Raw genomic sequence first — 50,255 nt, 5'->3', positions numbered from 1 at the left:
ACGCAGATGTTCATTGGGGTCTATGCGCCTTCAGGCATGCCATTGCATGAAGAGGCCTTTGATTCTCGCCCTGGCGAATCGATGACCAGGGCAATGGCGTGGGGCGTTGGCCTTGCTCGCCGGATTGCTACTGAGGGTGCCCGGAATACGCCTCGAGCTGCGACCTGCTCGAAATAGCGGGGAGAGGGGTTATAGCGTAAGGAGTACAGAGGTACTCCTGTGATCAAACTGAAGGGTTTTCTTTGCAGCGACGGCATTTGCCGCACGCGGTGCCGAGCTGCCAAGCGCCTTTGCACACTGGATCGTCTACCTCAGCCGGCGCGATCGGCGCTGCGTTGGCCGATAGGTAAGCCAGGATCTTGCCGCGAACGTCATGGACCCAAGGCGTCTTCACGGCCTCACGTAGCAGCGCATCCCGCTCGGCCAGCTGGGCACGAAGCTCAGCGACAACTGCGGCCTTCGTGTCGCGGTCAGCCTCTGCGTAACGCCTCAACCGCCACTGCTCGGCGCGCTCGTTTTCGATTCGCTCAACCTCGCCAGGACTGCCGCGAGTGTAGAGCGAAACACTGTAGGCGCTAGTGTCCAGGCCCTGCTGGTCGCTCATGGCCTTAGCCTTTGCGTGCATGGCGCTCACACCGCCCTCGGTCATAAACCAGGCTGGTTCGCCCTGATGCGCGGTCATTGGGCCCAGGCCCACCACAGGCTGGCAAACCTCTGCCGCATCCCGCTCGGCCTCTTCTTTGGTCCACCAGAAGGCAGTACCAACCATCCAGGCTATTGGCTCGGGGTTGTTCTGTGCGGCGGCGCGCTTGTTCCACTCTTTCACTGCCTGGTCACGGCCCGGCTGATCCTCGCATTCGTGCTGCTGGACCCCGACAGGCCCACGGGCAAGGCAGGCCGAATACTTATCGACTCGCCCTTGGCAGATGACGACAGAGGCATCGCTGTCGAGTTGTTCAACGAAGGCGTCTTGCTGGCCGCAGAACGGGCACGCGCACAGCTCCGCGGATTTATCGGTGTTGCTGGATCGGTTTTCTGTGGGCATGGGGATACCTCGCCGGGGTGGCGTGAATAAATGGCTCAGCTGCCAAACAGGCTGAATTGGCTGCTCGATCGTTGGCAGGCAGGATTTAGCCAGAGGCATTCGGTGCGGCAGGCTGTGCCGCGGCCTGCTGATATTCGCGCTGATGTGGCGTGCCTGGTCCAGCCGGTCAAAGTGTCGTCATAGAGCTCGCTCGGGTAGCCGGACAGGGCAACCATTCCTTCTAGATCGAGCAATGACTTGAGCAGATCGGCGTGCTGAGCGTCGTCCATCTCGTGCCGGTAGTACCGGCCACTCTGTGCGTTTTTGTACCGGGTCTCATGCACATACGGTGGGTCGACGTAGTGCAGGGTCGTCCTGGCGTCGTGTGCCTTCATGACCTCGATCGCCGGTCGGTTTTCGATGAGGACGCCGATCAGTCGCTGTCCGATCGTGGCGATCGACTCTGGATACTCGAGCCAGAGTGATTGGGCGGTGCCGTACTCGCGCTTGGTATCGATACGAAAGCCCGTGATGCCCTTCGTGGCACCGGCTGAGCCGAAGCCCATCTGCGCACGGATGATGGTCCGCCGCGCCCGTTCGACTGGCTCTTCAGCCGGCTGCCAAGCTCGTTCGAATTCCTGCCTGGCATATGGTGTCAGGACCACCACTTCAAACAATGCTGCACGTGTCCGTGGGTCCTGCAGCACTCGAAACAGGTTCACGATGTCGCCATCCAGGTCGTTGTACACCTCGGCATAGGAGCGGGGCTTCTGCATCAGGACGCCTGCCGCACCGCCGAATGGCTCGACGTAGCAGGTGTGCCGCGGGAAATACTGGGTTACCCACGACGCCAGCCGGAACTTGGAGCCGTGGTACCGGATCACCGGCGCTGAGATGGTCATGGAACACTCCATTGCAGGCGCCGCCCTCGCCGGGGAGGCGTTATCGTTGAATAGGGGAAGGCGCTGGCGGTCAGCGCCGGGGTGGCGTGTTTTTGCGAAGTGGTTGATAGTGAAAGGCCATATCCAGCTTGGAGAAAGCCGTGACCTACCATCGAAACCTTCCAGATGCAGATCGGTTCATTCAGCCCTTGGCCAGCGAGGACAATTGCTTCGAATGCGGGAAACACATTTCGGGAGCTGGGGTCGAGTACCACGGCCTCAACGCAGAGGGATCAATTTCAGCGCTGTACTTCCATCCATCCTGCGCTGCGGTGATGGGGCAGCGGCTAATCTGTGATGGGTATCCCCGACGCCGCGAAGGTTGATCGGTAGCAATTGAGGCTGTCGTTTAGCGCCGGGTGATCAGGCCCGGCGAACCTTGAAGCCGAACATGCACTCGATGTCGTGGTACTCGCATCGCTCATAGGCCTTGTACTTGGCCTGCGACGGCGTGCTGGCGAAAACATCGACAATGGTTCGATTGGTGATGTCCCACCAATCCCAACCAGCGACCAGCACCTGGTAGCGCTTCAGCGGGAGCTTCTCGGCCATTTCGCCGTACTGCATCTCCCAGGTGGGGTGGTAGTTGCGGATGCGCTTCTTCGGGTCGCTGTCCAGGATGACGCCGATGTAGTGGCCACGGTCGGCCATGATGACGCCTGGCTCACCGTTGGCGATCACTCGGCGCCCGATTTCGGCCGGCACGTCGTAGTGGCGGCGAACGTAGTCGCAGTTGTAGTTGCTCATGGCTTTCTCCATGCATGCGCCGCCCTCCGTGGCCGGATGCGGCATGGCGGTTACTTGAGGATTGCGCGGGCGCAGGCCTGTATCTCTATCCAGAGAGCAGAGGAAGGCCGTGATTCGTACTTGACGAGTGCCTTAGCGATTCGCACGGCCAGCTCTTCCTTGCTACCTGAAGGCGCTGCCGGCGGCTGGTGGGCAAGCTGGATCGGCAGATCGAACTGGCCCGGAAGGTCGATTCTCATTCGGCTCGTCTCCCCGATCTTCTGATATCCCGCTGGGCGGCAGGCATATGTGCTGCTGGCGCCGGCCGTGCCGGACGCGGGCGGTGATGCGTTTCACTTCTTGCTCCCGTAGGCCGGAAAATCAAGCGCGTGCTCTTCGGTCAGGGTTCGAACGGTGTGTGGACTGATGCCCAGGCGCTTGGCGGCGGCGTACGGGCTCAAGCCGGTGCCGCTGATCTCGCGCAGTAGGACGACCAGCTTTGCGCGTTCAGCTTCGCGCGCCTGGCGTGCAATCTCTCGCTGCAGGCGTTCTTTGTTGTTGCTCATGAAGAAGAAACCGTGCTCCTTCGACATGCGGTGCAGCTCGGTGCGGCCCATGCCCAGTTCCTGAACAGCCTGGGCTAGGGTCATGGATTTGGCTGCTTGCTTCACGCGCTGTACCGTTTCGTTCTGCGCCTGGATCGCAGCGAGGGTCGCCGGGTCGCTAGAGGTCGATCCGGGGCCGTGGTGCGGCCTGCGCGGTACCGGCTGGAAACCTTGCAGCTCGTGCACGATGCCGCCTTCGAGGAAGAAGCTGTCGATGCTGGCATTGAGCTGGGCCAGCACCGCGGCGCGCTGGTCTTGGAGTGGGCCGCCGATCATTGCAGTCCGCCTCCCTTGCTCGCCGCACCTGCCTCCATCGCATCCACGAACCGCATTGCGGTCCGGTAGCTGTAGGCGAAGCCTTGAACTGCGCCGGTGGCGATCTCTACCACATCCCAGGTCTTCCCCTTTCCAGATGCTTGGTAGCGCGGGGCTCCCTGTCCGATTCGGGCGAACGCTTCGTTGCGCGCTTCCTGGCTGCGTTCAAGCAACGCAGCGAGCACCATTCGCTTGTCCTCGAAAGCTTTATGCACGGCTGTCTGCATGGGGTGATCCTCGGGTGGGTCAGGCGTGGAGTTCGAAGGCCTCGGCCCTGCGAACTATTCGAACTTGTGCGGTGCGCCGCTCGGGCGCCCGGCGATCGCGGCGCATCGGGTCGCTGTCGTTGATTGCCGAATGCATGGCGATCAGGGCGGCGAGGGCGATGCAGAGCGGGCTGATGATCTGTTGCCGCATAGCCTTGGTGACGGCCTCGATCCGGCGCCCGGCTTCGAGTTTGAATAGCGCGGCCTCGATGCGGTTGGCGACGGTGCCGGGGCTGACTGCCATCTGGCGGGCGATTTCTTTGGTGGTGAGGCCTTGGGCCACCCACAGCAGTGCTTCAAGCTCGCGGGGAGCCAGCGCCTTACCGAGCTGGCCAATCCATGAGCCGCAGGTGATCGTTTCCATGAAGTGTCCTCGGTGAGCTGCATTGGTGTGTGGTCTGGGGGATCTTCCAGGCGAGGCCTGCGAGGCCCTGTAATCGTTCCCCATTTACTCAGGGCGGCCTGCCATTCAGTTTCAGATCACACACCGATGCAGCCTGGTGATGGGGAACTAGGTGGATCGGGCAGTTTTCGTCAGGCTGACGTGGCGCTGGTTGTTTGGTGGCCAGCGGCCAGCTCACCACTGCCCAGGTGACGGGCTTTGCGCTAGGCTGAGCGCTCTCACACAACACAGCCAGCAAAGGAGGGCGAGCCGCATATGCGCAAGCTCAAGTTGGAATACCTGCATGACGCCGACGATATGAATCCCACGCACCTTGAAACCGATCAACCGATCGAGGTGGGAGATGCTGTAGAGCTTGAGGATGGATTTTGGTACGGGGTCGTGGCGATCAAACTCTTGGAGCGAGATATTCAGCTAACTCTGTCGAAATCGTCTGAAGACGCTCAGGAGGCAAAGCTTGTAATGAAGCAGCTATTGTCCGACTGAGGACGATGGTGGCGTACTTCAGGCAGCTGTATTTATCAATGTCCCGGCTGGGATGCATGAGCGAAAGCTTCGTTCTCAGCCCTGGGTCACCTTGGCAGGCCAGGGTCATCAGCGCAGCTTCAACTCTCCCCTCCAGCGTCGGCGCGTTGACCGACGCGCCTCCTGTTTTATTCTGAATCTTCATCGGACTTCTCCCGTTGATTTCCCGTCTGGCCCTGTCGCCAAGGCCAGCCAGTGAAATCGATGTTGCTCAGCAAACCTGCGGGCCGACATGTCGAGCGAGGAAGCTTGCTGCTTTGCGTAACGTCCACCAGAACTCAATTGCCGGATTGACTCGGCGCCTGGTGGCTCATCTGCTGGTTTTTAAAGAGCGGTGGCTGCCTGAGCTGCCGTGCTCGTTTGCAAATGCAAGCGAACTTGCATTTATAAAAGCATGCTTGTTTTTCAAATGCAAGCACGCTTGTGTAATTTTCTCTTACTGTATGGATGTACAGTACGTAGGAGGTGGCGGATGTCAGCGCAGGAAAATGCAGTTCGGATGGATGAGCTCACTAGCCTTGAGCGGCTAGGGCTGAGGGTTTCGGCAATGATTAACTCGCCACTGGCCCAGCTGGACAGGAGGGTGTTAGTTCATCGCATGGACACCGATGCCGACCAGGATTGGGAGTCAATCATGGAGTTGCTGGCGGAGACCGATGGTCTGGATATGACGTTCTGCGACGATGGGTCGGTGTTCCTGAAATGGGATGTGCCGACGGACGACGATCGGGTGATAGACAGGGGAGAGGAGGTGGCCCTGGTTGAGCCGGAAGAGGAGGAGGCGCCTTTCTGACGGGCATGAAAAAGCCCGCTGGGGCGGGCTTAATTTACTTCGCGATACTCGCGACTAGTGGGGCCAAGTACTGCTGCACAACCCACCAGCCGGCTCCGAAAACAGCGATGCCGGCAACCAGCGCATATGCAGCTGTTTGCCCCTTGGTGAGCATCGTTTTTTCAATATGCTCCAGCCGCGTCTCAACCTTGGCCAAGGCGATCTTGGCATCAGTCATATCGCGCTCGAGGTTAATGATTCTGGTGTCCACGCCATCTCCTCCTGGAGGTTCGTGACCGCCGTTTCGCTTCCTCTCATGTTCGAGGTCTCTGGTCACGCGATCATATTGCGCTTGCAGCAGGCGAACATCAACGGTCTCATTGGCCATCGGCGTCACCTGGACCATTGAGCCCGCTTAGGTCATTGAGCTCGCTCAGAACGTCAATGTGTTCCTGAAGGCCGTGGAAGACCTCCAAGACTTCATTCCGAGCTTTGGAGTCTATGCCGTCCATGCCCAAAATAGCTGCACTCAGCTTCATGAGGGCCGAGCTTTGTAGAATGGCCAGCTTGTTCAGGCGCGAAACCGCGATCTTCAGCTTAAACGATTCGCTTTCAGTCATGTTGGCATCCCATCTTCAGACCTTCCTGGCATTCCAGACCAGCAAAACCTTTGCGTGGATCATCACGTCATCGATTCTTGCTGACTGCTTTTCATAGTTTCTGTTGTCGGAAATCAGCCAGACATGGTCCTCATCCTGGCGCTGTAGGCGCTTGATCAGCAGATCCCCATGCCAGGTAAGTACATACACCCCTTCGCCCTGGTAATCGTTCACGCCTCGATCCACGATCACTGGGTCTTTGTCGTTGATCGTCCCCTCCATGCTCTGCCCCCACCCGGTGATCATCGCCAAGGCCTGGGCGGCGGAGTAGGTCACGCCTTTCTCCCGCAGCACTTCCTCGCGGATCACCACATTGCGAATGACCTCGCTGTACTCGGCAGGAACCTGGCCGTGGCCCATTGCGGCGCGGATGTCGTATTGCGGGATTGAGATATCCCCATCTGGGGTGTCGGCGGCCGTGATGATGAACCCGCTTCCATTTTCGCCCTGTGGATCCTCCTCAACAGCGCGCACGATGCTCTGCCGAGCCTCCGCTGTTAGGCCTTTCCCGTGTTTTTCAAGCATTTTTCGAACCGCTTCAGCTGCGGATACGGGAGCGCTCGGCTCATTGGTCGGCTGGGGCTTCGGGTCCGCTTTACGCGGCGGCTCGCCCTTGCCTCCAAGAAGCCAATCCACTGTCGTGTCATAGCCATCAGCTAGGGCAACAAGGTTCTCGTTCTTGATGTTCTCGGTGTCACCGGCAAACCACTGGCGGACAGCCTCATAGCTGATCCCACAGGTATTGGCGATGTCCCGCTTGACGTTGCGCACGCCAAGCTCAGGCCGGCGGGCTAGTACGAGTTTGGTGATTCGATCAGTGGTCTTCATGTGCGCAATCTACAAGGTTGCTTGTCAAGCATGCTTGTTTTGAATATGCAAGCATGCTTGAATATCGAGACGAGCAAAGGAGGTCGCCATGACCAAAAGCCAGGCAATTAAACATTTCGGTTCCATCTCGGCGCTCGCGAAAGCCCTTGGCGTTACCTATGAAGCAGTCCGCCAGTGGGAGGACGTGCCCGAGCTGCGGCAGTACCAGATCGAAAGGCTTACACGTGGCGATCTGAAGGCTGACCAGAAGGGTGCAGCAGCGTGACTGGTGAGCTGATTCTCTTCTACTTGGCCTATTGCCAGTAGATGACTGAAACACCTGCGAATCCATCCAGTAGTGGAATTGCAGACGAAAAAAAACCGCCTGGCGGGGCGGCTTTCTCTACAGCATTTCAACGGGTTTAAGCATGACAAACATCGTCCCACTTGACAAGTCCAGGGGGTTCACCCGGATGGACAACCAGCTCATGGATGGCCTGCTGGCTATCGATCTCCCGGCCAGGGAGATGAAGATTGTGCTGTACGTGGCCAAGGTCACCATCAACTTCGGTGCGGGCGCTCAGCGCATCCCGGCTACCGACATCGCGAAGGCTATCAACGCTCACCCTGACACCGTATCCAAGGCAATCTCCAGCCTGCTGCGTCGTCGGGTGCTGTTTCGCGAGGGCGGTGCACGGGGTGACATCGGTGTGAATGATCCGAAAGACTGGGTATACGTCACTGATCCGAATCAGACCAAAACAGCCGACTCGGCTCAAGTGGTCCGAATCGGCGAAGAGTCGAAACAGACCAAAACCGCCGAGTCCCTTCTTTATTCTAAGAATCTAACCCCCTATGTATCTCTTCCTTCGGAAGAGAATACATGCCCCCCCAGTGATGATCCGCCGACTCCGGCCAAGGTTGACCGCAAGGCGCCGTTCGGGAAGGTCGCCATGCTGGCCGACAACCCCCATGGTCTCGATGAGTCGCTGATCGCCGACTACCTCGCAGTTCGCAAAGCCGCCAAGGCCCCGGTCACCGCGCGGATTTGGTCCGGCCTGAACACCAAGCTGGACCAGTGCAAGGCTTTCGGTATTCAGCCTGCTCAGGCCCTGGAGATCGCGGTCGAGAACGGATGGCGGGGCTTCGAGGTTGAGTGGATCACCAAGCGCATCGGCACCCATCTGCCTGCCAAGGCCAACCCCAACAGCCGCCACCACGGTTTCAGTGACCGCGATTACACCGGCGGACTGACCGAGCGCGAGGACGGTACCTATGCGATCTGAATCGGTAATCACCATGTCCGACGTGAGAAACGCCGCAGGCTTCCGTGTCCAGCCGGCCGAGTGCGAGCACCACGGCGCCTTTGAGCAGCGAGTGACCCTGTTGATGGGGCGCGAGATCGTGGGGCGCTGCCCTGAGTGCGAGAAGAGCGCCATTGCCGAGCGCGAGGCCAAGCAGCTAGCGGAAGAAACGCGCCTGAAGCGTGAGGCCGTGACGCGCAAGCTAGGCTCGGCGCTTATCCCGAAGCGCTTCGCCGGCCGCACCTTGGCCAACTACCGCGTTGAGCACGAAGGGCAGCGCAAGGCATTGGCCTACTGCACCCGCTACGTGGCTGCGTTCGAGGAGATCGAGCGCACCGGGCGGTGCCTGATGCTGCTGGGCAAGGTCGGTACTGGCAAGACCCACCTGGGCGCCGGCATGGCCAACGAGCTGATGCGCAATACCTCGGCTACTGCGGTTTACCGAACCGTGGGTGCGATCCTTCAGTCCATCCGCGCCACCTACGACCGCCATAGCGAACAGTCCGAAGCCGACATCCTGGCCAGCCTGATCGAGCCGTCGCTGCTCGTGCTGGACGAGGTCGGCGTGAGCAAGGAGCAGCCGAGCGAGTTCGAGCTGACCACTCTGTTTTCCATCATCAACGGGCGCTACGAGCAGATGCGTCCCACGGTGGTGATTTCCAACCTGGAGGCCGGCCAGCTGCGCCACGCCATGGGCGAGCGGTGCTACGACCGCCTGCGCGAAGGCGGCGGCGTGGTGGTGCCCTTCGAGTGGGAATCTCACCGCGGCAAGGAGGAGTGCTGATGCGGCAAACCAAGTTAACCAAGGCCGCGCGCGGCCGGGAGTGCCAGGTGCGAATCCCTGGTGTGTGCAACGGCAATCCGGAAACCACCGTTCTGGCGCACTACCGCATGGCCGGCACTTGCGGCGTTGGTTACAAGCCGCATGACCTGCAGGGCGCATGGGCTTGCAGTGCCTGCCATGACGCCATCGATTCTCGCAGCAAGACAGCATTCAGCTACGACGAACTGCGGTTCATGCACCTTGAAGGCGTGGTGCGGACACAGGCTCAGCTGATCACCGAGGGGGTTCTGGTCGCATGAATGCTCCCGCCCTTCGCCCGTTCAAGGCAAAACCGGCCCGCGCCAAGCCCGTTGACAGGGAAGGGCAGGAGCAGGCCGCGCTGATGAAAGAGCTGCAGCTGCGCTACCCGCAGGCCTACAAGCTGATCTACCACGTCCCGAATGGCGGCCACCGGGTCAAGGCAGTGGCCGGAAAGCTCAAGGCGCAGGGCGTCAAGGCCGGCGTGCCCGACCTGGTGCTACCGATGGCCCGCGGCGGCTACTTCGGCCTGTACATCGAGTTCAAGGCCAAGCCGCCGTTCGATGCGCCAGTGTCGGCGAGCCAGGATGCTTTCCTGCAGATGCTGACGAATGAGAACTACCTGGCCATTGTGTGCCGGGGCAACATCGACGCGGTCGAGGCCATCCGTGCCTACCTGCTGCAGCCTGCCACGGTGGCAGCATGAGCGCGACCCGCGAAGTGAAATTCAGCGAGGCAGAGATTCGCCGACAGGGTGCTGACAAGTCGGTGCGCGACCTGCGCGACCCGCGTCACCCCGGGCTGTATCTGCGTTTCTGGAGCAACCGCGAGCGCGGCACATGGCATCTGGTGCGCGGCAAGAAGTGGGTGCCGGTAGCTCGCTGGCCTGAGCTGAGTGCGGCTGCGGTGATCGCCGAACTGCCCGCGCTTCGTCAGCGCTTGCTGCGCGCCCCGGCCACTGCGCTGGTCGTCTCGGGAATGGCCACGGTAGGGCAACTGCTCGACTGGTACGTTGAACGTATGGCTCGCGACCGCTCCCTATCGGCGAAGCGCAAGGCTGCCACCCGCGCCGCCGTGGGCCAGCACCTGCGGCCATGCCTGGGCGATCTGCCAATCAAGTACGTCAGCGCCGAACTGATCGATAAGCATCTGATCTGGCCAGGCCAGGCCAAGCTGTCGCTGTCCTATCTCCGGCAAATGTTCGGGATGCTGCTGACCGCCTTTCGTCAGGCCCTGAAGCTGGAGATGATCGACGGCAACCCCATGGCCGGGGTGCGCTTCAGTGACTTCACCAAGGCGCGAATCACCGCAAAGGCTGCTCGCCTGCGTGGCGTGCACTTACCTGAGCTGATGCAGCAGTTGGCTCAGGCCTTCGAGACGAGCCCGAGCGACGCCATGTTGGCTTTGATGATGCTGGCCCATGGCACTCGAATCGGAGAGACCCGCATGGCGCGCTGGAGCGATGTCACCTTGGCTGCTGCCGAGTGGTTCATTCCGGCCGCCCACACCAAGACCCGCACCGAGCACCGCCTGCCACTGACCGCCCAGTTTCAGGCGCTGCTGATCCGCTACCGCGCCATTCAGCAGTCCAAGGGCTACGAAGGCGCCTACCTGTTCCCGAATCGTCGCGGGCAGCCATTGAGCGAGACCCAGGCCAGCATGGTGTTCACCCGACTGGGGCAAGGCGAGTGGACCAGTCACGACCTGCGCAAGGTGTCCCGCACTACCTGGACCGACCTCGGTATCGACGGCCATATCGGCGAGATGCTGCTCAACCACTCGCTGGGCAAAATCGCCAGCACCTACATCCACACGCAGGCCATGGAGCAGCGCAAGTTGGCTCTAGAGAAGTGGCATGCGTGGCTTGATCGGATCGGCTTCAGCGCCGTCCATGGCCTTAAAGAGGCCTTATTTGAAATCCCGCAGAATTCGGCACAGACCAATGGTGGCGAGGCTTCGGGAGGCCTTAGCAAATTAGTTATTAGCGAGGATTCGAAATGAGAAATCTGGGCAAGTCCCGCGCCCCTCTGCTGTTCCTCGATGGCGGCATTCGTGGTGTCGGCATCCCTGGGATGGTGATCATCGACGAGTTCTTTGACATCACTTCGGAGATCGCTGGCTCGAAACGGCAGCCTCCACGGCCTTGGTTGAAGGCCAAGAAGGGGCGTCGAGCAGAATGAGGAAAAGCCACGGCCCGGCTTTCAAGAAGGCCGTAATTGAATTGGATGTATGCCCTTTGTGCCGTGGGAGAGCGGTAACCAAGGGTTTGTTTCACGAACTGCCATGCGACCACTGCAACGCCTCTGGCTGGGTAGTGGCTGCAACTGGCGAGGCCCTGGCCCTGGATGAACTGGTGACCCAGCTCAGCATGAGGCTGCAGGCAGCGACACGGCAGATTGAGCAGTTGAAGAACCCTCAGGCATCTGGGCCTGAGGCGACATATCAGGGAAGCAACCGGCTCGGCGCCGGCGGCACCAACTACACCGGGGATTGAGGGGGAAGGACATGAGCCATTTGGAGCGAACTGCTGAGGATTTGCTGGAGCATTGGGGCCGCTGGGCGGTTCTGGGTTCGGGAGTGTCGTGCTGCGCGTCACGCGAGAACACCATCCTTGATCCGATGATCACTGACGATGCGGCCCTGCTGATTGATGGTTTGGTAGGCCGCTTGCTCAAGCGCTACCCAGAATGTGGAAAGGTAATCTTCAAGTACTACACGTCTCGTGATACATCGCTGAAGGAAGTGGGAAAGAAGCTTGAGTTTGGAGAAGAGAAGACTCGTCAGCTATGGAAGGCAGGTGTGGCCTGGATTGATGGCGCACTCGATGTTCGACGTGAAGCCGCTTGACAGCCCCGGTCCTCACCAGTATCTTTCGTGTTACTTTGCGGTAGGTGCGCGAGAGCAAACTCGCCATTACCAGCAGCCTCCTTAGAGCCTCGGCATTCGCCGGGGCTTTTTCGTTTTCGGCTCCACCACACCCATCGCCCCGAGCTGGGAGTGCTGTTGGGGCCGAATCTATTCCGCTCCCCAAAAGGGAGGAACCGAGATGCCGAACATGCCCGAAAAGGATCCTGGCCTGTGGGCCGCTGTGCTCGCCTGGGTGCTGGCTCACCAGCCTCAGCTGTACGCCGCTGGCCTGTCGGTCGCGATCGCTGCCCTCCGGGTCGTGTACGGCGGTGGGACTCGGCGGCAGATGTTCCTTGAAGGTGCTCTCTGCGGCCTCATTACCCTGGCTCTAGTGCCGCTGCTCGAGTGGATGGGCTTGCCGCAGGGCATGGCGACCTTCGCAGGCGGTGCGGTCGGCTTCATGGGAGTAGAGAAGCTGCGCGGCTACTCCGACCTGTTCCTGTCCCGCAAGGCGCAAGGCTGATGGCCAGGCTCAAGACGCTCGGCTCTCGCATCAAGGAGAGCGCAGGGTCGCGGGTGAAGGTAGTCACGCCAGGCAGTTGGCGGAGCGGCATGACCAGCTCCCAGCGTGGCTACGACTACCGATGGCAGAAGGCGCGAGAGCAGTACCTCCGTGACAACCCGCTGTGCGCCTACTGCGCCCGGCAAGGAAGAACGGCTGCAGCCAGCGTCGTCGACCACATCGTTGCGCACCGAGGTGACAAGGATCTCTTCTGGGATCAGTCCAACTGGCAGCCCCTCTGCAAGCCTTGCCACGATTCGGTCAAGCAGGCCGAGGAGGCTGCAGGACTGGTCGGGTGACCTCCAGCGACTCGAAACGGGCGGAATGAGGCTTCGAGGCACGCCATTGACGTGCCACGGGGTGGGGGGAGGGCAAAATATAGCGATTCTCACGTAGCTAGACCGCCACCGACCCCACGTACAGATTTTTTTCCCCCACAGGATTTTTGTTAAATGGCTTTAACATCCCGCAAGCGCGCATTCATCGCAGCGCTGAGGGAAGGTGCGTCCAATCGGGACGCAGCTGTGGCGGCTGGTTATTCGGAGAAGACAGCGTCTGCGGCGGGCTCTAGGCTGGTGAAGGACAAGGACGTGGCGGCCGAGTTGGCCAAGCTGCGCGCCCTGGGTCTGATGCCGCCAGATGTTAAAGCAGATGTTAAAGCGCATGTTAAAGCCAAGCCTGCGCCGGAGCCATCGACGCAGGCTGAATCGGCGCCCGAGCCGGCTGCCACGAAGGACGATCACGCCGACCCTGAGCCTCCCGGCTTCGACCTGATGCAGGCGCTACTGCACCGCGACCCGAAAGACTTCCTATTGTCGGTGATGAACGACCTGGAGTCGGAGCCGAAGCTGCGCGTCGATGCCGCCAAGGCCCTCATGCCCTTCGTGCATCCCCGCAAAGGGGAGAGCGGTAAGAAGGACCAGGCCCAGGCCAAGGCCGAGCAGGCCTCCACTGGCAAGTTCGGCGCCCGGCGCGGCCCGCTGAGAGCGGTTAAATGATGGAATGGACCACTGCATGCCCTGACTGGGAGCAGCGCATCGTTGCGCGCAAGAGTCTGATTCCCTTCAAGCCGCTGTTTCCGAGCGAGGCCGAGGAAGCGCTCGATGTATTTGGTGCCCTCCGGATGGTGGATGCCACCGGTAGTCCACTGATGTCCGAGACTGTGCGCGACTGGGTGAACCAGTTCGTGGCCGCCATTTTCGGAGCCTACGATCCGGATGAAGGCCGACGCCTGGTCAGCGAGTTCATGCTGCTGATCAGCAAGAAGAACGGCAAGTCCACGATCGCTGCGGGCATCATGCTTACGGCCTTGATCCTTAACTGGCGGCCCTCTGGTGAGTTCATCATCCTGGCGCCTACCAAGGAAATCGCGGACAACTCCTACATTCCGATTCGCGACATGGTGCGGGCGGATGAAGAACTCGACGCCTTGCTCAAGGTGCAGGACCACCTGCGCACTGTTACCCATCGGCAGACCAGCGCCACGCTCAAGGTGGTAGCTGCTGACAGCGAGACCGTTTCAGGCAAAAAGGCCATCGGCGTGTTCGTCGATGAGTTGTGGGTATTCGGCAAGCGTGCAAATGCCGAGGCCATGCTGCGCGAGGCCACAGGTGGCCTGGCGTCTCGGCCCGAGGGTTTCATCATCTGGGCCACCACCCAGTCTGATGCGCCGCCAGCCGGCGTGTTCCGGCAGAAGCTGCTGTATGCCCGAAAGGTGCGCGACGGCGAGATCGTCGACAAGTCGTTCTTGCCAGTGCTGTACGAGTTCCCGAAAGCGATGCTCGATGCTGGGGCTCATCGGGATTTCTCTAACGCCTATATCACCAACCCCAATCTGGGGCTTTCGGTCGATGAGCCGTTCATCGAGCGGGGATATGCCCAAGCGCAGATGGATGGGGAAGAGTCATTCCGCGGCTTCCTGGCCAAACACCTCAACGTCGAGATCGGCCTGGCCCTGTTGTCCGATCGCTGGGCCGGCACTGACTACTGGGAGCAACAAGCTTCCGAGCTGTGCAACACCTTGGATGATCTGATCGAGCGCTGCGAGGTAATCGACATCGGCATCGACGGCGGGGGGCTGGACGACCTGCTGGGGCTGGCTGCCATCGGGCGTGAAATAGGCACGCGGCGCTGGCTGACCTGGACTCACGCCTGGGCGCACCCATCCGTGCTGGAGCGCCGAAAGTCAGAAGCCCCGCGCATTCGGGACTTCGCCAAAGATGGGCACCTGACACTAGTCAACCGGATCGGTGATGACATCGATGACGTGGCGCAGTTGGTCGCGAAGGTCGAGCAGGCCGGGCTGTTGGACAAGGTCGGGCTCGACCCAGCTGGTGTCGGTGCGATTCTCGATGCCTTGGAGGCGGCCGGGATACCCCGCGACAAGATCGACGGCATTTCGCAGGGCTGGCGCTTGGGCGGATCAATCAAAACTGCGGAGCGCAAGCTGGCAGAGGGCGCCCTGCTACACGGCGGTCAGCCGATGATGGCGTGGTGCTGCGGCAATGCTCGCGTTGAGCCCCGAGGCAACTCGATCCTGATCACGAAGCAGGCTAGCGGTTCGGCGAAGATCGACCCGCTCATGGCGCTGTTCAATGCCGTGACGCTGATGGCTCTCAATCCAGAAGCGAAAAGCGGCATGGACAACTACCTCAACCACGGGTTCTTCGACCTCATAGGCTGACCATGGCATTCAAATGGTACAACCCCGCGACCTGGGGCTTTTTCGGTTATACCGACCCGACCACCGGGAACTATGTGGAGGCCGATCTAGAGGTTGGCGGAAGGCGGACGAAGGCTGGTGTGCGGATCACCACCAGGACCGCGCTGTCGATCAGCATGGTCTGGTCATGCGTCAAGGTCCTTTCGGAATCGCTGAGCGGCTTACCTCTGAAGCTCTACGAGGACAAGCAGGGCGGTCGGCAGATGATCAGCGGCAACGACCGAATGCTCAAGCTGCTGCGCAAGCCCAACCCGTACATGACGATGCTGAACTTTCTAAAGTTCGTGGTCGTGAATATGGCGCTGCGTGGCAACGCCTTCGCGCTGATCGAGCGCAACGGGCAGGGTGATGTGATCGGCATGGTCCCGCTGGACGGCCGAACGGTCAAGGTCGATACCGAAGATGATCTGCTTTACACGGTGACGCCCGCCGAAGGCGACCCGTTTCCGGTGTCGCCCGAGAACATGCTGCATTTCAAGCTGTTCAGCCTGGACGGGGTTGTTGGCCTTTCTCCATTGGAGTACCAGGCCGAGACTATGGGGCTGGCTAAGGCTGGCCAGCAGTGGTCGGCGCGGTTCATGCGCAAAGGCGGATTCACAGGTGGCTACGTCATCTACGACGGCTTCCTGACCGAGCAGCAGCAAGAACAGATCCTCAAGCGATTCCCGGATGTCCGTAAGGCCGACACCGACGACATCGGCAAGATGGCGATCCTGCAGGGCGGGCCGAAGATTCACCCCGCCGGGATTTCGCAGAAGGACGCGCAGTTCATCGAATCTCAGCAGTTCCAAGAGGAAGCGCTGGCAGGCATCTACGGCGTGCCACTCTGGCTGGCAAACCGAGCCGGCAAGACCTCGATCATGGGCTCCAACCTGGAGCAGCAACTGATCGGCTTCATCACCTTCGGCCTCAAGCCCTACATCGACACCATCGAGGACGAGCTCAACATCAAGCTGTTCGGTACATCCGGGCGATTCCTTGAGTTCGTTGTCGAGGGGCTGATGCGTGCGGATAGCGCTGGTCGATCCACCTACTACGGTGGCGCCCTGGGCGGGTCAGGCGGCTCAGGTTGGATGAGCATCAATGAGGTCCGCGCGAAAGAAAACCTGCCTCCCTTGGAAGGCGAAGAATACAACCGGGTCACCCGGTGGGAGATGCAAACCAATGGCGAGCCTTGAATGCCCATTCGAACTCAAGTCCGTTGACGAAGCCGGCAATTTCGAGGGCTACGCCGCGGTATTCAATAACGTGGACCTGGGTGATGACGTGATCGTGCCGGGGGCTTTCACCCGAGTGAAGGCGACCCGCGGCGGCAAGCTCAAGCTTGCCCTGTACCACGACCTGACCCGCCTGGTCGGAGCCGCCGACTTCACCTCGGACGATCACGGCCTGCTCCTGAAGGGCCAGGTCAACCTCAGAGTCAGCTATGCGCGTGACGCTTACGAGCTGATGAAAGACGAAGTGCTCGACAGCATGTCGATCGGCTTCAACACCATCAAGGCAGATTTCGAGGAGCGCGCCGGTCGGCGTGTGCGTGTCATCAAAGAGGCCGAACTCTGGGAGGCCTCTTTCGTCCCGTTCGGCATGAACCCCGAGGCTCAAGTCCTCAGCGTCAAGTCGGACATCAGGCTTTTCGAGAAGGCCCTGCGCGAGCGTATGGGCCTCTCGCAGAAGGAAGCGGCGGCAGTCGCTTCGCTCGGCTACACCGCGCTGCGCCGTGACGGCGGGAGCGAGGCCACGGCGATCGTGGATGAGCTGAAAGAAATTCCCAACTTGTTCACCCAATATTTCGGAGTATCGCCATGAGCGAAGTGAAAGAACTGAAGGACTCACTGGAACTGCAACTGAAAAACGGTTTTACCGGCCTCCAGGAAAAATATGACGCGGCCATGGTAGAGGTCGAGAAAGGCAACAAGGTCAGCACTGACCTGAAGAAGCTGATCGATGACCAGAAGGGCGAGCTGCAAAAGGTCATCGACCAGGTGCAGGACCTGGAGCAAAAGGGCGTCAAGCTGCGCGGCCAGCCGGGTGAAGGCAAGAGCTTCATCGACCTGGTGAAGGGCGACGATAGCTACAAGAGCCTGCAGCAGAAAGGCTCCAGCCAGGCCAAGATCGAAGTCACCAAGTCCGACCTGGCCAGCATGAAGGAAATGAAGGTCACCAGCGCTGGCATCGTCGCGCCGAACTATGACCCGGTTATCCAGCCGGGCCTACGGCAGGAGCTGCGAATCCGCGACCTGCTGACTGCCATCCCGGTCAGCGGCCAGAGCTACACCTACTTCCGCGAGAACCTGCACACCCGCGGCGCCAAGCCGGTGGCTGAGGGCGGGCTGAAACCGACCAGCAACGTAACCTTCACCACCGAAACCGATCGGGTGAAGAAGATCGCGGTGTGGATGCCGGCCACCGACGAGGTGTTGTCTGACGTACCGCAAATGTTCGCCTACCTGCAGCAGTTGTTGCGCTACGACCTCAAGCTCGAGGAGGAGGCACAGATCCTCAAAGGTGACGGGACCGGCGAGAACCTGAACGGCCTGATGACCCAGGCCACCAGCTACAACACTGCACTGAGCAAGGCGAGCGATACAGCAATCGATCTGGTCCGCCGCGCGATCTATCAGGTGCGCAAGCAGTCGCTGATGTCGGCCGACGGTGTGGTGATGACCGAGCTCGACTGGATGAACATCGAGCTGCAGAAGGATGGCGAGAACCGCTACCTGTTCGCCAACCTGCAGGGGCTGGTCACTCCGATCCTGTGGGGTCGTCCTGTCATCACTTCGGACAGCATGGACGAAGGTGATGGCGACGCCGGCGGCGAGTTCCTGGTTGCGAACTTTGCTCGCTCCACCACGCTGTTCGACCGCATGGCCTACGAGTTCAAGATGGGCCTGATCAACGACCAGTTCATCCGCAACGAAGTCGCGCTGCTGGTCGAGGAGCGCTTGGGCCTGGGCGTGCGCCGCAAGGAAGCTTTGGTCAAAGGCAACTTCCCGGTGGCCGCTTAACCCATCCCTCAAGGCCGGCACATCGCCGGCCTCTTTGTTTCAGGAGGCAGTATGCACATCAAAGCTCTGTGGGGATTCGTCGGTAACGCGGATCTGCTTGGTGCTGAATCGCCCAAGGTAAAACGCGGCCAGGTGTTCGAGAAGGCCGACGACGAGTATGCCCACACGCTGCTGGGCAAGGGCCTGGCCGTAGAGGTTGACGCCAATGGCAAGCCGCGCGTGGTGAAGCCGAAAGAAACCAAGCCTGCCGCGCCCAAGGAAGACAAGGCTGCTGCCGAGAAAGCAGCGGCCGAGAAGGCTGCAGCGGAAAAAGCGGCAGCTGAAAAGGAAGCCGCCGACAAGGCTGCCGCAGACAAAGCAGCTGCTGACAAGGTTGCTGCCGAGAAAGCAGCGGCCGAGGCTAAGTAAATGATCGACCTGGCCAACGTGAAGATGCACCTGCGGGTCGACGGCGATGAAGAGGACGCCCTGATCGGCGGCTACGTCGAAGCGGCCAAGGCTCACGTCGAACAGCACTGCGACCGCAAGCTGGTCGAGGCTGACCCGGTAGAGCCCGAAGAGATGGGCCTCACACGTGATGTCGAGCAGGCAATCTTGCTGCTGGTCGGGCACTGGTACGCCAACCGCGAGGCCGTGGCCGTCGGAACCATCGCCACGGCCATGCCGCTCGCAGTCGAAAGGCTGCTCTGGTACAGGAAGCGCTTCTGATGAGAGCTGGACCTATGCGGCACCGCGGCCGGCTGAGCAAACCTCAGCGAGTGCAGAACGACACCGGCGGCTTCGATGAGACTTGGGTGGATGTCGGTAAGGTTTGGGCCGAGATCACCATGCCCACGGGCCGTGTCTCTCCGGTAGCTGAACAGCTGCAAGCTGTGGTTAGTGCCGAGATCCGCATCAGGCCCCGCACCGACGTTGTAGCGGGCTGGCGATTCACTGAGATCTGCACCGGCGTGACGTACAAGGTCGAGGCGCCACTACTCAACAATGAACGGGACATGCTGCGGCTGCTTTGCTCCAGCGTCCCCAACCCATGAGGTCAAGTATGAAGATTCGAGCATTGGGCCCGCTGACGGGTGCTTCTGGCGAGCGGGAGAAGGGTGAAGTATTTGAGGTGGCCAAGGAGTATGGCGAGGGCTTGATTGCCCGCGGCTATGCCGAAGCTGTCGACGACAAGGCTGAAAAGCCATCCAGGGCCGCTCAGGCCAAGGAGTAGGTCATGGCACGTCGCTCCAGCCTCCGGGGCGATATCCGGCTGCGCCGGACGCTCCGCAACATCAATAAGACCATGGACAACGAGCTGAAGCCAGCCATGGAGAAGGCAGCGGGCCGAATCCTGGCAACCCAGCAGCAACTGATCCCAAAGGACACAGGCGCAGCTGCATCAGCCCTGAAGGTCTATGTCTCGCCCAGCGGCCTGGACGCCCAAGTCGGAATCCGGGGAAAGCGCGATAACCGCCGATTCTTCTATTTGCGCTTCCTCGAGTACGGCACCAAGGGCTACACCGGCACTATCTACCAGCGGGCCGACCGCAATGCCGTAGGCGGGGTGCACACCACCAACCGCGATAAATCACAGCTGGGTGGGCGCCGAAATGCGCTTCGCCAGCGCGATACCAAGAACAAGTCCGATGGGCAGAACTTCTTCGGCAAGTATCCGGACATTCCGGCAAGGCCTGCTCATCCGTGGCTGAGGCCTTCAATAGACGTGAACAGGGAGTACGTGATGGCCGACATTGAAACGGCGATCCGCCAGACCCTGCGCAAGGCAAGCCAGGGGGTAGGCAATGGCTGATCCCTCCGTTGCGCTGCAAACGGCGTTGTTCGCCAGGCTCCGGGCTGAGGTCAGCTGTCCGATCTACGACGGTGCTGACATCAACACCCAGAAGCCCTATGTGTCAATCGACCGCGAGATCAGCACCAACATCAGGCCAATCGCTGGCCGGAAGCGCGAACAGCGCCTGCTGTACCTGTCCGTCTGGTCGGAAGCTGTCGGCCAGGCCGAGGTCAAGCGTATCACTGGTGAAGTAATCGCAGCCCTGGATGAACGCAGGCTGCCGCTGGCGGTGGGCCGCGCTGTTTCGGTCCGGGTTGAACAGGCCGATGCCCAGCGCGATGCCGACGGCATCACGTACCAGGGTTCGATCACGGTCCGCGTTATCACCACTCACTGATCCACCTACTGGCCGCACCGCGGCTTTATCCAATGTGCCTTTGGAGGACCCCCCATGGCCGAAGACAACCTCAATACAGCCGCTGGCTGCCGCCTGGCGATTGGCGGGAAAACTGGCGCGGACACCCTTACCGAGTACGAGGCCGACACCTATGCGGATGTCGGTGAGATCGAAGACCTGGGCGAGTTCGGCGACACCTTCAACCCGGTGAACTTCACTTCCCTGGCCGATGGCCGTGTGCGCAAGTACAAGGGCACCGCCGACGCTGGCAACATGACCGTGACTGTAGGCCTGGATAACGGCGACCTCGGCCAGAAGGCCGTCGCAGTGGCACACAAGGACCGTACCAAGGGCAACTACAACATCAAGGTCACGCTCAACGACGGTGACCCCGGCGCCACGCCGGCCATTCTGCCGACCACCTTCTACTACGGCGTGAAGGTCATGAACAACACCGTCGCAGCGGGCTCGGCCGACAACGTCGTGCGCCGCAACGTTACGCTGGCCATCAACACCGACATCCTCGAAATCGTGGCCGGCCCGGCTACCCCGTGATCGATGGGGCTTAGGCCCCGTCTCCCCCTGAGTGAACTTTTATGAGCGAAGCCTTGTATGGCACCGTCACCTTGGTGGTCGGTGCGCGAACCTACACACTGCGCCCAACCCTTGAGGCGGCGCTGCTGATCGAAAGCCGCTTCGGCGGCCTGCGCGGCGCGCTCGAATCGATGCGGCTGATGGGCATCGCAGCCAGCGCAGACATCATCGTTGCCGGTGCTGGCCTGGATGCCGACAAGCACGCCCAAGTCGCCGCCGAGGTGTTCCAGACCGGCGTGGCAAAGGTATCTGCACAGCTGAGCGGATTCCTCTCTGTGCTGCTCAATCCGGTACCGCCGAGCGTTGCCGCCCGGGGAAAGGACGAGGCGGTCAGCACAGCGCAGTGAAGAACGGGAGCTACGTCGATTATCTGTTCGGCGTAGCAACCGGTTGGCTTGGCTGGCCGCCTGACACTGCCTGGCATACCCCAATCCCCCAGATCATGCTCGCTCTCGATGCACGGCTTGATTGGACTGGCCGAGGCCAGGCCCAGGACCAACCCTCTGGTCAGCGTGCCGCGCCCCGTAGAGCGGTGAGCGTAGCCGACAAGCTGAAGGCCTTCTTCCGAGGCCGTCAGGAAGAGTAGTTCGCCGCCCCACCTGGGCGGCTTTTTTGTGCGTGGAGAAAGGCATGGCCGATCAACAAGTCCAGGGGATGCTGGTCCAGATCGAGGCAACAACTGCCCAACTGCGGCGCGAGCTGGCGAACGCTGACCAGGTGGTAGCACGCAGCACCCAGGCGATCGACCGCAACCTGGCGACCGTCGATTCGGCCTTCGACAGGGCAGGCGCTGCGGCCCAGAGTGCTGGCGTGCTGATGCGTGGTGCCTTTGCCGCTGTGGCGGGTGCTGGTCTGATCGGCGGCATCATCAAGCAGGTTGACGCCTACGGGCAGATGTCCGACCGAATGAAGGCAGCTGCCGGCAGCGCTGGCGAGTATCAACTGGTGCAGGAGCACCTGCTGCAAACGGCTCAAGAGACCTACCGCCCGCTGGCGGAGGCTCAGGAGTTGTACATCCGTACTGCGGACGTGATGCGCAGTCTGGGGTTCAACACTCAGCAGACGCTAGATATCACCGACAGTTTCAGCTTCCTGCTGGTGACCAACGCCGCGGCGGCCGAAAAGGCTGGCTCTGCGCTCGATGCCTACTCCAAGGCCCTGCAGACTGGCAAGGTTGAGGCGGATGGCTGGGTCGCGATTCAAGGCGCGATGCCAACGATCGTTGACGCCATTGCCAATGCCACCGGCAAAAGTGCTGATGAAGTGCGCAAACTGGGCGTTGAGGGCAAGCTGTCGCTGGAAGCGATCAACACCGGGCTGCTGCGGACCGTGGACGTGAACCGCAAGGCCGCAGCGGACATGTCTACCAGCGTGCAGGATGCGATGGTGAACATCACCAATGCCATCCAGACGTTCCTGGGCGGCATGGAAGAGCAGACCGGCGCTGTTGCAGGCTTGTCGAGCGTCTTGATTACGCTCGCTGACAACGTTGACTTGGTCGCGATTGCTATGGGCGGCGCGGGCGTGGCGGCCCTGACCAACTATGTTGCCAAGTCTGGTCTTGCGCTGAAAGCGGCGTTGGCCCAGCGCGCGGCCGAGATCCAGAACGCCCAGGCTGCACTGCGTGCCGCGGACGCTCAGCGGATCTATGCACAAGCGCAGGTCCAACAGGCCCAAGCATCCGTGGCAGCCGCTACGGGCCTACAGCGGCTTTCGCTGGTGCAGACGCAACTGATCCCCCGGCAGGCCGCGCTCAAGGCGTCCACCGACGCACTGGCGATCGCCCAGACCAATCTGATGCGTGCATCAACCGGCGGCCTGCTCGCCGCGCTCGGCGGGCCAATGGGCTTGGCGCTCATGGCCGGTACCGCAGCGGCAAGCTTTCTGCTGCTGAGGGACAACGCGGACAAAGCCGGGGTCAGCCTCGATGAGCTGCAGAAGCCTGTGGCCCAGTTGCGCGAGGAGTTCGCCAAGCTCAACAAGGACCAGCGCGAAGCCTCGCTGGTGAAGTGGCAGCAGGAGCAGGTCAACGCCGCTGACAAGGTCAAGGATGCCTACGGCGACCTGGCCCAATCCATCCGCTCCGCCGTGGTGACCGCGCCTGTGCGCGATTCTGGCGGCCAATACAATCGGCAGCTGGCTGAATACCAAGGCTTGATTGATCGCCTCAACGAGGCGCGCGCATCAGGCCAAGGGCTGTCGCCAGTGCTTCAGGAGGTGGCAGCGCGCCTGCAACTGCCGGCAGCGACCGTGCAGCAGTGGATCACCCAGGCCGGCGCCGTCAGCGACGCCGACCAGCGTTCAGGCTTGATCGCCGAGACGCTGCGCGTGCTCACCGGTGTAACAGACGACAACACGGCGTCGACCCAGGCCAACAACGCGGCTAAGGCGGGCATGAGTTCGGCGGGGCAGACCTACCTCGAGACCCTGCAAAAGCAGCTGGCCGGACTGCAAGACAACGGCGACGCGATGAAGATCGCCAACCGGCATATCGCAGAGAACGCCGACCTCACCGAAACAGATCGCCAGGCAATCCTGTCTGCGGCAAGCGCTATTGAGGCCCAGAAGAAGGCCAACAATGACGCCACTAGCAGCAGCAAGGATCGCACCAAAGCCCTCAAGGACGAGATCAAGGCGCTCGACGCAATCATCGACAGGGCGCTTCCCGAGAAGAAGCGCCTGGAGGATTTAACCGAGGGCGTCCAGGGCCTGCGCAAGGCTCAAGCCGCGGGCAAGATCACCGCCGCCGAGATGGAACTCGGCATCAAGAATCTAAACACGGCCTACGCCGACCCCATCATCCAGAAGCGCGCAGAGGAAGAAAGGAAGCTTGCCGAGATTCGCCGTAACAGTGCCGAGGCCTACCGCAAGGCGATGGAGGTGGTGCTGCAGACCCGCCAGGACGCGATCAATGCGGACGTAGCTGGTGAGGGCATGGGCGACGACCAGCGCGAGCAGGCCGATCGGCTGAACGCGGTGCGTGAGAAATATGCTGAGGCACGCCGGCAGCTGGAGGAGCAACAAGAGGATGTGTCTCGCCGCCTTAGCCAGGATGCCTACCAGCAGCGGCTGGCGGACCTTGCCGACTACCAGGCGCGCGAGTTGCAGATGGAGGTCGACGGCTTCGACGCGCGTCTACAGGCGCAGCGAGACTATCGCAACGGTGCCAAACGTGCCTGGGCGAACATCCAGTCCGATGCTGCGAACGTGGCTGGCGCAACCGATGACATGCTCACCACCGGGTTCAACTCGGCCAGAGATGCAGTGGCAGAGTTCGCCATGACGGGGAAGGCCAATTTCAAGGACTTCACCGTCAGCGTTTTAGCTGACATGGCCAGGATCGCCAGCCAGCAGGCTGCCAGCTCGCTGCTCAGCGGGTTGGTGGGGCTCGGGGTGTCAGCGGTTGGCAGCTACTTCGGCAGCGGCGGCGGGAATGGAATGGCGGCTGGCTCAGCTGGGGCCACATCCTCCAACCTTGGCGCGTCACAGGCCGGCTATGGTAGCGCCTATTTCCCACAGGCGCTGGGCGGGGCTTGGAACGGCGGCGTGCAGATGTTCGCCAAAGGGGCTGCGTTTCGCACCAATAACATTCTGAACACACCCACGCCTTTCAGCATGGCCGACGGCGGGCTGGGCGTTGCTGGCGAGGCCGGGCCGGAGGCAATCATGCCACTCGCGCGCGGCGCGGATGGATCGCTCGGGGTTCAGATGGTGGGAGGAGCGGGCGGAGGCTCAACTGTTCTTCAACTCAACATGCCCGTGGCGGTGACGCTTGAGGATCGGAGCAAGGACGGTATGGAGCTGGACAGTTCCGCACTGCAGCAAAACCTCGAGCAGCAGATGCAGGGCGTTGCCGAGCGGGCCATCGCGGTGTCATGGCGCGCCGGCGGGCTCAGTTATCGAAACAGCACAGGAAGACGGTAATGGCCATCGAGACATTCACTTGGGAGCCTGACGATGAGGCGGGCGGCGAGAGCACCTTGCGCACGAGGAAGTCGCAGTTCGGCGATGGCTACGCGCAGGTATCGAGCGACGGGCTCAATGGCGAGACGGACAGCTGGTCCTTGTCGCTCGGGGGCCTGGCGGACGAAATCGCGCCGCCGCTTGCCTTCATAAGACGCCACCGCGGCGCGAGGTCATTTCTGTGGACCAACCCCGAGGGCGTGCTTGGGATGTACCGGTGTGAGACCTTCCGACAGCAGCGCAAACCAGGCGGTGTCGTGGTGCTGTCGGCAACCTTTGAGCGGGCGTACCAGCCATGAGCCTGATCACCCAATTACAGAAGCTCGACCCCGGCGCCGAGATCCTGCTGTTTGAGCTGGATGGCTCGGACTTCGGCGCCGACATATTGCGGTTCCACGGTCACGCGATTCCTCACACACCTGAGGAGCTGGCCGCTGCTGGTGCTGATGCAGACCAGTTGCCTGCAAAATCCATCTGGTGGCAGGGCAACGAGTATTCAGCCTGGCCAATGCAGATCGATGGCATCGAGGCCAACTCGGACGGCACCGCGGTGCGGCCAACGCTGACGGTGGGTAACGTCAACGGCCGCATCACGGCGCTGTGCCTGGCCTTCGACAACCTGCTCGAGTTCCAGCTAACCATGCGCCTCACCCTGGCGCAGTACTTGGACGCCGCCAACTACCCCGAGGGAAACCCAGAGGCCGATCCGGCGGAGGAGGCGCTCGAGGTGTGGTTCATCGATCAGAAAATCTCGGAGAACGGCCAGACGGTTGCCTGGGAGCTTGCCAGTCCCGGCGATGTGGGCGGCGAGACGATCGGGCGCCAGATGACCACGCTTTGCCACTGGGCAATGACCAATGGCTACCGTGGGCCGGACTGCGGCTATACCGGCCCGTATTTCGACTTCGACGGAAACCCCACGGATGACCCGGCCAAGGATGAGTGCAATGGTTGCCTGGACACCGGTTGCGTTGTGCGTCACGGCCAGGGCAATCAAATTCCATTCGGCGGTTTCCCAGCCGTGTCCCTGATCGCCAGGAGCTGATCATGCGCAAACACATCCTCGCCGCCGTGCAGCAGCACGCAGCGGCTGAGTATCCGCGCGAGTGCTGCGGACTGCTGATGGCAGTGGGCCGAAAGCAGATCTACTACCCGTGCACGAACGCGGCCACCGAGCCGACCGAAGAGTTTCGGATCGCGCCGGAGCAGTACGCCGAGGCCGAAGACCAGGGCGAGGTGATCGGCATCGTGCACTCGCACCCAGATGCCACCAGCCGGCCATCGCCGCGTGATCTGGCCATGTGCGAGGCAACGGGGCTGCCGTGGCATATCCTGTCTTGGCCGGAGGGCGACCTGCGCACCATCACTCCGACCGGCGAAACACCGCTACTGCGCAGACCGTTCGTGCACGGCGCTTGGGATTGCTGGCAGGTCTGTGCGGACTGGTACCGGCGCGAGTGGGGGTTGGAGTTTCCAGCCTACGTCCGTGAGGATGGCTGGTGGGAGAGCGCCGAGGGGCCGAGTCTGTACGAGCAGGCCTACGAAGCCGCCGGCTTCTACCAGGTGGACAAGCCTCAGCGCGGCGACATGGTCGTCATGGCTGTCGGCCGCACCGCGCACCCGAACCACGCTGGCATCTTCTTGGGCGCCGAAGCGGCACTACCGGACGAGCAAGCAGATGTGTTCGGGCCAGGCCCGTTCCTGCTGCACCACTTGTACGGCAGGCCATCAGAAATCATCGTGTTCGGCGGGCCTTGGCTCGATCGGACGCGCCTTGTGTTGCGTCATCGAGACGCGAAGTAAAGCGGCAAGGCCGCAGGAGACGTGGATGGAAAGTCAGAATGTGGAACTCCAGCAGCAGGAGCTGTGCGTGATGCCGGAAGAAGAGGCCGCTCATCAACGGGTCGGTGCAAGCACTCTCGACGAATCTGAGCGACAATTTGCTTCGGCGATGATCAGCGTGAATTCGCCTTTACCTTTTCGATTGCAGTAAGGGCGCCGCTGATTGCAGACCTGTAGAGCTCGATTTTGTCATGAGGAACAGCTTTCGGGCTTTCAACCGCGAGAGCAGCGCGAAGATTTTCCTCGAGCAAGTGCCCTTGCGCGCTGCCGGCATAAACCACAGCAGTGAGGTTTTTAATCACTTCAGCTAAACCGAGAATCAGCGCGTCGTGGCGATCATAAGGATTGAAGTTGCTGTCGTCTGTCATATCGACCTCCTAGGTCATCATGCCCCAGTCCATGGGCTTTCCGACAACGGACCGGGGCGGTTCGTTGGAGGCACAACGCTACTACGCTGTCGGCTCAGCGCGTTACTGGCTTTCCATCCACGCTGGATGCCTGGCCAGGACCGCGCTACAGTCCTGAGTTTTGAGGGAGGGATGACATGCGAATTTTAACGGCGGCGCTGGGCAGCCTTATGCTTGCGGGGTGCATGGCACCAACGATGAACGAAGCGCGCCAAGACGGGCCCTATAAGGTGCTTTCTTCATCCAAGCCGGACTCAGAGTTGGCGAAATGCGTACAGTATGAATGGCAAAACCAGCCCATATTTGGCGGTACGCCCGGGGCTACCCTTCAGCCTGGTCGCGAAACTGGCTACACGGTGTTCACTGAGGCGTCTGAGTATTTTGTGGATATACAGCCAAAAGGCACCGGATCAGAGGCTAAGTATTACGTCGTGCTTGGAAACTGGATAGCCAAAAAACGCCTGGCTGCTTTGCAGTCCTGTCTCTGACATACCAAGGCTATCACCTCAGAACTATGCCGCCTTTGGGCGGCTTTTTGTTGCCTGGAGAAACATATGACCATGACCGCAGCCAATTACGAGCCGATGACGCGAATCAAGTTGTCAGGCTCCCTGGCACTGAAATATGGAAGGTCGCACAGGAGAGCGCTCGACAGCGGCAGCGCGCTCGAAGTCTTCAAGGCTCTGAGGGCAACTCTCCCGGGCTTCGAGGATGAGATCAAGCGACTCCAATCCATTGGCGTACGCTTCGCCATTTTTCGAAATCGCAAGAATGTTGGTCCGAATGATTTCGCGCGCGGAGGATGCAGGGAAGTTCGAATCGTGCCTGTGATTGAGGGTAGTAAGCGGGGAGGGCTACTGCAGACCGTTGTAGGTGCCGTACTGATCGTTGCCGGCCTGATCATCACTGGTGGCACATTCGGCGCTGGCGCCCCCTTTGGCTCGGCCATGATCATGATGGGCGCTTCTCTAATGGTTGGTGGTGTCATCCAGATGCTCAGCCCGCAAGCCAAAGGCCTTTCCCAGAGTGGCAGCCCCGCGAACATGCCGTCCTACGCTTTTGGCTCAGCCAAGAACACCACTGCCAGTGGCAACCCGGTCCCTATCTGCATCGGTCGGCGCCGCTGGGGCGGGGCGATCATCTCTGCCTCGATCTACGCCGAAGACAAGGCATAGCAGCCAGCACAAACAAACCACAGCCGCCTTGAGCGGTTTTTTTACGCCTGGAGGAAAGCATGGGCGCAGCAGCTCACCTGGTGATTGCCGGGGAAAAAGGTGGCGAGAAGAAGCCGAAAACCCCGGTAGAGGCGCCGGACAGCCTGCGCTCGACCAACATCGCCAAGATCCTACTGGCAGTGGGCGAGGGTGAGTTCGATGGGACGCCGACCGCGCGCGACATCTACCTCGACAACACGCCGATCATGGATGCCAGCGGCAACCTCAACTTCCCGGGTGTGAAGTGGGAGTGGCGACCAGGCAGTGTCGAGCAGGAGTACATCAAGGGCATCCCGTCGATCGAGAACGAGACTACGGTTAACGTCGAGCTGCGCAGCGATAACCCTTTCACGAGAGCGCTGAGCAACACCCAGCTTTCTAGGCTACGTCTGCGATTCGCCTGGCCGCGCTTGGCGAGGCAGGACAAGAGCAGTGGAGACACAAACGGTTACCGCATCGAGTACGCAATCGATATCGCCACTGATGGTGGTGCTTTTGTCGAGTCCCTGCGCGGCGCAGTAGATGGCAAAACCACGAGTGGCTATCAACGATCTGAGCCTGTGATCCTCCCGCCGGCCACTTCAGGGTGGTCCTTCCGCGTGCGCCGGCTCACGCCCAATGCAAACGATGGCCTGATCGCCGACACGATGACTATCGCGGGTTACACCGAGATCATCGATCAGAAGATCCGCTATCCGAACACTGCGCTGCTCTACATCGAGTTCGACGCCGAGCAGTTCCAGAACATCCCGGCTGTGACCGTAAACTGCAACGGCCAGCGCTGGCCGGTACCGAGCAATTACGATCCCGTGACCCGGGCTTACACCGGAGTTTGGGACGGCACCTTCAAGCAGGCTTGGACGAACAACCCGGTTTGGGCCACCTACGGCCTGTGCGTCAACGATCGCTTCGGCCTGGGCAACCGAATCCAGCCATGGATGGTCGACAAGTGGGAGATGTACCGCATCGGTCAGTACTGCGATCAGCTGGTGTCGAACGGCGTGGGCGGGATGGAGCCGCGCTATCTGTGCGACCTGAACCTGCAGGGCAAGGCTGAGGCCTGGACCCTGCTGCGTGACCTGTCCGCGATCTACCGCGGGATGGTCTATTGGGCGCAGGGCTCGCTGTATATGCAGGCGGATATGCCGCGCGCGCAGGACATCGACTACACCTTCACCCGCTCCAATGTCATTGACGGCGACTTCGTTTACGGCGGCGCCGGGCGGGACACGCACTACAGCCGAGCGCTGATCAGCTACGACAATCCGGCCAACAACTACGACACCGACGTGATCCCGGTCACCGACAACGCGCTGCAGCGCCGGTACCGGGATCGACCCATCGAGATCTCGGCGATCGGCTGTACCCGGGCGAGTGAAGCGCAGCGCCGTGGTAAGTGGGCACTGCTCAGCAACAACCAGGACCGGACTGTTACCTTCAAGACCGGCATGGAAGGGGCGAACGTGTTGCCGGGCTTTGTCATTCCGGTGGCCGACGAGCTGGTCGCCGGCAGGCCGAATGGCGGGCGCATCTCCGCTGTCGCGGGCCGTACCGTGACTCTGGACCGTGACACGCCAGTGAAGGCGGGCGACCGCCTGATCGTCAACCTGCCAAACGGAACAGCTCAGGCCAGGACCGTGCAGTCGGTGGCTGGCCGCACCGTGACGGTCACCACGGCATACACCCTGCAGCCCGAGCCGCAGTTGCAGTGGGCGATCGATTACAGCGACCTGGCCGTGCAGCTCTTCCGCGTGCTCAAGCGCAAGCGCACGACCGAGGGCGAATACGAGTTCACCGCGCTGGAGTTCAACCCGAGCAAGTTTGCAGCGATCGACAACGGCGCCAAGCTGGAAGAGCGTCCGATCAGCGTGATTCCGATCACTACGGTGCCACCACCGTCCAGCGTAACGCTGACTTCGGCCCATGCCATTTCCCAAGGCATCGCGGTCAGCACCATGACCATTGCCTGGCCTGCGGTGGAAGGCGCCGTTGCCTACGACGTGGAATGGCGCAAGGACAACGGCAACTGGGTACGCTTGCAGCGCCTCGGGGCGACTTCAGTCGATGTGACAGGTATCTACGCTGGCGCTTACTTGGCCCGCGTGCGAGCCGTCAGCTCATTCGATATCGCCTCAGTCTGGCGCGACTCCATGCTGACTGAGCTGAAGGGCAAGGAGGGCATGCCGCCAGCGGTGACCTTCCTTACTGCAACGCCGCTGATCTTCGGCATTTCGCTGAAGTGGGGCATTCCGCCTGGGGCTGAAGATACACAGCGGACGGAGATCTGGTACAGCCCCGCCAATGATTTGGAGGTGGCCACCAAGCTCACCGACTGGGCCTATCCACAGACCGAGTACGTGATGCAGGGCCTGGCAGCGGGCGTTTCGTTCTTCTTCTGGGCGCGCCTGGTTGACCGGACGGGGAACATTGGCCCCTGGTATCCAATCGGGAGCGGCGTGCTCGGTCAGTCAGGTTCCGACGCCGGGCCAATCCTGGAGCTAATCGGTGGGCAGATCACCGAAAGCGAGCTGGGTCAGGATCTGCTAGAGAAGATCGAGAAGATCCCAGGCTTGCAGGAGCAGATCGACGCCCTGGACGGCCTGAAGGCCTACGTTCCAGAGCAGGCTTACGAGTCGGGCGAGATGGTCGTCGTTAACAGCAGGATCTACCAGGCTGTGCACGATGTACCAGCAGACCCGGAAGGTGGTAATGCGCCGCCGAACGTCAGCTACTGGATCGATGTTGGCCAGTCGCTGGAGACAGCCAACGGCCAGGCCCAGCAGGTGGCAACCAACACGGCGGACATTAGCGAGTTGGACGGCGTAGTCACGGCCCAGGCAACTGCTTTCGAAGCGCTGCGCGCTGCGTACCGGGATGATAATGGAGAGGGCGACCTGGCGGATGCTCTCAAAGGTTGGGACAGCACTGCCGCGATCGCTACTGAGAGCAGGGTTAGGGCGACTGAGGGCGAGGCCATCGCCGAAAGACTGACCACGTTTGACGCTCGGGTCGCCTCGAATGAAGCGAACATTACCCAGCTTGAGCGAGTAGTGGCCACGAACGAGTCGGCGACTGCTCTTAAGCTTGATCAGCTTAACGTCTCAGTCGGCCAGACGAATGCCGCCGTGCAAACGACCAGCCAGGCCTTGGCAGCTCTGGATGGCAAGGCAAGCACCATGTGGTCGGTGAAAATGCAGGTCAACGCCCAGGACCAGTACGTGGCCGCGGGTATTGGCCTGGGCATCGAGAACGGCCCGGCCGGCCTGCAAAGCCAGTTCCTGGTGTCGGCGGATCGGTTCGCGGTGGTCAACGGCATCAACAGCACGCTGTCGTCGCCGTTCGCCGTTCAGGGTGGCCAGGTTTTCATCAATCAGGCCTTCATCGCAGACGGCACGATCACCAACGCCAAGATCGGCAGCTTCATCAGCTCGACCAACTACGTTGCCGGCCAGCAGGGATGGATCTTGAACAAGAGCGGCACGTTCGAAATCAACGGCACCGTAGCGGGGCAGGGGCGCTTGTTGATCAACAACCAGCGGCTGCGGATTTATCACGCCAACGGCAACCTGGCGATCGACCTGGGAGTGAACGTATGACAGCAGGCCTCAAGGTCTACGACCCGAGCGGCCTGCTCCTGCTCGACATGACCAGCTCGATCAGTCAGATGCTCGGCTATGTGGACACGGGGGCGGCCAACGGGTCGCTCTCGATTCCCTTACCGCCGGCGGGGAAGACCCTTTTCTACGCCATCACCGAGCTGTCGGCGCAGAACAAGTACCTCGGCAAGCGCCCTGGCGTAACGCTCACACCGGGAGCAACCACCGCAACCCTGTCCTGGCAGTACTCCTACGCCGGAGGATGGGGCTTTTACTCGCTCAACTGCCGAATTCACTACGGGTATCACTGATGTCAGCAGGCTTGAAGGTTTACAAGGAGGACGGCTCTCTCCTTTTTGACACAGAGAAGATCACCTACGGCCTACTGAAAAGCGGCAACTTGGCCTTCTTGCTGAACTGGCCGCGCCTGGATTATCGCTCGGCCAACCTTCCGCCGAACGAAGGAAGCAGCTATAGCGAGTCATCGGTGGTGGATGCCATCCATGGGTTCAGCGTTGACGGAGCGGTGGCGCCAATCGTCTTCATCGTTGGCTCTGGCATTTCGTGCGGCTCTAGCAGGTCAGGCAATACGACCACCTTCTATTACATAGGCGCGAGCCCTTCGACGAAGTTCTATTACTTCGACACCATGAGGAACACAATCAATGGCGCTGGACTGAAGTGTTACAGCGAAGACGGCACGCTGACATTCAACTCGCTGCAGTATCCGCTGAATATCGTTGCTACCGTTCGAGCTCCTGCGCCGCCCGCGCCAGTGATCTCTAATGGTATCGCCAACTACAGCGTGCCTTTTGTGGGTGCCACCCGACTGGCCACGCGATTCATCAACTCAGGTCCGTATTACTGCATTTCCCGTGTGTTTATCGCGGTAGGAGCGGGGGAACATGCGGCATCAACGACATTCTCTCGCAGCTTCGGCCAGGGAAAGATGGATGGTATGTCGGCCCCTGGAACCCCGTTCCCGGCGTACAGCAACCAACAGGCTCATATGGATGGAGCCTATGGAGCAAACGGCGGGATTTACTTCATGTCGTGTGACGCTGCTAGAACCACGATGTACTGGGGGGCGCCCGTCACCTACAACAACTATTACGGCATTCCCACCGATAGATATCCGGAAGCGCTTGTAATACGCACGGACAACCTTCCGTTTCCATTTAATTAAATCGGAGCACCCCATGCCCTGGTACAGAGTAGGCAGCGTGTCGATCACGGCTGGCCAAAATACGGTGACCGGTACCGGCACCAACTTCTCCACGAATGCGCGGGTAGGGGATGCGTTCCAGGGGCCGGATGGCCGTTGGTACGAGGTCACCAACATCGCGAGCGCCACGGTTCTGAGCATCCTGCCGGCCTATCAAGGCGCGACGGTAGGGGCTGGCGCGTACGGGCTGGCGCCGATGCAGGGCTATGTTAAGGAATCCGCTGATCGCCTGCGTCAGCTGGTCGACCAGTTCGGCGCCACGCTGGCTTTGTTTGGCGGCGCCACTACAGCCCCAGTCTTGCGCCAGAACATCGGAGCGGCGGCACGTGGCGCGAACAGCGATATCACCTCGCTTACGGGGCTGACTACTGCACTCAGCGTCGCGCAGGGCGGTACTGGTGGAAAGACCCAGGCTGAAGCGCGAACCGGCCTGGGACTAAAGGCTGCAGCCGTGGCCGATATCGTTGGCCCCGTCAGCCAAAGCGGAGGCGTTCCTACTGGCGCCATAGTTGAGCGCGGCAGCAATGCCAATGGTGAGTACACCCGGTATGCTGACGGCACCCAGGATTGTTGGTGGGAGAACAGCACTAGCTCAATCTGCAACGGCGGGACTTACGGCAATCTCATGTACGGCGCGTACGTGGTTCGGAACTACCCAATGCCCTTTACGGATGTTCCTGCGCTGACTCCATTCTGCCGCTATGTGGTACCCACAGAGGGCGGCGTGACCATGCTTGGACTGGCCACGGCACAACGAGGTACCAATATCGGGTGCGTGATCCAACCCCAAGGTGGCTCGGCTACCGCAGGCGGGCGTGTCGGTTATATCGCCAGAGGGAGATGGTTCTAATGCAAATCAAATTGTCCCCAGTCCGTATGGACGAGCAACTTACACTGAGCCGCGATGGTGATGTTTTGTACGTCAACGGCGAGACCTTCGACTTTGGTGCCCTCCTGGAGGGCGCCACCCTGCCTTGGGGGGCTGTGCTGTCGGACTGGTTCCCTGGAGAAGTAGAACGCATCAACGGCGAGCTGCATTTGACCATTCGCCTACCGCACGGCCCTAATGCTCCAGAGAGCACTCGCTTCCCGGCGCCGATCTCGATCACCAAAGACGGCCCGGTTGATCTGCCCGTCTATGACGTCGCCAGGCACTACAGCGAAGGCGCAAGAGAGGCCACGACCCATGAATAACAACATCGACTGGTCGCAGATGATTACTGCTGAGATGAAGGCTGCACAGGCTGCCGCTCAGCATCTGGCGCAGGTGCAGGCAGAGACTGCCCGCCTGCGCAAGCTTGCTGACGATGCCATTGCTCCCCTGCAGGATGCAGTCGACCTCGACGAAGCGACCGTGGCAGAGACCGCCGCCCTCAAAGAGTGGAAGCGCTTCCGCGTGGCGCTGAACCGATTACCAGACCAGGAAGGCTACCCCACCGAGATCGACTGGCCCGCGCCGCCAGCTTGACCCACATCGAATTAACCGACCGCCGCCTGGCGGTATTTTTTTGCCTGGAGAAAACCCATGACCCAATCGCTTCCCCGCGGAGTGCGCAATCGCAACCCTGGAAACATCGATCACAGCCCGGCCAATAACTGGGTTGGCCAGATCGGCAAAGAGCCGGACGGCCGCTTCGTCATCTTCGACACGCCCGAGAACGGTATCCGTGCCTTGGGCAAGCTGCTGCAGACCTACTACAACAAACACAAGCTGCGGACCGTCAAGGACATCATAAAGCGGTGGGCGCCGGAGGTTGAGAACGACACTGGGGCGTACATCCGCACTGTGGCTGAGCGCTGCGGTCTGGGCCCGTCCGATCAAATCGCCAACATCAAAGACTCCAAGATCTTGGGCGGCCTGGTGCAGGCGATCATCAAGCACGAGAACGCCAACTTCGAATACCCGCCGGCAATCTTTGCTGAGGGCCTGCGCAGGGCGCTGGCATGAACGGCTGGGGAGTGCGGTTAATCGCGCTGCTGCTCATCGTGGCTTCCTACTGGGGCACCTACCAGCACGGCCGGTCCGTTGAGCGCGCCCAGTGCGCCAAGGCATCAGCGCAGCGGGACAGCGGCGACCGCCTGGCTGAGGTGCTGGGCGAGCGCAGCGCGCGGGAAGAGGAACAACGACGCGCCCAGGCGCAGGAGGAGGCAAGAGCCCATGCTGAGGAAGAACGAACAATTGCTGATGCTGGCGCTGCTGGCGCCGATGCTGCTGGCCAGCGGTTGCACGACGAAGTCGCAAACCTCGCTGCCACCGTCAGTTGCACCGCCAAGGATACCGCCGCTATCGCCAGAGGCCAGGCAGCCACCCGCGCCGCCATGGTGCTCTCTGACCTGCTCACACGGGCTGATGCTCGAGCGGGAGAGCTGGCGAAAGCTTATGACCGAGCCAGAATAGCTGGCCGCTCCTGCGAGGCTTCATATGACGCGCTTCAACGTCATCACTAAGAGAGAAAAGTCATCCTCTGTAAAGCTTTTCAGATCTTAGAAAAATCCCGATTACCATCTTGCGTTGCAGGTTTAGCGGTTTCGGGGATCTCGAGCGTCTCAGTTGCGTCTGTGAATACGGACACTGTCACCGCATAGCGGCTCAGATTCCCTTCATCGCGCTGAAATTTCATCACTACTTTCTCGCCCTCCCATTTCAGCACTTCAGACTGGAAGGAGGCCCCTGATGACATTTTTATCCAGCGGCTGGTGACAACGCCGGGCTCTCCAAATTTGTCGGTCAGCATTTCGCTTACTAAATGCAGACTGTTTGCGCTACCGCTGAGTACGAGCTCTGTGAGCTTTCCATGGGGCGCCACCGCGACCATCCCATAACCAGGAGATATTGGCAGATAGGGTAACCCACGGATCTCAAAACGATCAGGGGACGACGTAGCTAGGCGGCAAAGCGTTTTTTGGCTACTTGATTCGTCAGGGCAAGAAGGCATCTGTGCCGTGAAATCGCCATGAAGGTCTATTCCCAAAAAATCGTTTGGCTCCTTGAGCCAGGAGCTGGGTCGCTCATTTAGTTCAAGTTGGGCCCATGCAGGGGCGGCGCTCAGAAGGCTCGCGCATACGGCCAGGATGATAAAAGGCTTCATCATTTCCTTCCTTGGATGCTACTCAGATCTAACCAGCGCTAATCTGGGAATGTGTCAGGAACGCAATTATGCCCACACATTCTTATCAGGAACAGGTTTTATCACCCTGAATTATGGGGGGTGTGCGATAAAGCGCAAATTGAGCCCTTAGGAACTACCATGTTCTCTCCGACCGCCTAGAGGCTGATGCTCAAGTGGGAGAGCTGGCGCAAGCTTATGACCGTGCCCGGATAGCAGGCAAGACCTGCGAGGCATCCTATAATGTCCTGGTCAAGCCATTAGGATAGGCCAGTGAAGCGGACCATCGAAGGAATGATTGAGGCGGGCGAGCCCCTGATTCAGGAGGCGACTGCCGCGCTTCGCCGGTACCACCAAGCCCAGGCCGACGATGAGGCGCCCGAGCAAGTGGAGCGGCTACGCCAGATTGCGGAGTCGGCTTACCAAGCCGTGACTGACTACCAGCTATATATGCTGGGGCATCAGCCGCTGGTTCGTCACTGAACTGGCTCGATCAGTTCCCGCCCTTGGTTTCGCACATTGCCAACAGCTGTGCTAACGCGATACCACTTGAAGGCCTCGGCGGTTTCGCCAAGCTGCAACGCCATTTGCTCTGCCTGCTCCATGGGGGTACCTGGCGCGACCCACTCGCGGGCAAGCTCGGGGGATAGCACCACAGGTCTACGATCGTGCACGTCCACCATGCCGCCTTGGGCATCGGCGGTGATGATGACGAAGCCATCATGCTCGTTGCCAACGAACTGGCCGATGCTGGCGCATAGGGAAGGGCGCCCGTCGCGCCGGCGGATGTAGTACGGCTGCTTCTTCGGTCCACCTTCATCGACCCACTCGAACCACCCGTCGACCGGCGTGATGGCGCGGCTGGGCCAGATGGCCCGGAAGAACGGGCCGTGCGCGACCTTCTCGACCCTAGCATTGATCGGTGGTGCGCGATCGGTTGCCCAGTGCGGTCGCCATCCCCACTTCACCAGATCGGCGCGTAGGCCTGCTTCACCCATGCGGAGCACAGCTACCGGGGTGCTTGGGGCTACGTTGTACCTTTCCAGCGCTTGGTCGCCTACGTTGTTATGCCAAGACTCTGGCAGGCTTAAGGTCTCAACGAAGTCGTGTATTCCCCGGTATTGGGTTAGCCTCCCGCACATACACCGCCCTCCTGTATGAGCACCTAAGCATAGTCCGCCGAGTGGTACTGGCGCGGTAGCGGTGCTCAGTGGTGGAACGCTGTATCGATATACAGTATTGGTGTTCTATGTATTTCCTCATCGTTCGGCGGCGCGAGCGCGGTGTAGCCCTTCCTCCAGAAAAGCTTCGGAAGGTCCAGGCACTGCGAGCCGACATTCATATCGGAGATCACCACAGCGAGCCGCTTGGCCGCGTATCGACACAAGCCTGGGTGTTCAACTCGGCGCCTGGCCCCGACATCATTCCTAGGCTGCACGATGCAAAGGTCAACGGCATGGCCCAGCTCGGAATCAACATCAACGGCCTGGAAGATATCGACGGCGTGCTGTACGCGCAGTCGTGGTGGTGCCGGACGGTATGATCAGCGGACTGCCAAGAGCCTGGCTAGATGAGCTCAACGACCAGTTTGCACTGGCAACCGATCCGGATGGACGGGCCGCTGTTCTCTGCGCGATGGCCATGGCCGCGCATCGGCGCCGAGAGGTTGATGCCGATCAGCTCAGCGAGATGCTTGAGTTTGCCGAGGCGGCTCGTCTGTATGGCCTGAACGATCACGAAGAGGCCTACGCTATGGGCCTTTTCGAGTACGAGTCAGAGGCAGAGTGGGATAGGCAGGTAATCAAAGGTTTTGGAAAAGAGCCGCCTGCTGATGGATAGGCTGGCTGTCGGCAGAACGCCGGAGAAGGGATTTCACGAGTAGTGTGTGGTGAATATTCTTGCGCAAAACCCAGGCTGGAGGCCGCGAGTTTCCGTTTGCAAAACGACTAAAAACCGCACATTTTGTCGCATATAATTTATGGTAAATTCTTTTTAATTCAGTGAGTTACATTGCTTTAGTCCGCTGCATGGGGTGCAAGGGGTCGAGTGTTCGAATCACTCCGTCCCGACCAAAAATCCCTAAAGAATCCAGTCACTTAACGGTGACTGGATTTTTTTATGGGTGGCCTTTTCTTCGTCACCACCAAACAAGGAGAGTGATGATGGGGTGGCGGAAAAGATTGAAGCCGCTGCTTTCGCCACTGATGACTAATCGTTGGCGCACAGTTGCTTTGGTAGGGTTCGCCGTATGGTGCGTTTTGCTCCGGTACGTAGACCTGGGTACGCTCCTGGTCGTGTTTAGTATGCCCTTCGGCATCGTTCTCTTTTGCATGGGCCCGTTGGAGTTCGTCCCAAAGAGCTGGTCCCGGTTTAATTTCTTTGTAGCTTCAATGATGAGCCTGTTTTTTCAAGGAAGCTTGATGTTTCTATGGATCGCCCTGTCCTTTGAGCTCCCATGGAGCAAAGCGGCCAGGGGTGTATTCATAGTTCTCTGCATTGCACTGCAAGTCATTATTATCAGTTGGATTCAACGCAGGATGATGCGTTCGTATATTCGAAAGCGAAGCGAGCAGCGCAACCGTGCGCAATGAATTGAGTCAGGCTCATCGTTCAAGGATTCGCTCCCTCGCACTCTCCATGCTGGCCTTGTTCGGCGCTGCAATGCTCAGCGGATGCCTAGAGTCCGAAGCTGAGTAAGATTAGCCCCGCTCGACGCTTAGGCCGCATCTGGAGCGGCCGAGGCTCTCGCTCTTTGCAAATGGAAACAATGTGATACCTTTTGCGTCCTTCAATCGACTTCAGGAAGAGGTCTCATGCAATTGGCTGTTGTTGCAAACGAACATAACGACGCGCAAGTACTGAAAAAGGCTTGCAAAAACGCTCATCTGAAGGGGTTAAGTGTCTTAGCCGCCGCGACTCTTGCCGCCCTCGCAAGCACGGCAACCCTGGCCGCAGACGATATTTCAGGCGTGGTCATCGGTTCCTCGTTGGCTGAAGCCAAGGCCGCCATTGCCAAGGCCAATCCCGACTACAAAATTTCTTCGTTGATGCTGACTAACGGCCAGGAAGCTGGCGTCACGGCGAAGACGGACGACCGGATGCCATGGACTGGCACCACCAATGCAGGCGGGCCATCCGACGAGTTTGCAGCGCTGCAGAACGAGTCTGGCAAGGTTTGGTTCATCGCTCGCGTTCAGCGCTTCGATGAAGGCGGGCGTATCAAGATCGACGCGCTCAAGGCAGCCCTGACGGAAAAGTTCGGTAAACCTTCCAGCACCTCGAACATGATGGGGCTCGGCTTCAACTGGCAATACGACCGCAACGGCAAACAGTGGTTTGGCTCTGGCGTGGCGCCTTGCCAGGGCGGCGCTCGCAGCAGCAATATCCCGGGCGTGTCGATAAGCGCCCCGCGTTCGTTCAGCCCAAACTGCGGCAAAATCATCTCGGTTGGCGCTTCGACGCAAAGTGACGACATGGTGCCTCACTACACTGTGTCGATCATTGATGCCAAGTCGATGTTTGATGAGCTGGCTGCTGGCGATGCCAAGGCAGAAGCTGAGCGCAAACAGAAACTGGCAGACGAGCAAGCAAGGGCGGTCAAGCCGAAGATCTGATAGCCGGTTAGTTTGAGCCGTTCTTTGCATAGGGTTTGGCGTGCGTTGCAGAAGTTGCAAGGCTGCGACTATCGCCAAACCCAATGTTTCCCCTTGTAAGATCATTTCTATCCGCCGCGGATTTCGAGATTGCGTGGGGGTGTAGAGGGATTAGAGCAGGAGGCAGGTATGCTGTGGTTCGGAACTGAGAAGGCCAGGTTCAAGCTTCAGCGGCGTATTATGGGCGTCGTTCTTTTGCTCGCCATGTTGTTCCTGGCAGTGCAGGTCGAAGCCTATCTGTCGGGGTGCGGTACTGCCGGCGATGTGCTCGATGGCGTTTTCATCAGCTGTTTTGCTGGAGGTATGTTCTACCTCGCAGGCCGATGGTGAGGGCACTGACATACGCTCGTTGCAGAAACACAAGAGGAGCCGTTGGGCTCCTCTTTGCATCGGATCGAATGGCGACAGGCTGACTCAGTATTTACCTTCCGGGCTCTTCTCGAACGTCCACTCGGTCATCTTCTTGGCCGCAAGAAAGCTCTTGCAGTTGGCGATGAATTCGTTGCGATTGGCTTCTTTCGAAAGGCTCGCCAGGTTCTGCTCGTACATCTCAGGTGCGCAGTTATCCGCGGTTGGCTCAGGAACTTTTTCTTCTGAGCAGCCGGCCAGAATCGCAGCCATTGCCATCGCTGCGGTCAGCTGAACAACTTTAATATCCATATTTCCTTGGTCCTTCTTGCGCAAACGTGGAGGTCTCTGGTTGTGAAGCTCATCTTAGTGGCGACACATAACGCGCCAGCTTAACCAATTTGATCGATGGCTGGCGACTCTCCGGTAGTGCCGACAATACCGGGATGATGATTTTTGTGTATTAGCGCAAGGCGCTGGTGCAGGGTTTTGCGCTGCAAATCGATATTTGATATAACGCCCGGCCATTTCCAAGGAAGGAACCTCATGAAGCGCACCCTCATCGGCGCAATCCTCGTCGCCGTCACTGCTCTGTCGCTCAGCGGCTGCTGGGAATCGGAAGCCGAAAAAAAGGCCAAGCAGCAACAAGAGGCCAGCGAGAACTTCTGGAACATCAGCCCGCCTGATCGGAGCAAAGACAAGGGCTTCAAGCCATGAAACCTGCCGCCGCCTTATCAAGGCGGCGTGTCGGTTTGAAGGGGAGGCGCTGGTGATCAGCGCCGCTGGGCAGGCTGGAGCGCCTTGCGGGTGGCCCCAGCCTCGCCCCATTCAGAACAGCTTGACCGTATAACTCAGAATCAACCGGTTCTCATCGATATCCGTGCGGTAGTTCGAACGTGCCATAACGTTGCGTAGCCGCACCCCCAGCCCGGCCAACGGCCCGCTCTGGACCACATAGGCCAGGTCCAGGTCGCGCTCACGGTCACGCCCCTCGAAGCCCAGCCCAGTCTCTACATCACGCCCTTGGACATAGCGCAGGGTCGAAGTCAGCCCCGGAATCCCCAATGCAACGAAATTGTAGTCATGGCGCACCTGCCATGAGCGCTCTCCCGGCGCCGAGAACTCGTAGGTGGGCAGGGTGTTGCCCATCGGGTTGGTGTTGGCGCCGACCTGGATGAAGCCGTCGTCGCCGCCGATCTGCTGATAGCCGACGTAGAAGGTATGCCCGCCGGTCTTGGCCGAGAACAGGCTGAACAGCGCATGGTTGTCGTACTTGCCAGCGATCTGGCGGCCATCCTCGCGGGCATCGAAGTAGCCGGCATTAACCCCCAGTGTCCAGTCACCCAGCGGCTCGGCGTGCTTGAAGTTGTAGAAGCGCTGTTGATAGATATCCTCCAGTTGCGCCTGCCACACGCCGACGCTGGTGCGGTTGTCGTTGAAGGCATAGTCGGCGCCGACGTAGTTGAAGCGGTCACTGGTAAACCGTGCCAGACGTGCCGGATTGATCGGGTCGTTGACCAGCGCATACATCTTCTGGCTGTTGGAAGAGTCGCGCAGGCTGGTCGAGCGGAACTGCCCGGCGCTCAAGGTCAGCCCGGCGAACTCGCGTGACTCGAGCATCGCGCCTTGGTAGGTCGGCGGCAGCAGGCGCAGGTCGCTGAACAGCAGCACCGGCAGGTTGGGCATCAGCTCACCGACTTTGAGCTCGGTCTGCGATAGCTTGAACTTGATCGCCGCGCCCAGGCGGCTGTAGTTGTCGGCAGACTTGCCGCTTTCAAGGCTGGGCAAGAGCCCGGACTTGGCGTGCTCAGGGCTGCTGTCGAGTTTGAAGCCGAGTAGGCCAGTGACGTCGATGCCGACGCCCAGGGTGCCCTGGGTGTAGCCGGAGCTGGCATTGAGGATAAAGCCTTGAGCCCACTCCTGGGTGCGCGACTGGGTGCTGCTGCCTTTGATATCGGCATAGTCGCGGCTGAAGAAATAATTGCGTGCTTGTAGCGTGGCCTTGGCGCCTTCGATGAAGCCGGCTTCTTCGGCCGTCGCTTCGGCGCACAGGGCGGCGGCAAGACAACCGCCAGTCAGGCGTGCGGTGCAGGCTAAGCGTTGATGGGTGTGACCTTGCATGTGAGCTACTCCTGAATTCAGGCAACAGCAACCCTGCGTGGCGACCTGGCGGTCGTCCACGACGGGGGGTGCGTTGAAAGGGATCGGCAAGCGGGCTGCAGGCCCGCTTGCGCTGCCGTTACGCGAAGCGCTGGACCGTTAGCGGTTGACCAGCTTCGCCGGCAGGGCGATCACCAAAAAGCAGCTGAGCAGCAGGCACAGGGCGAACACCCACAGCGCCGCATGGGAGGTGCCGGTCAGGTCGGTGACCATGCCCATCAGCGAGTTGCTCACCAAGCCTGCGATATTGGCCAGTGAACAGGCGAGGGCGAAACCGGTGGCTGCCGCCGTGCCCTTGAGGAAGGTCGCCGGCAGGCTGAAGAACACCGGCACGGCACCGATGATCGCCGCCGAGGCGATGGCGAACAGCAGTACGGTCATCACCAGGTTCTGGCTGAACAGGGTGCTGCTGGCCATGGCGATCGCGCCGATGATGAAGGGCACGATGATGTGCCAGCGGCGTTCGCGATGGCGGTCGGAGCTGGCCCCGATCATCAGCATGCCAAGCAGCGCGGCCAGGCTCGGGATCGCCGTGAGCAGGCCAATGTGGAAGGTGTCGCTGACGCCGGCATCGCGGATGAAGGTCGGCATCCAGAACCCCATGGCATAGGCGCTGAGCAGGATCGAGAAGTCGATGCCGCCAAGCATCCACACCTTCAGGTTGAAGAAGCCATCGCGGAAGCTGTGCTTGCTGCCCTTGCCCTCGGCATCATCGGCAGCAAGGTCCGCTGCCAGCTGCGCCTTGTCGTCATCCGACAACCACTTGGCCTGCTGGAAGTTGTTCGGCAACGCCCAGAACGTCAGGATGCCCAGCAGCACGCTGGGGATGGCCTCGAGCAAGAACAGCCACTGCCAGCCATGCAGGCCGTGGACCTGATCGAAGTGGGCCATGATCCAGCCAGAGATCGGCCCGCCGATCACGCTCGACAGCGGCAGGCCGATCATGAACAGGGCAATGATCCGCCCGCGGCGGTAGGTCGGGTACCACATGGTCAGGTAGAACAGCACCCCTGGCAGAAAGCCCGCTTCGGCCGCGCCGAGCAGAAAGCGCAGGATGTAGAACTGCGTGGTGCTGGTGACGAACATGGTGCAGGCCGAGAGCAGGCCCCAGGTGATCATGATGCGGGCGATCCACAGCTTGGCGCCGACCCGCTGCAAGATCAGGTTGCTCGGCACTTCGAAAATGATATAGCCGACGAAGAACAGCCCCGCACCCAGGCCATAGGCTGCGGTGCTGAACTGCAGGTCTTCGAGCATTTGCAGCTTGGCGAAGCCGACGTTGATGCGGTCCAGATAGGCTGCGAGGTAGCAGAAGCACAGGAAGGGGATGAGCCTCCAGGTGATCCTGCGGTAAAGCGCTTGAGTACCCTGGTCGACTTCAGCGTGGACCGTGGTTGCATTCGCAATTGGCATTTCCTGTCTCCTGGCGGGCGACTTTGTGGTTGTTTTTAGGCCAGCAGTTTTCGACGCTCCAGGCGCGCCGCGCACTATACGCGACGTTTCTGGGCAGCGTCACAAGGCCCCGAGCGCTCCTGCGGGGCGGCCGTCTGCACAGCGGACGGTCATGCAACGGGCTTCCCGCGCCGTTGCGTAATTGTTATGGGCAAAAGGGCGGCCGGGTTTCAGCCGGCCAGACGCTGCAATTGAGTCATGGCCTCCTGCCGGCTGATGACATCGCCGTACTTGCTGTCGATGTCGAACAAGTTGGCTTCATGCGGATCGTTGTGCCGATCACCGACGCACTCGCGCACCACGATGGTTCTGAAACCATGCTGCAGCGCATCGACTGCACTGGCGCGGATGCAGCCGCTGGTCGAGCAGCCGGCCAGTACCACGGTGTCGATGCCTTGGGCATGCAGTAGCGAGGCCAGGCTGGTGCCGAAGAAGGCGCTGGCGTACTGCTTGCTGAGCACCACTTCATCTGCCCGGGGCAGCACCGCCTCACAGAACTCAGCCAGCGGGTTGCCCTCGACCATGTCCTTCATCACCGGCGCCTTGCGTACCCACACCCCGCCATCGGCGAAGTGGGGGGGCTGGTAGCGGATGTTGGTGTGCACCACCAGCGTACCGCAGTCACGGGCCAGGGCCAGCAGGCCGGCGGCCTGCTCGACAGCCGTCACCACGCCAGGGGCGTAGAGCGGCGCACCGGGGGTGGTGTAGCCCTGCATGAAGTCGATCATCAGCAGGGCCGCCTTGCGCCCGAAGCCGATGCGCTGGCCCCATACGCCCTGGTAGTTGTCGCTGGCGCTTTGTGCGTCGCTCATGTGCGTCTCCCGATTCAGTAAGCGCCCGACAGCAGGGCGCCGGCACCTGGAACCACGGGCTCCAGGTCCAATGCCTTGAGCATGGCGTAGGTGGTGGCAATGGCGGCGGTGACCACCGGCTTGCCGGTTTGTGCCTCGACCTTGGCCACCGCCGGCAACGATTGCATCTGCACGCAGGCCGAAAGCACCACAACATCGACGCCTTCAAGGTTCATGCCGGCGACGATGCCGGGCAGGTTGGCTGGGTCGTGGCGGGCCACGGCGAGGTTGTCGGGGATCTCCAGCGCGCGCCAATCCTGCACTTCGAAGCCTTCTTCGCGGATGTAGTTGACCACCAGCTCGGTCAGCGGCTTCATGTAGGGCGCGACGATGGCGATGCGTTTGGCCTTCATCACATGCAGGGCTTGCACCAGTGCCCCGGCACTGGTGATTACCGGTGCTAGCGCGTCGTTATCGGCGGTGGCTTTTTGCAGGCGTTTCTCCGACTGGCGGTGATAGCCCAGGCCCATCGCCATGATTGCCACCAGGCAGGCGTAGCCGAGGACGTCGACCTTGGCGTCGGACAGCTCCAGCGCGCAGCGGTCGGACTCAGCGTCCATCGCTGCCAGTTCTTCTTTCTTTACCTGTTTCATGCGCATGCGGCTGGAGTGGAAGGTGAAGCGCTCAGGGCGAATCGCCTGACGGGCCAGGAGCATCGCCGGGATCTCGGTTTCCATGGTGGTGTTCGAGCTCGGCACGATCTGGCCGATGCGGTACAGCTTGGTCATGTCTTGTGCTCCTTCAGACGAGAGGGTGGTCGAGGAAATCAGCGAAGGCAGCGAAGAAGCCTTCCAGGTCATCCCAGGGAATCATGTGTCCGGCGTTTTCCACTTGGACGACCTGGATGTCCGGCTTGAGCTCGCGGATTTCGGCGATGTCCTGCGGCTGGATCACACCGCCGCGCCCGGCCACCATCAGCAACGCCGGCTGATGCACGTGGGGCAGGTCCTGGTGAATGTCGACCTCGTGAAAATCGTTGAAGGCGCGCACGATTGCCGGCTCATAGCAGGTGTGCAGCCATTCGGCGCGCAGCGCCAGCTGTTCGTCGGTCCAGGTCGCGCAGAAGGCGCGCATATCGTCGCCGCTCATGCCGAGCGTGGCTTGGCGGATCGAATCGACGTACCAGGGCAGCTTGCTGGGGTACTCGCGACGGCCCGGGCCGGACACTGGCGGATCGATCAGCACCAATCGCTGCAATCCAGGCGCGCCTTGGGCGGCGGCGCGGATGGCGAAGCGCGCGCCCATCGAGTGGCCGACCAGGTGATAGCGGTCCAGGCCCAGCGCCGCCGCGAAGGCCGGAATATCCGCCGCGCAGGCATCGGTGCCGTAGTCCAGTTCAGGCCCGCTTGCGGACAGGCCGCGGCCGCGTACATCCAGCACATAGGTGTCGAAGTGCTGGCCCAGGCGCTCGGCGACGAAGCCCCAGGTGATCGCCGGGCTGGTGATACCCGGCACCAGGATCAGTGCTGGGCCCTTGCCACCGTAGCGCAGGTAATGCTGGCGGATGCCGTTGGCGCTGACGTTGCCGCCAGCGATAAAGCTGCTCATGCTGCCTCCCCGCTCTTGAGTTCTTGGGCGTAGAGGTCGTAGCCGTAGACCCAGGCTGGGTCTTCCTGGGTGTAGAGGAAGGTGTTGGCGTTGGATACCGACTGCACTCGGGAGGCACGCTCCTTGCGGTTGGCCTCATACAGGGCGAAGGCGTTGCGGTGGTCGGACAGCCCGGTTTCTTGCAGGCAGCGGGTGAGCATCGCCGCGTCTTCGATCGCCATGCAGGCACCCTGCGCCATGTGCGGCTTCATCGGGTGGCAGGCGTCGCCCAGCAGTACCAGGCGACCACGGCTCCACAGCGGCAGTGGGTTGCGGTTGCGCAGCGGCCATTTGGTAATCGACTCGGTGGCGCCGATCAGCTTCTGCACGGTGGGGTGGTAGCCGTCGAAGGCCGCGCGCATTTCTTCCTGGCTGCTGTCGACGAATGGGCCCTGGAAGTCCCAGGCTTCGTGCGGCACGCCGGTGACGAAGTAGTATTCGTCGCGCTTGCCGGTGGTGTAGTAGACCATCATGTGGCGATCTTCGGTCCACCATTTCACGCAATCCTCGAACACATCGGCGTGCTGCGCCAGGTGCTCGCCGCGAATCAATGCGCGGTGGGCGACCCAGCCGCTGTAGATCGGCGCTTCGACGCCCAGCAGCTCTTCGCGGATCTTCGAGTGGATGCCGTCTGCGCCGATGACGATGTCGGCCACGGTGTGGGTGCCGTCGGCGAAGTCCAGGCGTACCTGGTCACCCTCGTCGACAATCTTTTCCAGGCGCTTGCCGAAGTGCACAGTGCCCGGCTTGATCGCATCGATCTGCAGGGCGTGCAGGTCGCCACGGTGGATGGTGATGTACGAGGCGCCGTACTCGCGGCGGGCGAACTCGCCGAGCGGGATGCGCGACAGGTAGTCACCGCTGACGCCGTCGCGGCTGAACCAGAAATCCGGATGTGAGCTCATCAGCTCAAGCTTTTGCTCCAGCCCCATGCGGCGGAAGATCTTCATCACGTTAGGGCCGATATGAATGCCCGCGCCCAGGCGGGTGAATTCCGGCGCCTGCTCGTACACGTCGACCTCAAAACCAGCCTGCTGCAGCAACGTGGCGGCAGCCGCGCCACCCAGACCTGCACCGACGATTGCGATTTTCTGCCTGCCCCGCATAGGTATCTCTCCTCTTGTTCTGTGATGTGCTCAGCGGCTCGGCCGTCTGATGAAATTGAGTGTATACGCTATAAATTTTCAATGGGAAGAGCGCGAATGAATTAATTTCAAACAAGTGATCGAAAGTGGCATTCAGCATTTTGTCACCGTAAATGCTGGGGTGTGTGTGGAATAGTAACGTTTTGGTGCGCCACTTGCGCTTGTCGACTGGATGCGCTTTCATCTAGGTAAATAGGGTGTATACACTCTTAATTCGCACCGAGATGAAGCGCCGCGCACTACGCCAGTGCAGCATCTCGAGCCCATCCAGGCATGCTCAGGAGAAAACCGATGCCGGTTAGCAATGCAGAACTGACCCAGATGTTCGAACACGTGCTCAAGCTGTCTCGTGTGGATGAAACGCAGAGCGTCGCCGTGCTCAAAAGCCACTATTCCGACCCGCGTACGGTGAACGCGGCAATGGAGGCCGCTCAGCGCCTGAAGGCCAAGGTGTATGCGGTTGAGCTGCCATCGTTTAATCACCCCACGGCGATGGGCAACGACATGACCGCCTACTGCGGCGACACCGCCCTGACCGGCAACCTGGCCGCGCAGCGGGCGCTGGAGGCTGCCGACCTGATCGTCGACACCATGATGCTGCTGCATTCCCCTGAGCAGGAGCAGATCCTCAAGACCGGCACGCGCATCCTGTTGGCGGTCGAGCCCCCGGAAGTCCTGGCGCGCATGCTGCCGAGCGAGGACGACAAGCGTCGCGTGCTGGCCGCTGAAACCCTGCTCAAACAGGCGCGCAGCCTGCATGTGCGTTCCAAGGCCGGCAGTGATTTCCATGCGCCGCTTGGCCAGTACCCGGCCGTCACCGAATACGGCTATGCCGATGAGCCAGGCCGTTGGGACCACTGGCCCAGTGGCTTTCTGTTCACCTGGCCGAACGAAGACAGCGCCGAGGGCACCCTGGTGCTGGATGTCGGCGACATCATCCTGCCGTTCAAGAACTACTGCCGCGAGCGCATTACCCTGGAGATCGAAAAGGGCTTCATCACCGGCATCCATGGCGGTTTCGAGGCCGAATACCTGCGTGACTACATGAAATATTTCAACGACCCTGAGGTCTACGGCATCTCCCACATCGGTTGGGGCTTGCAGCCGCGTGCGCAGTGGACGGCGATGGGCCTGCACGACCGCAACGACGGCATGTGCATGGACGCTCGCGCGTTCTATGGCAACTTCCTGTTTTCCACAGGCCCCAACACCGAGGTCGGCGGCAAGCGCAAGACCCCGTGCCACCTGGATATACCGCTGCGCAATTGCGATATCTATCTGGACGACCTTGCTGTGGTCCTGGCCGGGGATGTGGTTGCGCCTGAGCAGTCCAAGGCGCGTTAGTGGTTATACTGGCCCGGCGCTCCGCTCTTCGGAGCCCCGGCCAGCCCAATCCTCACAGCCCAAGCCATCACATGTCGAACAAAACTGCGAACGCTACTGCTGCACCTGATACCGCCCCCTACGACGTTACCGAACAGGTCGGCCACTTGCTGCGCAAGGCCTATCAGCGGCATACGGCGATCTTCCAGCAGCAGGCGTGCGACCCGCAGCTGACCTCGATCCAGTTCGTTACCCTGTGCGCCTTACGCGATCATGGGCCTAGTTCCCAGGCTGAGTTGATCAAGGCGACAGCGGTGGATCAGGCGACCATCCGGGGCATCGTCGAGCGGCTCAAGGCGCGCGGGTTGATTCAGCTGTCGCCTGATCCGGGGGATCGGCGCAAGGTGATTTGCGAGCTGACCGACAGTGGGGCGGCGTTGCTCGATGCGATGATTCCCTGTGCGCGGCAGATCAGTGAGCTGAGCATGGGGTGTCTGAATGCGGCTGAGCGGGTGGCGATTTTATTTTTATTGCGCAAGATGATTGATGGGGATGAGGGGGTTGCGGGCTGATCGTTGTGTTGGGCTGGTTTCTTGGTTTCTTGGTTTCTTGGTTTGGGAGCTTATCCATTCTTTGTGGCGCGGCCACTGGCGCCTTCCGCCCTTACGGCGGGTCACTTTTGGCAGTCGCCCCAAAAGTAACCAAAAGGTCTGCGCTCCACCATCCGGCCCTACGCTGCGCTTCGGGTCCCCTCGCTTCGGTGCCTTCCGGGCCCGCGCGGCCTACGATTTGCTGCGCAAATCTACATCTCGCGCCTTCGGCTGCGCCGAAGGGTGCTAACGCACCTGGCCCTCCAGGCACCTACGCTCGGCCTCCTGAAGTCGCGAAGTTAGTGGCGGCGACTGGGCTGGCGTTATCTGGCGATAGTGTCACGGGTGGTGGATATACCGGCCTCTTCGCGGGCAAGCCCGCTCCCACAGGTACCGCGCAGATTTCAGTTCAGCGTTGAGCCAGCACTGACACCACGCAGATACTGAAACCCCACGAATCCTGTGGGAGCGGGCTTGCCCGCGAAGAGGCCGGAACAAACAACACAGGCCTTGGCTTCTGCGAGAGCGCAGCGATTCGCTGCTCTTGATCTTCGAGCGCGCAGGTTCAGACGACGCAGATTCGCGACTTCAGGAGGCTGAGCAGAGGTGTCTGGAGGGCCAGGTGCGCAGCACCCTTCGGCGCAGCCGAAGGCGCGAGATGTAGATTTGCGCAGCAAATCGTAGGCCGCGCGGGCCCGGAAGGCGCCGGTGCGAAGGGACCCGTAGCGCAGCGGAGGGCCGT

69 protein-coding genes and 2 pseudogenes (1 of these 71 running past the window's edge) are annotated in these 50,255 nt (G+C 60.8%); 50 read left to right on the top strand and 21 right to left on the bottom strand.

The features are described 5' to 3' along the window. On the top strand, positions 1 to 177 hold the 3' portion of the coding sequence (locus ACF8K2_RS01480; protein ID WP_392463194.1) for a hypothetical protein. The gene continues 126 nt to the left of window position 1, outside the view; the window shows 177 of its 303 coding nt (coding positions 127-303); its start codon lies beyond the left edge, outside the window; its stop codon occupies positions 175 to 177. Positions 178 to 223: 46 nt separating this feature from the next. Here ACF8K2_RS01480 and ACF8K2_RS01475 read toward each other — a convergent pair whose 3' ends face one another. From ACF8K2_RS01475 to ACF8K2_RS01440, 8 genes are all read right to left on the bottom strand, one after another. Further along, on the bottom strand, positions 224 to 1,045 hold the full coding sequence (locus tag ACF8K2_RS01475) for a hypothetical protein (protein WP_392463193.1): 822 nt from the start codon (positions 1,043 to 1,045) through the stop codon (positions 224 to 226). Positions 1,046 to 1,080: 35 nt separating this feature from the next. Beyond that, the gene (locus ACF8K2_RS01470) at positions 1,081 to 1,926 is read right to left on the bottom strand and encodes a DNA adenine methylase (RefSeq protein ID WP_392463192.1); all 846 of its coding nucleotides are present in this window, start codon (positions 1,924 to 1,926) and stop codon (positions 1,081 to 1,083) included. 402 nt (positions 1,927 to 2,328) lie between these two features. Next, the gene (locus tag ACF8K2_RS01465; RefSeq protein ID WP_256804549.1) at positions 2,329 to 2,712 is read right to left on the bottom strand and encodes a hypothetical protein; all 384 of its coding nucleotides are present in this window, start codon (positions 2,710 to 2,712) and stop codon (positions 2,329 to 2,331) included. A gap of 50 nt (positions 2,713 to 2,762) precedes the next feature. Further along, entirely contained in the window at positions 2,763 to 2,951 is a 189-nt protein-coding gene (locus tag ACF8K2_RS01460) for a hypothetical protein (protein ID WP_392463191.1), read from the bottom strand. Between the two features lie 93 nt (positions 2,952 to 3,044). Further along, positions 3,045 to 3,572, bottom strand: a complete 528-nt coding sequence (locus ACF8K2_RS01455) for a helix-turn-helix domain-containing protein (protein ID WP_392463190.1) — start codon at positions 3,570 to 3,572, stop codon at positions 3,045 to 3,047. Further along, the gene (locus ACF8K2_RS01450) at positions 3,569 to 3,838 is read right to left on the bottom strand and encodes a hypothetical protein (protein WP_392463189.1); all 270 of its coding nucleotides are present in this window, start codon (positions 3,836 to 3,838) and stop codon (positions 3,569 to 3,571) included. The genes ACF8K2_RS01455 and ACF8K2_RS01450 overlap by 4 nt, the downstream gene beginning before the upstream one ends. Positions 3,839 to 3,857: 19 nt before the next feature. Continuing rightward, positions 3,858 to 4,241, bottom strand: coding sequence for a response regulator transcription factor (locus ACF8K2_RS01445; RefSeq protein ID WP_392463188.1), 384 nt, complete (start codon positions 4,239 to 4,241; stop codon positions 3,858 to 3,860). Positions 4,242 to 4,668: 427 nt separating this feature from the next. Continuing rightward, the gene (locus ACF8K2_RS01440; RefSeq protein WP_392463187.1) at positions 4,669 to 4,950 is read right to left on the bottom strand and encodes a hypothetical protein; all 282 of its coding nucleotides are present in this window, start codon (positions 4,948 to 4,950) and stop codon (positions 4,669 to 4,671) included. A 327-nt stretch (positions 4,951 to 5,277) separates the two neighbouring features. Here ACF8K2_RS01440 and ACF8K2_RS01435 point away from each other — a divergent pair, with 327 nt between their 5' ends. Next, on the top strand, positions 5,278 to 5,598 hold the full coding sequence (locus tag ACF8K2_RS01435; protein ID WP_392463186.1) for a DUF1654 domain-containing protein: 321 nt from the start codon (positions 5,278 to 5,280) through the stop codon (positions 5,596 to 5,598). Between the two features lie 34 nt (positions 5,599 to 5,632). Here the strand turns inward: ACF8K2_RS01435 and ACF8K2_RS01430 are convergent, their stop codons facing one another. From ACF8K2_RS01430 to ACF8K2_RS01420, 3 genes are read right to left on the bottom strand one after another with little or no spacing between them, the layout of a single operon-like run. After that, complete coding sequence (locus ACF8K2_RS01430) at positions 5,633 to 5,965, bottom strand: hypothetical protein (RefSeq protein ID WP_392463185.1); 333 nt, start codon at positions 5,963 to 5,965, stop codon at positions 5,633 to 5,635. Further along, positions 5,955 to 6,197: a hypothetical protein gene (locus ACF8K2_RS01425; protein ID WP_392463184.1), complete on the bottom strand. Its 243-nt coding sequence runs from the start codon at positions 6,195 to 6,197 to the stop codon at positions 5,955 to 5,957. Before ACF8K2_RS01425 ends, ACF8K2_RS01430 begins: the two co-directional genes overlap by 11 nt. Before the next feature lie 15 nt (positions 6,198 to 6,212). Beyond that, on the bottom strand, positions 6,213 to 7,064 hold the full coding sequence (locus ACF8K2_RS01420) for a S24 family peptidase (protein WP_392463183.1): 852 nt from the start codon (positions 7,062 to 7,064) through the stop codon (positions 6,213 to 6,215). A gap of 88 nt (positions 7,065 to 7,152) precedes the next feature. Between ACF8K2_RS01420 and ACF8K2_RS01415 the strand changes: the two genes are divergently transcribed. From ACF8K2_RS01415 to ACF8K2_RS01275, 29 genes are all read left to right on the top strand, one after another. Beyond that, the gene (locus tag ACF8K2_RS01415) at positions 7,153 to 7,329 is read left to right on the top strand and encodes a Cro/CI family transcriptional regulator (RefSeq protein ID WP_392463181.1); all 177 of its coding nucleotides are present in this window, start codon (positions 7,153 to 7,155) and stop codon (positions 7,327 to 7,329) included. 142 nt (positions 7,330 to 7,471) lie between these two features. Next, positions 7,472 to 8,329, top strand: coding sequence for a replication protein (locus ACF8K2_RS01410; protein ID WP_392463180.1), 858 nt, complete (start codon positions 7,472 to 7,474; stop codon positions 8,327 to 8,329). After that, positions 8,319 to 9,131, top strand: coding sequence for an ATP-binding protein (locus ACF8K2_RS01405; protein WP_392463179.1), 813 nt, complete (start codon positions 8,319 to 8,321; stop codon positions 9,129 to 9,131). Before ACF8K2_RS01410 ends, ACF8K2_RS01405 begins: the two co-directional genes overlap by 11 nt. Next, positions 9,131 to 9,430, top strand: a complete 300-nt coding sequence (locus tag ACF8K2_RS01400; protein WP_392463178.1) for a DUF1364 domain-containing protein — start codon at positions 9,131 to 9,133, stop codon at positions 9,428 to 9,430. The genes ACF8K2_RS01405 and ACF8K2_RS01400 overlap by 1 nt, the downstream gene beginning before the upstream one ends. Next, positions 9,427 to 9,855 carry a VRR-NUC domain-containing protein gene (locus tag ACF8K2_RS01395; RefSeq protein ID WP_392463177.1) on the top strand — a complete coding sequence of 143 codons (429 nt, stop codon included), beginning with the start codon at positions 9,427 to 9,429 and terminating at the stop codon, positions 9,853 to 9,855. Before ACF8K2_RS01400 ends, ACF8K2_RS01395 begins: the two co-directional genes overlap by 4 nt. Beyond that, a complete protein-coding gene (locus ACF8K2_RS01390; RefSeq protein WP_392463176.1) occupies positions 9,852 to 11,150 on the top strand; it encodes a tyrosine-type recombinase/integrase in 1,299 nt (432 codons plus the stop codon). Before ACF8K2_RS01395 ends, ACF8K2_RS01390 begins: the two co-directional genes overlap by 4 nt. Further along, positions 11,147 to 11,329, top strand: coding sequence for a hypothetical protein (locus ACF8K2_RS01385; protein ID WP_392463175.1), 183 nt, complete (start codon positions 11,147 to 11,149; stop codon positions 11,327 to 11,329). Before ACF8K2_RS01390 ends, ACF8K2_RS01385 begins: the two co-directional genes overlap by 4 nt. After that, positions 11,326 to 11,643 carry a hypothetical protein gene (locus ACF8K2_RS01380; RefSeq protein WP_392463174.1) on the top strand — a complete coding sequence of 106 codons (318 nt, stop codon included), beginning with the start codon at positions 11,326 to 11,328 and terminating at the stop codon, positions 11,641 to 11,643. Before ACF8K2_RS01385 ends, ACF8K2_RS01380 begins: the two co-directional genes overlap by 4 nt. An 11-nt stretch (positions 11,644 to 11,654) precedes the next feature. Continuing rightward, on the top strand, positions 11,655 to 11,996 hold the full coding sequence (locus ACF8K2_RS01375) for an antiterminator Q family protein (protein ID WP_392463173.1): 342 nt from the start codon (positions 11,655 to 11,657) through the stop codon (positions 11,994 to 11,996). 199 nt (positions 11,997 to 12,195) lie between these two features. Continuing rightward, complete coding sequence (locus tag ACF8K2_RS01370; protein WP_392463171.1) at positions 12,196 to 12,519, top strand: phage holin, lambda family; 324 nt, start codon at positions 12,196 to 12,198, stop codon at positions 12,517 to 12,519. Further along, positions 12,519 to 12,857, top strand: a complete 339-nt coding sequence (locus tag ACF8K2_RS01365) for an HNH endonuclease (protein WP_392463169.1) — start codon at positions 12,519 to 12,521, stop codon at positions 12,855 to 12,857. The genes ACF8K2_RS01370 and ACF8K2_RS01365 overlap by 1 nt, the downstream gene beginning before the upstream one ends. Positions 12,858 to 13,010: 153 nt before the next feature. After that, entirely contained in the window at positions 13,011 to 13,556 is a 546-nt protein-coding gene (locus ACF8K2_RS01360; RefSeq protein ID WP_392463168.1) for a terminase small subunit, read from the top strand. After that, positions 13,553 to 15,241 (top strand): terminase large subunit, encoded by a 1,689-nt coding sequence (locus ACF8K2_RS01355; RefSeq protein ID WP_392463167.1) that lies wholly within the window; start codon positions 13,553 to 13,555, stop codon positions 15,239 to 15,241. Before ACF8K2_RS01360 ends, ACF8K2_RS01355 begins: the two co-directional genes overlap by 4 nt. Before the next feature lie 2 nt (positions 15,242 to 15,243). Then, positions 15,244 to 16,458, top strand: a complete 1,215-nt coding sequence (locus ACF8K2_RS01350; protein WP_392463166.1) for a phage portal protein — start codon at positions 15,244 to 15,246, stop codon at positions 16,456 to 16,458. Continuing rightward, positions 16,445 to 17,086: an HK97 family phage prohead protease gene (locus ACF8K2_RS01345; protein WP_392463165.1), complete on the top strand. Its 642-nt coding sequence runs from the start codon at positions 16,445 to 16,447 to the stop codon at positions 17,084 to 17,086. Before ACF8K2_RS01350 ends, ACF8K2_RS01345 begins: the two co-directional genes overlap by 14 nt. Then, positions 17,083 to 18,285 (top strand): phage major capsid protein, encoded by a 1,203-nt coding sequence (locus ACF8K2_RS01340; protein ID WP_392463164.1) that lies wholly within the window; start codon positions 17,083 to 17,085, stop codon positions 18,283 to 18,285. The genes ACF8K2_RS01345 and ACF8K2_RS01340 overlap by 4 nt, the downstream gene beginning before the upstream one ends. 51 nt (positions 18,286 to 18,336) lie before the next feature. Then, on the top strand, positions 18,337 to 18,693 hold the full coding sequence (locus ACF8K2_RS01335) for a hypothetical protein (protein ID WP_392463163.1): 357 nt from the start codon (positions 18,337 to 18,339) through the stop codon (positions 18,691 to 18,693). After that, the gene (locus tag ACF8K2_RS01330) at positions 18,694 to 18,993 is read left to right on the top strand and encodes a head-tail connector protein (protein ID WP_392463162.1); all 300 of its coding nucleotides are present in this window, start codon (positions 18,694 to 18,696) and stop codon (positions 18,991 to 18,993) included. Further along, positions 18,993 to 19,319 carry a phage head closure protein gene (locus ACF8K2_RS01325; protein WP_392463161.1) on the top strand — a complete coding sequence of 109 codons (327 nt, stop codon included), beginning with the start codon at positions 18,993 to 18,995 and terminating at the stop codon, positions 19,317 to 19,319. The genes ACF8K2_RS01330 and ACF8K2_RS01325 overlap by 1 nt, the downstream gene beginning before the upstream one ends. Positions 19,320 to 19,327: 8 nt before the next feature. Further along, positions 19,328 to 19,498 carry a hypothetical protein gene (locus tag ACF8K2_RS01320; RefSeq protein ID WP_392463159.1) on the top strand — a complete coding sequence of 57 codons (171 nt, stop codon included), beginning with the start codon at positions 19,328 to 19,330 and terminating at the stop codon, positions 19,496 to 19,498. 3 nt (positions 19,499 to 19,501) lie between these two features. Then, the gene (locus ACF8K2_RS01315) at positions 19,502 to 20,077 is read left to right on the top strand and encodes an HK97-gp10 family putative phage morphogenesis protein (RefSeq protein WP_392463157.1); all 576 of its coding nucleotides are present in this window, start codon (positions 19,502 to 19,504) and stop codon (positions 20,075 to 20,077) included. Beyond that, the gene (locus ACF8K2_RS01310; RefSeq protein WP_392463156.1) at positions 20,070 to 20,456 is read left to right on the top strand and encodes a DUF3168 domain-containing protein; all 387 of its coding nucleotides are present in this window, start codon (positions 20,070 to 20,072) and stop codon (positions 20,454 to 20,456) included. Before ACF8K2_RS01315 ends, ACF8K2_RS01310 begins: the two co-directional genes overlap by 8 nt. 54 nt (positions 20,457 to 20,510) lie before the next feature. Further along, positions 20,511 to 21,011, top strand: a complete 501-nt coding sequence (locus ACF8K2_RS01305) for a hypothetical protein (RefSeq protein ID WP_392463155.1) — start codon at positions 20,511 to 20,513, stop codon at positions 21,009 to 21,011. Between the two features lie 41 nt (positions 21,012 to 21,052). Beyond that, positions 21,053 to 21,397: a hypothetical protein gene (locus ACF8K2_RS01300; RefSeq protein ID WP_392463154.1), complete on the top strand. Its 345-nt coding sequence runs from the start codon at positions 21,053 to 21,055 to the stop codon at positions 21,395 to 21,397. Next, on the top strand, positions 21,394 to 21,636 hold the full coding sequence (locus ACF8K2_RS01295) for a hypothetical protein (RefSeq protein WP_392463153.1): 243 nt from the start codon (positions 21,394 to 21,396) through the stop codon (positions 21,634 to 21,636). Before ACF8K2_RS01300 ends, ACF8K2_RS01295 begins: the two co-directional genes overlap by 4 nt. A 44-nt stretch (positions 21,637 to 21,680) precedes the next feature. Then, the gene (locus ACF8K2_RS01290) at positions 21,681 to 24,974 is read left to right on the top strand and encodes a phage tail tape measure protein (protein ID WP_392463152.1); all 3,294 of its coding nucleotides are present in this window, start codon (positions 21,681 to 21,683) and stop codon (positions 24,972 to 24,974) included. After that, complete coding sequence (locus ACF8K2_RS01285; protein ID WP_392463151.1) at positions 24,974 to 25,312, top strand: phage tail protein; 339 nt, start codon at positions 24,974 to 24,976, stop codon at positions 25,310 to 25,312. The genes ACF8K2_RS01290 and ACF8K2_RS01285 overlap by 1 nt, the downstream gene beginning before the upstream one ends. Continuing rightward, positions 25,309 to 26,058, top strand: coding sequence for a phage minor tail protein L (locus ACF8K2_RS01280; protein WP_392463150.1), 750 nt, complete (start codon positions 25,309 to 25,311; stop codon positions 26,056 to 26,058). Before ACF8K2_RS01285 ends, ACF8K2_RS01280 begins: the two co-directional genes overlap by 4 nt. Positions 26,059 to 26,060: 2 nt before the next feature. Continuing rightward, the gene (locus tag ACF8K2_RS01275; RefSeq protein ID WP_392463149.1) at positions 26,061 to 26,816 is read left to right on the top strand and encodes a C40 family peptidase; all 756 of its coding nucleotides are present in this window, start codon (positions 26,061 to 26,063) and stop codon (positions 26,814 to 26,816) included. A 152-nt stretch (positions 26,817 to 26,968) separates the two neighbouring features. Here ACF8K2_RS01275 and ACF8K2_RS01270 read toward each other — a convergent pair whose 3' ends face one another. Beyond that, the gene (locus ACF8K2_RS01270) at positions 26,969 to 27,223 is read right to left on the bottom strand and encodes a hypothetical protein (RefSeq protein ID WP_392463148.1); all 255 of its coding nucleotides are present in this window, start codon (positions 27,221 to 27,223) and stop codon (positions 26,969 to 26,971) included. A 176-nt stretch (positions 27,224 to 27,399) separates the two neighbouring features. Here ACF8K2_RS01270 and ACF8K2_RS01265 point away from each other — a divergent pair, with 176 nt between their 5' ends. The 10 genes from ACF8K2_RS01265 to ACF8K2_RS01220 all read left to right on the top strand — a co-directional run bounded on the left by ACF8K2_RS01265 (position 27,400) and on the right by ACF8K2_RS01220 (position 35,745). Beyond that, positions 27,400 to 27,750, top strand: coding sequence for a hypothetical protein (locus ACF8K2_RS01265; RefSeq protein ID WP_392463147.1), 351 nt, complete (start codon positions 27,400 to 27,402; stop codon positions 27,748 to 27,750). A 66-nt stretch (positions 27,751 to 27,816) separates the two neighbouring features. Then, entirely contained in the window at positions 27,817 to 28,437 is a 621-nt protein-coding gene (locus ACF8K2_RS01260) for a tail assembly protein (RefSeq protein ID WP_392463146.1), read from the top strand. A gap of 59 nt (positions 28,438 to 28,496) precedes the next feature. Continuing rightward, complete coding sequence (locus ACF8K2_RS01255; RefSeq protein WP_392463144.1) at positions 28,497 to 32,072, top strand: host specificity protein J; 3,576 nt, start codon at positions 28,497 to 28,499, stop codon at positions 32,070 to 32,072. Beyond that, positions 32,069 to 32,383, top strand: a complete 315-nt coding sequence (locus ACF8K2_RS01250) for a hypothetical protein (RefSeq protein ID WP_392463143.1) — start codon at positions 32,069 to 32,071, stop codon at positions 32,381 to 32,383. Before ACF8K2_RS01255 ends, ACF8K2_RS01250 begins: the two co-directional genes overlap by 4 nt. Then, on the top strand, positions 32,383 to 33,258 hold the full coding sequence (locus ACF8K2_RS01245) for a hypothetical protein (protein ID WP_392463141.1): 876 nt from the start codon (positions 32,383 to 32,385) through the stop codon (positions 33,256 to 33,258). The genes ACF8K2_RS01250 and ACF8K2_RS01245 overlap by 1 nt, the downstream gene beginning before the upstream one ends. 13 nt (positions 33,259 to 33,271) lie before the next feature. Continuing rightward, a complete protein-coding gene (locus tag ACF8K2_RS01240; RefSeq protein ID WP_392463139.1) occupies positions 33,272 to 34,147 on the top strand; it encodes a phage tail protein in 876 nt (291 codons plus the stop codon). Further along, a complete protein-coding gene (locus tag ACF8K2_RS01235; RefSeq protein ID WP_392463138.1) occupies positions 34,147 to 34,491 on the top strand; it encodes a hypothetical protein in 345 nt (114 codons plus the stop codon). The genes ACF8K2_RS01240 and ACF8K2_RS01235 overlap by 1 nt, the downstream gene beginning before the upstream one ends. Next, positions 34,484 to 34,765 (top strand): tail fiber assembly protein, encoded by a 282-nt coding sequence (locus tag ACF8K2_RS01230; RefSeq protein WP_392463137.1) that lies wholly within the window; start codon positions 34,484 to 34,486, stop codon positions 34,763 to 34,765. The genes ACF8K2_RS01235 and ACF8K2_RS01230 overlap by 8 nt, the downstream gene beginning before the upstream one ends. A 57-nt stretch (positions 34,766 to 34,822) precedes the next feature. Beyond that, complete coding sequence (locus tag ACF8K2_RS01225; protein ID WP_392463136.1) at positions 34,823 to 35,245, top strand: structural protein; 423 nt, start codon at positions 34,823 to 34,825, stop codon at positions 35,243 to 35,245. Continuing rightward, on the top strand, positions 35,242 to 35,745 hold the full coding sequence (locus ACF8K2_RS01220; RefSeq protein WP_392463135.1) for a DUF2514 domain-containing protein: 504 nt from the start codon (positions 35,242 to 35,244) through the stop codon (positions 35,743 to 35,745). The genes ACF8K2_RS01225 and ACF8K2_RS01220 overlap by 4 nt, the downstream gene beginning before the upstream one ends. Before the next feature lie 29 nt (positions 35,746 to 35,774). Here the strand turns inward: ACF8K2_RS01220 and ACF8K2_RS01215 are convergent, their stop codons facing one another. Continuing rightward, entirely contained in the window at positions 35,775 to 36,389 is a 615-nt protein-coding gene (locus ACF8K2_RS01215; RefSeq protein ID WP_392463134.1) for a hypothetical protein, read from the bottom strand. Between the two features lie 158 nt (positions 36,390 to 36,547). On the opposite strand from ACF8K2_RS01215, the pseudogene ACF8K2_RS01210 reads away from it, so the two are divergent. Both ACF8K2_RS01210 and ACF8K2_RS01205 read left to right on the top strand, forming a co-directional pair. Next, positions 36,548 to 36,673: pseudogene (locus ACF8K2_RS01210) on the top strand (DUF2514 family protein); the annotation flags it as partial. Positions 36,674 to 36,677: 4 nt separating this feature from the next. Further along, positions 36,678 to 36,887 (top strand): hypothetical protein, encoded by a 210-nt coding sequence (locus ACF8K2_RS01205; protein ID WP_392463133.1) that lies wholly within the window; start codon positions 36,678 to 36,680, stop codon positions 36,885 to 36,887. Here the strand turns inward: ACF8K2_RS01205 and ACF8K2_RS01200 are convergent. Then, positions 36,881 to 37,546, bottom strand: coding sequence for an SOS response-associated peptidase (locus ACF8K2_RS01200; RefSeq protein WP_392463132.1), 666 nt, complete (start codon positions 37,544 to 37,546; stop codon positions 36,881 to 36,883). The genes ACF8K2_RS01205 and ACF8K2_RS01200 overlap by 7 nt on opposite strands. 107 nt (positions 37,547 to 37,653) lie before the next feature. On the opposite strand from ACF8K2_RS01200, the gene ACF8K2_RS01195 reads away from it, so the two are divergent. The 4 genes and pseudogenes from ACF8K2_RS01195 to ACF8K2_RS01180 all read left to right on the top strand — a co-directional run bounded on the left by ACF8K2_RS01195 (position 37,654) and on the right by ACF8K2_RS01180 (position 40,387). Next, on the top strand, positions 37,654 to 37,947 hold the full coding sequence (locus ACF8K2_RS01195; RefSeq protein ID WP_186554871.1) for a hypothetical protein: 294 nt from the start codon (positions 37,654 to 37,656) through the stop codon (positions 37,945 to 37,947). Then, a pseudogene (locus tag ACF8K2_RS01190) lies at positions 37,944 to 38,286 on the top strand (hypothetical protein). The gene ACF8K2_RS01195 and the pseudogene ACF8K2_RS01190 overlap by 4 nt, the downstream one beginning before the upstream one ends. A gap of 931 nt (positions 38,287 to 39,217) precedes the next feature. Further along, positions 39,218 to 40,018 carry a hypothetical protein gene (locus ACF8K2_RS01185; RefSeq protein WP_392463131.1) on the top strand — a complete coding sequence of 267 codons (801 nt, stop codon included), beginning with the start codon at positions 39,218 to 39,220 and terminating at the stop codon, positions 40,016 to 40,018. 168 nt (positions 40,019 to 40,186) lie between these two features. Continuing rightward, complete coding sequence (locus ACF8K2_RS01180; protein WP_392463130.1) at positions 40,187 to 40,387, top strand: hypothetical protein; 201 nt, start codon at positions 40,187 to 40,189, stop codon at positions 40,385 to 40,387. A gap of 84 nt (positions 40,388 to 40,471) precedes the next feature. Here the strand turns inward: ACF8K2_RS01180 and trbK are convergent, their stop codons facing one another. Next, positions 40,472 to 40,717, bottom strand: coding sequence for an entry exclusion lipoprotein TrbK (trbK, locus tag ACF8K2_RS01175; RefSeq protein WP_186553614.1), 246 nt, complete (start codon positions 40,715 to 40,717; stop codon positions 40,472 to 40,474). A gap of 234 nt (positions 40,718 to 40,951) precedes the next feature. Between trbK and ACF8K2_RS01170 the strand changes: the two genes are divergently transcribed. Further along, positions 40,952 to 41,122, top strand: a complete 171-nt coding sequence (locus ACF8K2_RS01170) for a hypothetical protein (protein WP_186553613.1) — start codon at positions 40,952 to 40,954, stop codon at positions 41,120 to 41,122. Between the two features lie 111 nt (positions 41,123 to 41,233). Here ACF8K2_RS01170 and ACF8K2_RS01165 read toward each other — a convergent pair whose 3' ends face one another. The 6 genes from ACF8K2_RS01165 to ACF8K2_RS01140 all read right to left on the bottom strand — a co-directional run bounded on the left by ACF8K2_RS01165 (position 41,234) and on the right by ACF8K2_RS01140 (position 47,561). Next, a complete protein-coding gene (locus ACF8K2_RS01165; protein WP_392463129.1) occupies positions 41,234 to 42,526 on the bottom strand; it encodes an OprD family porin in 1,293 nt (430 codons plus the stop codon). A gap of 138 nt (positions 42,527 to 42,664) precedes the next feature. After that, positions 42,665 to 43,978, bottom strand: coding sequence for an MFS transporter (locus ACF8K2_RS01160; protein ID WP_392463127.1), 1,314 nt, complete (start codon positions 43,976 to 43,978; stop codon positions 42,665 to 42,667). 209 nt (positions 43,979 to 44,187) lie between these two features. Beyond that, positions 44,188 to 44,829 (bottom strand): N-carbamoylsarcosine amidohydrolase, encoded by a 642-nt coding sequence (locus ACF8K2_RS01155; RefSeq protein WP_392463126.1) that lies wholly within the window; start codon positions 44,827 to 44,829, stop codon positions 44,188 to 44,190. Between the two features lie 14 nt (positions 44,830 to 44,843). Continuing rightward, a complete protein-coding gene (locus ACF8K2_RS01150) occupies positions 44,844 to 45,596 on the bottom strand; it encodes an Asp/Glu racemase (RefSeq protein WP_186553609.1) in 753 nt (250 codons plus the stop codon). 13 nt (positions 45,597 to 45,609) lie between these two features. Next, on the bottom strand, positions 45,610 to 46,416 hold the full coding sequence (nicD, locus tag ACF8K2_RS01145; RefSeq protein ID WP_186553608.1) for an N-formylmaleamate deformylase: 807 nt from the start codon (positions 46,414 to 46,416) through the stop codon (positions 45,610 to 45,612). Next, on the bottom strand, positions 46,413 to 47,561 hold the full coding sequence (locus tag ACF8K2_RS01140) for an FAD-dependent monooxygenase (RefSeq protein ID WP_186553607.1): 1,149 nt from the start codon (positions 47,559 to 47,561) through the stop codon (positions 46,413 to 46,415). The genes nicD and ACF8K2_RS01140 overlap by 4 nt, the downstream gene beginning before the upstream one ends. A 330-nt stretch (positions 47,562 to 47,891) precedes the next feature. Here ACF8K2_RS01140 and ACF8K2_RS01135 point away from each other — a divergent pair, with 330 nt between their 5' ends. Further along, positions 47,892 to 48,944, top strand: a complete 1,053-nt coding sequence (locus ACF8K2_RS01135; protein WP_186553606.1) for a 2,5-dihydroxypyridine 5,6-dioxygenase — start codon at positions 47,892 to 47,894, stop codon at positions 48,942 to 48,944. A 71-nt stretch (positions 48,945 to 49,015) separates the two neighbouring features. Next, a complete protein-coding gene (locus ACF8K2_RS01130) occupies positions 49,016 to 49,495 on the top strand; it encodes a MarR family winged helix-turn-helix transcriptional regulator (protein WP_392463123.1) in 480 nt (159 codons plus the stop codon). The last annotated feature ends 760 nt before the right edge of the window (positions 49,496 to 50,255 follow it).

It is taken from the genome of Pseudomonas sp. xss_2, from assembly GCF_043104195.1.
In the GTDB taxonomy this organism is placed as follows: Bacteria; Pseudomonadota; Gammaproteobacteria; order Pseudomonadales; family Pseudomonadaceae; genus Aquipseudomonas; species Aquipseudomonas urmiensis.
This window is presented reverse-complemented; position numbering and strand designations above follow the sequence as displayed.

Coding starts and splice junctions, on each gene's coding strand:
- ACF8K2_RS01400 (WP_392463178.1), top strand. CDS start 9,131: ATGCGGCAAACCAAGTTAACCAAGGCCGCGCGCGGCCGGGAGTGCCAG.
- ACF8K2_RS01360 (WP_392463168.1), top strand. CDS start 13,011: ATGGCTTTAACATCCCGCAAGCGCGCATTCATCGCAGCGCTGAGGGAA.
- ACF8K2_RS01425 (WP_392463184.1), bottom strand. CDS start 6,197: ATGACTGAAAGCGAATCGTTTAAGCTGAAGATCGCGGTTTCGCGCCTG.
- ACF8K2_RS01455 (WP_392463190.1), bottom strand. CDS start 3,572: ATGATCGGCGGCCCACTCCAAGACCAGCGCGCCGCGGTGCTGGCCCAG.
- ACF8K2_RS01350 (WP_392463166.1), top strand. CDS start 15,244: ATGGCATTCAAATGGTACAACCCCGCGACCTGGGGCTTTTTCGGTTAT.
- ACF8K2_RS01155 (WP_392463126.1), bottom strand. CDS start 44,829: ATGAGCGACGCACAAAGCGCCAGCGACAACTACCAGGGCGTATGGGGC.
- ACF8K2_RS01470 (WP_392463192.1), bottom strand. CDS start 1,926: ATGACCATCTCAGCGCCGGTGATCCGGTACCACGGCTCCAAGTTCCGG.
- ACF8K2_RS01225 (WP_392463136.1), top strand. CDS start 34,823: ATGACCCAATCGCTTCCCCGCGGAGTGCGCAATCGCAACCCTGGAAAC.
- ACF8K2_RS01165 (WP_392463129.1), bottom strand. CDS start 42,526: ATGCAAGGTCACACCCATCAACGCTTAGCCTGCACCGCACGCCTGACT.
- ACF8K2_RS01315 (WP_392463157.1), top strand. CDS start 19,502: ATGGCACGTCGCTCCAGCCTCCGGGGCGATATCCGGCTGCGCCGGACG.
- ACF8K2_RS01320 (WP_392463159.1), top strand. CDS start 19,328: ATGAAGATTCGAGCATTGGGCCCGCTGACGGGTGCTTCTGGCGAGCGG.
- ACF8K2_RS01325 (WP_392463161.1), top strand. CDS start 18,993: ATGAGAGCTGGACCTATGCGGCACCGCGGCCGGCTGAGCAAACCTCAG.
- ACF8K2_RS01260 (WP_392463146.1), top strand. CDS start 27,817: ATGACCATGACCGCAGCCAATTACGAGCCGATGACGCGAATCAAGTTG.
- ACF8K2_RS01340 (WP_392463164.1), top strand. CDS start 17,083: ATGAGCGAAGTGAAAGAACTGAAGGACTCACTGGAACTGCAACTGAAA.
- ACF8K2_RS01245 (WP_392463141.1), top strand. CDS start 32,383: ATGTCAGCAGGCTTGAAGGTTTACAAGGAGGACGGCTCTCTCCTTTTT.
- ACF8K2_RS01135 (WP_186553606.1), top strand. CDS start 47,892: ATGCCGGTTAGCAATGCAGAACTGACCCAGATGTTCGAACACGTGCTC.
- ACF8K2_RS01435 (WP_392463186.1), top strand. CDS start 5,278: ATGTCAGCGCAGGAAAATGCAGTTCGGATGGATGAGCTCACTAGCCTT.
- ACF8K2_RS01285 (WP_392463151.1), top strand. CDS start 24,974: ATGGCCATCGAGACATTCACTTGGGAGCCTGACGATGAGGCGGGCGGC.
- ACF8K2_RS01460 (WP_392463191.1), bottom strand. CDS start 2,951: ATGAGAATCGACCTTCCGGGCCAGTTCGATCTGCCGATCCAGCTTGCC.
- ACF8K2_RS01405 (WP_392463179.1), top strand. CDS start 8,319: ATGCGATCTGAATCGGTAATCACCATGTCCGACGTGAGAAACGCCGCA.
- ACF8K2_RS01345 (WP_392463165.1), top strand. CDS start 16,445: ATGGCGAGCCTTGAATGCCCATTCGAACTCAAGTCCGTTGACGAAGCC.
- ACF8K2_RS01240 (WP_392463139.1), top strand. CDS start 33,272: ATGCCCTGGTACAGAGTAGGCAGCGTGTCGATCACGGCTGGCCAAAAT.
- ACF8K2_RS01375 (WP_392463173.1), top strand. CDS start 11,655: ATGAGCCATTTGGAGCGAACTGCTGAGGATTTGCTGGAGCATTGGGGC.
- ACF8K2_RS01445 (WP_392463188.1), bottom strand. CDS start 4,241: ATGGAAACGATCACCTGCGGCTCATGGATTGGCCAGCTCGGTAAGGCG.
- ACF8K2_RS01410 (WP_392463180.1), top strand. CDS start 7,472: ATGACAAACATCGTCCCACTTGACAAGTCCAGGGGGTTCACCCGGATG.
- ACF8K2_RS01305 (WP_392463155.1), top strand. CDS start 20,511: ATGGCCGAAGACAACCTCAATACAGCCGCTGGCTGCCGCCTGGCGATT.
- ACF8K2_RS01370 (WP_392463171.1), top strand. CDS start 12,196: ATGCCGAACATGCCCGAAAAGGATCCTGGCCTGTGGGCCGCTGTGCTC.
- ACF8K2_RS01385 (WP_392463175.1), top strand. CDS start 11,147: ATGAGAAATCTGGGCAAGTCCCGCGCCCCTCTGCTGTTCCTCGATGGC.
- ACF8K2_RS01160 (WP_392463127.1), bottom strand. CDS start 43,978: ATGCCAATTGCGAATGCAACCACGGTCCACGCTGAAGTCGACCAGGGT.
- ACF8K2_RS01330 (WP_392463162.1), top strand. CDS start 18,694: ATGATCGACCTGGCCAACGTGAAGATGCACCTGCGGGTCGACGGCGAT.
- ACF8K2_RS01195 (WP_186554871.1), top strand. CDS start 37,654: ATGTATTTCCTCATCGTTCGGCGGCGCGAGCGCGGTGTAGCCCTTCCT.
- ACF8K2_RS01475 (WP_392463193.1), bottom strand. CDS start 1,045: ATGCCCACAGAAAACCGATCCAGCAACACCGATAAATCCGCGGAGCTG.
- ACF8K2_RS01215 (WP_392463134.1), bottom strand. CDS start 36,389: ATGATGAAGCCTTTTATCATCCTGGCCGTATGCGCGAGCCTTCTGAGC.
- ACF8K2_RS01230 (WP_392463137.1), top strand. CDS start 34,484: ATGAATAACAACATCGACTGGTCGCAGATGATTACTGCTGAGATGAAG.
- ACF8K2_RS01150 (WP_186553609.1), bottom strand. CDS start 45,596: ATGACCAAGCTGTACCGCATCGGCCAGATCGTGCCGAGCTCGAACACC.
- ACF8K2_RS01290 (WP_392463152.1), top strand. CDS start 21,681: ATGGCCGATCAACAAGTCCAGGGGATGCTGGTCCAGATCGAGGCAACA.
- ACF8K2_RS01390 (WP_392463176.1), top strand. CDS start 9,852: ATGAGCGCGACCCGCGAAGTGAAATTCAGCGAGGCAGAGATTCGCCGA.
- ACF8K2_RS01220 (WP_392463135.1), top strand. CDS start 35,242: ATGAACGGCTGGGGAGTGCGGTTAATCGCGCTGCTGCTCATCGTGGCT.
- ACF8K2_RS01250 (WP_392463143.1), top strand. CDS start 32,069: ATGACAGCAGGCCTCAAGGTCTACGACCCGAGCGGCCTGCTCCTGCTC.
- ACF8K2_RS01415 (WP_392463181.1), top strand. CDS start 7,153: ATGACCAAAAGCCAGGCAATTAAACATTTCGGTTCCATCTCGGCGCTC.
- ACF8K2_RS01275 (WP_392463149.1), top strand. CDS start 26,061: ATGCGCAAACACATCCTCGCCGCCGTGCAGCAGCACGCAGCGGCTGAG.
- nicD (WP_186553608.1), bottom strand. CDS start 46,416: ATGAGCAGCTTTATCGCTGGCGGCAACGTCAGCGCCAACGGCATCCGC.
- ACF8K2_RS01355 (WP_392463167.1), top strand. CDS start 13,553: ATGATGGAATGGACCACTGCATGCCCTGACTGGGAGCAGCGCATCGTT.
- ACF8K2_RS01335 (WP_392463163.1), top strand. CDS start 18,337: ATGCACATCAAAGCTCTGTGGGGATTCGTCGGTAACGCGGATCTGCTT.
- ACF8K2_RS01310 (WP_392463156.1), top strand. CDS start 20,070: ATGGCTGATCCCTCCGTTGCGCTGCAAACGGCGTTGTTCGCCAGGCTC.
- ACF8K2_RS01130 (WP_392463123.1), top strand. CDS start 49,016: ATGTCGAACAAAACTGCGAACGCTACTGCTGCACCTGATACCGCCCCC.
- ACF8K2_RS01140 (WP_186553607.1), bottom strand. CDS start 47,561: ATGCGGGGCAGGCAGAAAATCGCAATCGTCGGTGCAGGTCTGGGTGGC.
- ACF8K2_RS01235 (WP_392463138.1), top strand. CDS start 34,147: ATGCAAATCAAATTGTCCCCAGTCCGTATGGACGAGCAACTTACACTG.
- ACF8K2_RS01270 (WP_392463148.1), bottom strand. CDS start 27,223: ATGACAGACGACAGCAACTTCAATCCTTATGATCGCCACGACGCGCTG.
- ACF8K2_RS01200 (WP_392463132.1), bottom strand. CDS start 37,546: ATGTGCGGGAGGCTAACCCAATACCGGGGAATACACGACTTCGTTGAG.
- ACF8K2_RS01185 (WP_392463131.1), top strand. CDS start 39,218: ATGCAATTGGCTGTTGTTGCAAACGAACATAACGACGCGCAAGTACTG.
- ACF8K2_RS01430 (WP_392463185.1), bottom strand. CDS start 5,965: ATGGCCAATGAGACCGTTGATGTTCGCCTGCTGCAAGCGCAATATGAT.
- ACF8K2_RS01450 (WP_392463189.1), bottom strand. CDS start 3,838: ATGCAGACAGCCGTGCATAAAGCTTTCGAGGACAAGCGAATGGTGCTC.
- ACF8K2_RS01170 (WP_186553613.1), top strand. CDS start 40,952: ATGAAGCGCACCCTCATCGGCGCAATCCTCGTCGCCGTCACTGCTCTG.
- ACF8K2_RS01280 (WP_392463150.1), top strand. CDS start 25,309: ATGAGCCTGATCACCCAATTACAGAAGCTCGACCCCGGCGCCGAGATC.
- ACF8K2_RS01440 (WP_392463187.1), bottom strand. CDS start 4,950: ATGAAGATTCAGAATAAAACAGGAGGCGCGTCGGTCAACGCGCCGACG.
- ACF8K2_RS01395 (WP_392463177.1), top strand. CDS start 9,427: ATGAATGCTCCCGCCCTTCGCCCGTTCAAGGCAAAACCGGCCCGCGCC.
- ACF8K2_RS01380 (WP_392463174.1), top strand. CDS start 11,326: ATGAGGAAAAGCCACGGCCCGGCTTTCAAGAAGGCCGTAATTGAATTG.
- ACF8K2_RS01180 (WP_392463130.1), top strand. CDS start 40,187: ATGCTGTGGTTCGGAACTGAGAAGGCCAGGTTCAAGCTTCAGCGGCGT.
- trbK (WP_186553614.1), bottom strand. CDS start 40,717: ATGGATATTAAAGTTGTTCAGCTGACCGCAGCGATGGCAATGGCTGCG.
- ACF8K2_RS01420 (WP_392463183.1), bottom strand. CDS start 7,064: ATGAAGACCACTGATCGAATCACCAAACTCGTACTAGCCCGCCGGCCT.
- ACF8K2_RS01365 (WP_392463169.1), top strand. CDS start 12,519: ATGGCCAGGCTCAAGACGCTCGGCTCTCGCATCAAGGAGAGCGCAGGG.
- ACF8K2_RS01255 (WP_392463144.1), top strand. CDS start 28,497: ATGGGCGCAGCAGCTCACCTGGTGATTGCCGGGGAAAAAGGTGGCGAG.
- ACF8K2_RS01300 (WP_392463154.1), top strand. CDS start 21,053: ATGAGCGAAGCCTTGTATGGCACCGTCACCTTGGTGGTCGGTGCGCGA.
- ACF8K2_RS01265 (WP_392463147.1), top strand. CDS start 27,400: ATGCGAATTTTAACGGCGGCGCTGGGCAGCCTTATGCTTGCGGGGTGC.
- ACF8K2_RS01465 (WP_256804549.1), bottom strand. CDS start 2,712: ATGAGCAACTACAACTGCGACTACGTTCGCCGCCACTACGACGTGCCG.